Origin of the sequence: Planctobacterium marinum (assembly GCF_020687805.1) — a bacterium.
Lineage (GTDB): Bacteria > Pseudomonadota > Gammaproteobacteria > Enterobacterales > Alteromonadaceae > Planctobacterium > Planctobacterium marinum.
In genome coordinates this window covers 285,366-343,036 of sequence record NZ_JAJEWQ010000005.1, presented here as the reverse complement: position 1 = coordinate 343,036, position 57,671 = coordinate 285,366, and the positions used below count along the sequence as shown (strand labels likewise).

The window sequence follows — 57,671 nt, the reverse complement described above, 5'->3', positions numbered from 1 at the left end:
AGTTGTGGTTACAAGAACAAGAACAGTGATGAAAATCTGAAGGTGAATTTGACGGTTAGCGCCAATTGCGATACACCCGTTGATAACTTTGTATTTACTCCCGAGGAATCAGGAAAGTATATTTTTCAAATCGATTTTAATAGCTGGCTGGATCCAAAAGTCACTGTTTTAAAGTTATAAAAAAAGCTCCGAAAGGAGCTTTTTTTTGGTCTTTAATCACTACACATCAAGATTAGTAACCCTGAGCGCATTCTCCTGAATAAACAGTTTTCTGGGCTCAACATTATCTCCCATCAAAGTGGTAAACAGTTGATCCGCGCCTATCGCATCTTCAATTGATACCTGCAACATTCGTCTCGTTTCAGGGTCCATGGTAGTTTCCCACAGTTGCTCCGGGTTCATTTCACCCAGTCCTTTATAGCGCTGAATATATTGGCCCTTTTTAGATTCTGCCATCAACCATTCAAAGGCTTCTGCAAATCGGGTACAGGGAAATACTTTTTCACCGCGCTTCACATGACCATTCTCTTCAAAGAGGTTATTAATGGCGTTATTCAGGGCATTAATCTGAATCAGTTCACCTGATTTAACGAAATCGGAATTAAAGTTAAAAGTAGTATCAACACCATGCTGTCGCACCACTACGACAATTTTTGAAATGTTGTGCTCTTCATCATGCTCAGCTGTTACAGTATATAGGGCACCATCTTTTTCACTTTCAGTTAACTGAGCCTGAAATTTTTCTGCAAAAGCATTTGCCTTAGTGCTGTCTTCCAAAACTTCCATATTCAAAACATCAGAATAGACAAGATTATTCAGGATATGAATAGGATAAATTCGAGACATACGCTTAATCAGTTTACTGGTACTGGTGAACTGCTTGACTAAGGTTTCCAGTCCGGCACCCTGAATGGGCGGAGCATCGTCATTAACGTGGAGTGAAGCGCCATCTAACGCAATATTAGTCAGAAAACCTTCCAGTGCTTCGTCATCTTTTAGATATTGTTCTTGCTTACCCTTTTTGGTTTTATAAAGCGGCGGCTGAGCGATGTAAATGTGGCCTCTTTCGATAATTTCCGGCATTTGACGATAGAAAAACGTTAACAATAAGGTCCGGATATGCGAGCCGTCCACGTCAGCATCGGTCATGATGATAATATTGTGATAACGGAGCTTTTCCGGGTTGTATTCGTCCCGGCCAATGCCACAACCTAAAGCCGTGATAAGTGTTGCAACTTCTTGTGATGACAACATCTTGTCAAAGCGCGCTTTTTCAACATTAAGAATCTTACCTTTCAAAGGTAAAATAGCCTGGTTTTTACGGTTACGACCTTGCTTAGCTGAACCACCTGCAGAGTCACCCTCCACTATGTAGAGTTCAGAGAGAGCCGGATCCTTTTCCTGACAATCTGCGAGTTTCCCGGGTAAGCCGGCCAGATCAAGCGCTCCTTTCCTTCTGGTCATTTCTCGCGCTTTCCGTGCTGCTTCACGGGCACGTGCTGCATCGATAATTTTAGTGGCGACGGTTTTCGCATCACCTGGATTCTCTAACAAGAACTCACTGAGTTTTTCACCCATGGTAGTTTCAACGGCTGTCTTAACTTCTGAAGAAACCAGTTTGTCTTTTGTTTGAGATGAAAACTTTGGATCCGGTACTTTTACTGAAACAACAGCAGTTAATCCTTCTCGGGCATCATCACCCGTGGTACTCGCTTTGGCTTTTTTGTTCAGACCCTCAGTTTCCATATAGTTATTCAGGGTACGAGTTAATGCACCACGGAAACCAGCGAGGTGAGTACCACCATCCCGCTGAGGGATATTATTGGTAAAACAAAAGATGCTTTCCTGGAATGAATCATTCCATTGCATGGCGACTTCGACAGTTACGCCATCATCTCGTTCGGAAACAAAATGGAATACATTAGGATGAATCTGTGTTTTGTTTTGATTCAGGTATTCAATAAAGGCTTTAATACCACCTTCATACATGAAGTGATCTTCTTTGCCGTCACGCTCATCAATTAGACGAATTGATACACCGGAGTTTAGGAAAGAGAGCTCTCTGAGTCGTTTTGCTAAGATATCGTAATGAAATTCAGTATTAGAAAAGGTGTTTTCACTTGGCCAGAAATGAATCGTGGTTCCAGTATCTTTACAATTACCTACGGGCTTTAACGGGTAGTTTGGATCGCCATGGGTGTATTCTTGTTCGAATATTTCACCCTGACGTCTGATTCTGAGCATCAGTTTTTTAGATAGTGCATTAACAACCGAAACACCTACTCCGTGCAAACCACCTGATACTTTATAAGAATTATCGTCAAACTTTCCGCCGGCATGGAGGACTGTCAGGATAACTTCTGCAGCTGACACACCCTCTTCCGGGTGTATTTCAGTAGGAATACCTCTGCCATCATCCTGAACCGATACAGAGCCATCAAGGTGAATCTTGACAATAATATCGGAACAATGACCAGCAAGCGCCTCATCAATTGAGTTATCAACTACCTCGAACACCATGTGATGTAAGCCGGTACCATCATCTGTATCACCAATATACATACCGGGTCTTTTTCTTACAGCATCAAGACCTTTCAGTACTTTGATACTCGACGAATCATAATTATTGTTTTCTTCAGACATTGTATTCCTCGATGACATCACCTTGTTTCACGTGAAACAATCTAAAATTTGAAAACTGTTTTTCAATTGTTGAAAGCAGTGAGTCTTTAGTTAAAGTCGTTATAAAGAGTTGTAGAGGTAAACTCGATAACTTTTGAATCAGCATTGATGTAAATTTTTGGTCCAGTTCGGCCATCAAGTCATCAATCAATACCAAAATATTCTTGTTTGTTTTGCTGGCAATTATCTTTAACACTGAAATTATTAAAGTCAATGTAATGGACTTTTCCTCGCCCCGGCTAAAACTTTTCTTTCCCTGACTAGTCCCAATTTTGAGATCACACTTGTGATAGCCCAATGTGGTGTAACCCAGTTTAAATTCCATTTCTCTTTTACTGGCTAAATCACTCTCTAAGTCCTCATCCACCTTCCATGGATAATGAATATCTAAACCGTTCAGTTTGTCAAAAAGACTTAACTCAGCTCCCTGCTGTTCTTTATCAGAGAGAAGGCATTCTTTTTTAAACTGGTCATGTAAATCCCTGACCTGGTTTTCAGAAATGCGCTTTAATTCAATCGAATATCTGGAAATTTCTTTTTCCCAAAATACCAACTCGTCTTGCCTGACAACGGCTTTCAGAAGTTTGTTCCTGGAGCTAAGCGCTTTTTGCAGATACTGGTAATTTTCATTAAATTTAGGTTCCACGTGGAACAAGTACCAAAAAAGTAAATTTCTTCTGTTCCCAGGTGAACCAGAAAGAATTGCATCACTCTGTGGAGAAAAATAATAAACGGGTAACATTGCAGCCAGTTGAGAACTGCGCCTGACTTTCTCACCGTTAAACTTTGCAATTCTTTCCTTTTCTCTACCGGCATAACTCAGGCCGAAAGGAAAATCAGATTCAGTGTCTGACACTTTACCATGAATCAAAAAGTCGTTGTGTTGGTGCGCCACTATCTCACTCAACCGGGCAGTTCTGAAAGAACGACTATTCCAGAAAAGATACACAGCTTCCAGTAATGACGTTTTACCAGAACCATTGTCACCATAAAAAACATTGCACCGCTCTGATAGCGAAATATCGCAAGATTTAATATTTCTGAAATCAGAAAGTACCAGCTGAGACAGCACCATACTGTTTAGTTTACAGTCTCATTGGCATAACTACATACAAACACTGATCTGTCGATTCTGCTTCGATCAGCGCACTGCTATTGGAATCGGCCAACGTTAACTTGATGGTGTCGTCGTCGATTGCCCCCAAAACATCAATCAAATAGGCAACATTAAAACCAATTTCCAAACTATCTCCTTGATAGTCAACATCAATGATCTCAACGGCTTCTTCTTGTTCCGGGTTGTTAGCAGTAATTTGTACTTCGTTATTGCTCAGGTCCAGGCGAATACCCCGAAACTTTTCATTCGATAAAATAGAGGCTCTGGTTAATGCCTCTTTTAACAGTACTTTGTCTGCCTTGATGTGTTTATCGCCGTCTCTGGGTAACACTCTGCGATAATCAGGAAAACGTCCGTCTACCAGTTTACTGGTGAAGATAAAATCAGAAGAATATAGGCGTATATGATTAGAGCCAATCTGAATTTTCAGCGAAGCATCTTCATCTCCAATCAGGCGAAGTATTTCCATCACGCCCTTTCTCGGGATAATCACCTGGTTAGTAGGAAATGCAGCGCCTTCCAAAGTGTGCTTGCTCAGAGCCAGACGATGTCCGTCTGTTGCCACAGAACGAATCAAGTCCCCTTCCAGCTCCAGCGACAAACCATTGAGGTAATAACGGACATCCTGCTGAGCCATACTGAAGTGCGTTTTTTCAATTAAAGAACGTAAGTTCTTCTGTGACATTTCAAATTCAATTTCACCTTCCCAGTCTTCCAGGTTGGGATAATCGTCTGCGGGCAGCGTAGACAAGGTGTAGCGGCTTCTGCCACTTTTAACCAATACCTTGTTTCCGTCTACGGTGAATTCTATGGAGGCTTCTGAAGATAAGCTTCGACAGATGTCGAATAACTTTCTGGCTGGTACAGTCACTTCACCGTCAACAAAATCACCGCCAAGTGCCGTACTGGAAATGAGCTCCACTTCAAGGTCGGTACCCGTTAACCACAGTGAGCCATTTTCGACTTTGATCAGGACATTGGACAAAATTGGTAGTGTATGTCTTTTTTCTACCGCACCGGATACCAGTTGCAATGGAGTTAAAAAGTCTTCGCGCGCTATCGAAAATCTCATTTTTATTCTCTTTTTATGACGACAAGGTTCGAATTAAATTCTGAAAGTCTTCTTTCACATTGTGATTTTCGTCTTTCAGTTCTTTCACTTTACGGCAAGCATGCAACACTGTTGTATGATCTCTACCACCAAACGCGTCTCCAATCTCCGGCAGGCTATGATTAGTTAATTCCTTAGCCAGTGCCATGGCGATCTGTCTGGGTCTGGCCACACTGCGACTTCGACGCTTAGACAACAGATCAGAGACTTTAATTTTATAGTATTCAGCTGTGGTTTTCTGAATATTGTCTATTGTTACAAGTTTATCTTGAAGTGCAAGTAAATCTCTTAATGCATCCCGGACAAATTCAATCGTAATAGGCTTTCCGGTAAAATTGGCGTTTGCAATAACACGATTCAATGCACCTTCCAGTTCACGGACATTAGTACGCAAACGCTTGGCAATAAAAAACGCCACTTCATTTGGCAGGTTCACCCGGTTTTCCGCTGCCTTTTTCATTAAAATTGCCACCCGTGTTTCTAATTCGGGTGGCTCAATAATAATGGTCAGTCCCCAACCAAAACGCGATTTCAACCTGTCATCAACTCCGTCGATCTCCTTAGGATAACGATCTGATGTTAATATAACCTGTTGATTTTCCTCAAGTAAGGCATTAAAGGTGTGAAAAAATTCTTCCTGAGATCGCTCTTTATTGGCGAAAAACTGAATGTCATCTATTAATAACGCGTCTACTGACCGGTAATAACGTTTAAATTCTTCGATGGCGTTGTTCTGCAATGCTTTTACCATATCCTGAACAAAACGCTCAGAATGCATATAAACCACATTGGCATTGCTTTTCTTTTTAAGAATACCGTTACCTACAGCATGTAACAGGTGAGTCTTACCCAGACCTGTGCCCCCATAAATAAACAATGGGTTGTAGGAACCGCCCGGATTATCCGCCACCTGCTGTGCAGCAGCTCTGGCCAACTGGTTGCTCTTACCTTCTACAAAGTTGTCGAACTGATAGTTTAAATTGATATTACTCTTGTGGGTGGCTGGTTTTACTTCAGGCTCAGGCGCTTTGGTTAAATGCTGGTTATTACTATTAGGACGTGAATCTACGAATTGCGGCGCTTTGCTTGGGGTGGCGAATTGCACCGGCGCTGCCGCCAATTGAGGCGCTGGAGTTTGCTGCCTGCGATTAGTGATTACGTCAAAACGCAGCGTCAGCTGACTGTTATCCGAAAACTCTGCAATCAGATCGCTAATCTGACCCAAATACTTATCCCTGACCCAATCCAAAACAAACCGATTCGGCGCAAATAATGTTAAACAATTACCTTCGACTTCAGGTTCCAACGGCCTGAGCCACATACTATATTGTTGAGCAGGTAAATCTTCCTGAAGTCTTTTTAGACAACTTTGCCAAATTTGCATGTATCTTTTATTTTATTTTCGGGGATTTTAAGCAGACTGTGAATTATCGTATAACCAGAGTTAAAAGTACATTCGATTTCAGAAAATTGTCTGTTTACCCCGCTAATTGATTGAATTTACGCACTTTTGATATTTTAAACTGGCCCCGTGCACAATCCGCAAATTACCCGATTCAGAGCGGTAACCTGGGTATATTTAGTAGTACATTTGGGCTGTCTGTGGATAAACTGTGCATATCAGGTTCAAAACTTGTCCAAAGTTTGTTGAAGAATAGGATTATCACCAGTTATTAAAAGAAAAGCCGTTATTCTGTTGATCTTTACAATTAAAGTCTTTAGAATTGCGCGTCCTTAAATCGGGGGTAACCCTATTTATTTCAACCAACTGCGGCAGATATTAAGATGAAAAGAACTTTTCAACCCAGCAATCTGAAGCGTAAGCGCAGTCATGGATTCCGTGCACGTATGGCTACTAAAAATGGACGTAAAGTTCTTGCCGCACGTCGTGCTAAAGGCCGTGCCCGCTTATCAGCTTAAGTGTTTGATATGATCTCAAAGTGAGTTCTCAGGATTTTTCCAAAGAGTTTAGGTTGTTAAAACCAGCTCACTTTGAGCATGTCTTTCAAGACGCTACCCCAGCAGTCTCTCCTCAAATTACCGCTCTTGCCAGATTAAACAATCTGACTAATCCCAGATTAGGTATCACTATACCTAAGAAAAGAGTTAAAAAAGCCGTCGACAGAAACCGACTCAAACGCCTGATCAGAGAAAGTTTTCGTCAACAAGCCCACCGTTTTCCGAACATAGATATTGTTATTATTGCAAAGTCTGGCGTTGGGGAACTGGAAAATAAAGAAGTAACCCTGTTACTGGAAAAACTATGGAAAAAGTTGATAAAGCGTTGCGCCGGGCATTAATCATGTTCATACAACTTTATCAAAGGCTGATGTCGCCCATACTTGGGCAAAATTGCCGCTTTCATCCAACCTGTTCTCAGTATAGCATTATGGCTATTGAAGAACATGGAGCCCTGAAAGGTTCCTGGTTAACAATTCGTAGAATTATCCGGTGTCATCCATTGAATCCCGGTGGTTTCGACCCCATTCCGCAAAAAACTAAAAAGAACTGATATTATTATGGAATCTCAACGCAGCTTTCTCGTCATCGGACTGGCTCTGGTCTCCTTTTTATTATGGAATCAGTGGCAAGTAGACTATGGCCCAAAACCCGTAGCATCAACTGAAGTTGTCCAGGCAACAGATGCTGTTCCTGCCGCTCAAAGCGGTACTGCCTCGGCGGACGTCCCTGCCGGACAAAGTTCGGTATCTCCTGCCATTACAGCAACCGGCAGTAACAAAATAATCACCGTCACTACCGACAGTTTCGAAGTGCTGATTGACACCAAGGGTGGCGATGTTATTTCCGCCAAATTATTAAAATTCCCACTGGAAATTGAAAAGTCCGATCCTATCCAGATTTTAAGCCCGACAAGTGATTTACTTTATGTGGCACAAAGTGGTCTGGTGGGTAAACAAGGGCCGGATTCCAATCCTCAGGGCAGACCCATTTATAACGCGGTGGCTGATAGTTACAGCATGACGGAAGACACCTTACGCGTGCCACTGACATTTGTCTCTGCTGAGGGTATCAGCTACACCAAAACTTTTATTTTTACCCGTGACAGCCATGCTATCAATGTGGAATACCAAGTAACCAATAGTACTGACAGCAATATCACGTTCCAGCAATATGCCCAGTTAAAACAGGTTACCGGTCGCAAAGGCGGCAGCATGTTTATGCCCACCTACCGTGGCGCGGCCTACTCCACTGAAGAAGAGCGCTACAAAAAATACGACTTTTCCGATATTGAGGATGAAAACCTGAAGGAATCCACCCTGGGTGGTTGGGTTGCCATGTTGGAACACTATTTTGTTTCATCCTGGGTACCACCTCAGGAAAACACCATTAATCTTTACTCCCGTGTAGTAAATCAAAATCAGGCAGTGATTGGTTATACCGGCTCACCGGTAACTGTCGCACCACGTGATTCAACTACCGTTAACAGTACCCTGTATATCGGGCCAAAAGACCAGGAAACCCTGGCAAACCTGGCGCGTGGACTGGATCTAACGGTAGATTATGGCTTTTTGTGGTGGCTGGCACAGCCGCTATTCAGCTTACTGAGCTTTATACAAGGCATCGTTATCAATTGGGGAGCGGCTATCGTCATTATTACGGTTATCGTCAAAGGTTTGATGTACCCGCTGACCAAAGCTCAGTATGAATCCATGGCGAAAATGCGCGCTTTGGCACCCAAAATTCAGGCTTTAAAAGAACGCTACGGTGATGACCGCCAGAAAATGTCACAGGGCATGATGGAGTTGTACAAAAAAGAGAAAACTAACCCCATGGGCGGCTGTTTTCCATTATTACTGCAAATGCCGATATTCCTGGCCTTATATTGGGTACTTTTGGAATCCGTAGAATTACGCCACGCCGGTTTCATTTTCTGGATTGAAGATCTATCGGTAATGGATCCCTATTTCGTACTACCAGTGCTCACCGGTGCCAGCATGTATTTGCTGCAAAAACTTAACCCGGTCACAGTGCAAGATCCGATGCAACAGAAAATCATGCAGTGGATGCCCGTCGCCATGAGTATTTTCTTTTTATGGTTCCCGGCGGGACTGGTATTGTATTGGTTGATCAGTAACGTTATTACCCTGGTTCAGGCGAAATTAATATACGCCGCCATGGAGAAAAAAGGTATCAAAGTAAGTTAACAAAAGCCCTGCAGATGCGGGGCTTTTCAGATACCTCAAACACATTAAGGAGTACGCAACATGCCATCATTTGACATTGTTTCGGAAATCGAATTATCCGAATTGCAAAATGCGGTTGATAACGCAAATCGTGAAATTTCTACCCGCTTTGATTTTCGCGGCGTCGATGCCAGTTTCAACCGTAACGAAAATATCGTTAACATGACAGCCGAAGGTGATTTTCAGCTGCAGCAAATGCAAAGTATTCTCAGAGACAAATGTGTCAAACGCAACATTGATACACGCTCTCTGGACATGAAAGATGTCAGCAAAACCGGTAAAACCTGTAAGCAGGACATCGAGTTTAAGCAAGGCATTGATAAAGAAACTGCCAAGAAGCTGGTAAAACTGATCAAAGATTCCAAAATCAAAGTTCAGACTGCTATCCAGGGCGAAGAATTGCGGGTCACGGGTAAAAAACGTGATGATCTGCAACAGGTAATCGCACTGATCAAAGGGGCCGAATTAGAACAAGCCTTTCAGTACAAAAACTTCCGCGACTAATCACGACTATGTTGGCCAGTGACCAGGATACCATTATTGCGCAAGCTACCGCGCCGGGAAAAGGCGGTGTGGGTATCATCCGTGTATCCGGCAAACTGGCCAGTGAAGTAGCCAACCGGTTACTGGGCAAAGTACCGAAAGTCAGAATGGCAGAATACCTGCCATTTTACGACAGTAATCAGCAGGTACTGGATCAGGGCATTGCGCTATTTTTCAAAGCCCCCCACTCTTTTACCGGTGAAGATGTATTAGAACTGCAGGGTCACGGTGGTCAGGTACTGTTGTCCATGTTGCTGGATGAAATCGTTAAAATGGACGGTGTGCGATTTGCCAATCCAGGCGAATTCAGCCAACGAGCCTTTTTAAATGACAAACTGGATCTCACCCAGGCAGAAGCCATCGCAGATATAATTGATGCTTCTTCTGCTCAGGCCGTAGAAAGTGCAATGCGCTCCCTGCAGGGCGAGTTCTCCAAACACATTCACGAACTGGTGGAACAGGTTATTCATTTGCGCATGTACGTTGAAGCTGCCATTGATTTCCCGGAAGAAGAAATCGATTTTCTGGCAGACAGCACAGTGACTGAAGGCGTGAATGCCCTGAAAACCAAAATGCAACAAACCCTGGAGCAGGCCAAACAGGGCAGCATTTTAAGAGACGGCATGAAGGTGGTGATCGCCGGTCGTCCCAATGCCGGTAAATCCAGTCTGCTTAACCAGCTGGCCGGCAAAGAATCTGCTATCGTCACGGATATTGCCGGTACCACCCGTGATGTACTACGAGAACATATCCACATTGATGGCATGCCGCTGCACATCATCGATACCGCCGGACTCAGAGAAAGTCCCGACAAAGTGGAACAAATTGGAATAGAACGAGCCTGGCAGGAAATAAAAGAAGCCGACCGCATTTTGCTTCTGGTGGACAGCACCGAATCGGATGCCAGTGATCCGGCCTTGCTCTGGCCAGAGTTTCACGCTCAGCTGCCGGATAGTAACAAGATCACTTTGGTCAGAAACAAGGTGGACTTAAGTGGCGAAACACCGGGGTTTCACCAGGGCGAATATCCGATAGTCTCTCTGTCTGCCAACAACGGCGACGGCATTGAACAATTAAAGCAACACCTGAAGCAATGCATGGGCTACAACCAGACCACCGAAGGCCAGTTCAGTGCCCGCTCCCGACACGTAAAAGCGCTGCAGGCAGCTCAGGAGCATATTAACAATGGCTACGAGCAGCTGACCGAGTTTCGGGCCGGTGAACTGTTAGCCGAAGAGTTGCGTGTCGCACAGCAGTTTCTCAATGAAATCACCGGCGAATTCAGCTCCGATGATTTGCTGGGCCGTATTTTCTCTTCTTTTTGTATTGGTAAATAATGCAATCTCAAATTCAGATCATTACCGGCTCCATGTTAGGCGCAACCGAATATGTGGCAGAGCAGATTCAGTCATTACTGGAGCAGCAGTCTCTGCCCAGTGAATTACATCTGCAACCTGATATAAACAATATCCCTTTGCAGGGGACCTGGATCATCTGCAGTTCTACCCATGGCGCCGGTGATTTACCGGATAATATCCAGGCCTTTGCCAAAGCCCTGCCCGATTTGGATCTGCACCAGGTCCGGTTTATCGTGATAGCTCTGGGAGATTCCAGCTACGACACTTTTTGTGTTGCCGGCAAAACCTTGTATGATTTAATGCAGCGCAGCAATGCAAACCCCTTAGCCGAGATATTTTGTATCGATGTCCTGGAGCACCCCATTCCCGAAGAAGTGGCCGGTGACTGGTTTGCGACTTTATTAAAGGACGGTTTACTTGAATCAAACTGAACTGCAGTACCTCACCAAACCACTGCACAATTATTCAAGAATTCTGTATTTGCTCTACTTCCGTCCATCGGTCAATATACACACGGGTATTTGTGCCGCACTCAGCTATAAAGCCATCCAGGAATTATTGAATAACGGCGGCGCTGACATCTCACTTGGCCGGGAAATCAACGAATTTATCGTTGAGCTGATTGCCGAGGGCCTGCTACAGCCCTTAACTGACATCGACGACAGTGGCTCCTTAAGCGGTGTGCAGTTCAGACTGCCTTTAATTCTGCAAGACAGCCCGCAGGAAACTCAGACGCGTTTCAGACTCGGCAAAGACTGGCAACCTAAACAAAAAACCTTTAATGAAATCGCACAATTGGTGGGTATAATTCAGAAAGAATACTCAGACACCGAATTGGGCGAGTTTGTGGCCTACTGGCTTGGCAGACCCGAACAGCAGTATTCAGAGTGGCAATGGACCCAAAAGTTCGTGCTGCATATCCGGAAAACACGCCAACTCAAAGGCTACAATCCGGATGCAATCGTCGGCTATCAGCAAGTTAAAAAACAACCTGAAGTCGTCATAGATGAAAATACCAAGAAGCTTATAGACAAATATCATGGAAAATCTTAACGACAAATTAAGAAAATTTTCGCAAACCCTGGGCAAAAATCTGGAGTCGACACCGGCCATGGATTATCAATCCATGCGCAAGGTCTATGAGTTGCAAGCAAATCAGGAAGTACAACAGGCCCAGCAACAGGCGCGTTTGCAAAGAGTCACCACCTTGCAGGGTAAATCTGATCTCAATCCCAAATGGATTTTCGACAATCTGGCATTAGACAGCCAGGACGTCGTGGAAGCCGTCAGTATTGCCAAAAGCTTTATTGCCGCTCACCAGGATGTCAGCTGGCGTGAAAGCGGCTCCCATTTGATGCTGTTTTACGGCGATTACGGTCGCGGCAAATCCCATATTGCCGGCGCTATCGCCCATGAACTGATCACTGAACATGAGATCACCGTGTTGTATCGCCAGTTATCCAGTTTACTGGAACTGCGCTTTTTCTCCTGGGATTACAAAGCGCAGGACAATGTGGCGGAAAAATTCCGGGAAATTAACCGGGATTTGATTGAAGTGGATTTGCTGATCCTGGATGAAGTCTGCGTTAACGAAACCCAGCTCAACAAAAATGCTCAAAGCTGGTTAGGCAATCTGTTAAGGCAGCGTCTGGCCAACAAAAAGAACTGCATTTTGATCACTAACCACGATCTGCCCCAACTGCAAAACGCTCTGGGTCAGTACTGCTTTGAATCCATCAAAGAATACGATACCTACAAGGTTAAATTCAGCGGCCCCAGCCGCCGTGATGAACTGCTGGACGACCCTTCTGGCGGATACACGCCAAATTCAGGCTACAGCCCTAATCAGGTGAAATAAAGCACTAACGTGACTGGCTGTTCAACTGCCGAAACCAATATTCGGCAGTTGCTTATCGAATGTAGGTCGGAATTGAGCACCATGGATGGCGTGAATGTCTTTTTCGCAGGGCTCAAAAAAAGAAAAGTTCCATGAGGTTGCATAACTAACATTCCCAGTTTGGAGTTGAACTATTTCTTTAGGTTATGCCGCGTCCTCACCTTCTACTTCCCAGCCTGGAAAAACAAGCACAGCTGGATGGCATTTTAAAGCTCTCGCCAGAGACTTTGCGCGCTCTACTCCTAAATTGACACGATCGTTTTCTATAGCCGATATCGTTGATTGTGGAATATCCGCCAATTTCGCTAAATCATTTTGACTTAGTTCCTGAAGCTCGCGCATGATGCGGACTGATTCGCCGCTCGATATTGAAACTCGCTTCTTAGCTTTTTGAAAATCTACCATTATGACCTCCTGCGATAATCATGAGGTGTAACCTCTACCACCTGGACATACATTTCTCCGTTTTCAACGGGATAAATCATCGTTCAATGCTTTTAATACTATCTTAGCAAACCGTAATCCTTCAATATCTGTGATCTGATGTGATTCTTCTAAGGGGCGATCCCCTTAAACCCCCATTCGCCCATGGCGCGAGAAAACATAAGCTGCAAGGACAGAACCTGAAGACCATCAATGAAAGTATGTCCCTATACTTGCATTGATTTGAGCAACATCCCTGTTGCCCATCTTCAGGTTTTACCTGTCCTTTTCGCTTATCTCGCGAATGGGCCTGATACCAACGCACTTCGAACTTTACAATAGAGGATTATGTCATGAATCAGAAAAAAGATGATGCACTTAACTTGTTAAGATGACCGATTGTTTAAGATATCTGTCACTCACCTTGTACTTCTCGACTGACTGCTAACACACCATAGCTGCCAGTCACTAACACCCGTATAAAAGGCAACAAAACGAAGCTGAATTTGGCTTAAATTGGGCAACGCACAAAACTAAATGCCGCGCAATTTTGGTGCTCCAGCCCCCGCTTTTCACCGGCCGACTTGATGCGATTGTTAGGGCACTTTTGTCTACTTCCATAGTGCTTTTTTATATTTAAAGTGTTCCGCAGCACTATCAAGCGAAGGCATAATAGTTAGCTCTGATATGTCGATTTTATAGAGTAACTTTAACAGCGAGCCAGCTTCAGAAACAGGTAGGGATAAACGAATAGCACTAGGCTTTACATACTCTAAGTTAGGCTTTTCTTCAGCAATAATGTCTTCTAAAGAAGGCCATTTTCCATGCTCTTTGAAAAAAATGTTTGCGGAGTTTATTAATGTAAACAATCCTCGCTGAGCTCTCAAAAATCTATTACCCGCTTTGGGCGCCGATACCAACTCAACACTGTCAATTGCATTCAGCATATGGACATTCAAGCAGACTACAGAAAAGTACGAGTCAACTGGTTGTAATAAAGCTGATTTTGCCGCGAAGTAAGCTGCAACAAATAGCGATTCGGTCCAATCTAGCAACCTTGTGGGCACCCCATGATGCTGTGCGAGGGCAATGCAGGGTAATAGTGAGGGATTAAAAATATCATCTGAGCCATCAACTATTTCTTTGAACAGGCTATAATCGAGAGGAGTTGTGATTCCAATATGATCTGCGGCCTCTAAAAATAGATAAACAGACCGAAGCTCTGCATGGGTTTGTGATTTAATAAAATCACTATGAATACTAGATCTATCTTTAGAAGGAGGTTGAGGTGTATACCCTTCTAACCCGTTATTTTCTCGATGTGCCGTTGGCAAAAGGCTCCACTCTTTTTGAGCATGACCGCGAAAAATATAGCTACTAGTGACTTTATCACTGACATCAAAAACAGTTTTTGGCTCAAAGGTATTTTCTCCAAGCATTCCATTAAAAAAATCGCGAGCGGTTTCATATGATTCATCAACATCATACATAGGTAGAATTTACTCCTTGTGCCCTAGACACAATGACTCCTTTTGAAAGTGCTAGCCTCCGCATTTTCGTGGGTTAGCTTTCACCAGAGCCATAATTAGTTTGTTCAAGACTAAATCATTTGGAGGCTAGCATAAACAAACATAGCATAATTTTTTTGGCACTGGTTACCCATAAAGAATTCCATGAGGTCGCATATTGCGAAGAATAGCGTGGGGCAAGTCCCGTGCATTATGGGCGAATCCCTTCCTCAAAATTGAGTGTTAAACGAATACCTACGGGGTCAGGTTTGTTGAAAACAGTTGTTAAATCATCGTGATCTCAATAACCAACTGCCCATGGCCAGAAAATTAATAACCTACCGAAACTGGCTCAGTTTAGTCAGAAGGAGTATTGAATATCAGTTTCAGTGAACCCGACCCTTTTGGTCCCCTAACCAGAATAATTAATGGCTGTCTTCTTTGGAAGATCAGTAGGCAGTCAGCCTAAAAAGTCTCGACAGACTGGTATACGGAATGAACTGACATTCGAGTTACAACGACACCCATTTCAATTTTATTAAAACCCCAACAATGTATAGTTCGAAGTCTGTTGGTATCTGGCCCTTTCGCGAGATAAGCCAAAATAGCAGAAATAGTTAGCATGAGTGACAACAGGGATGTTGTCGCAGCCAATGCCAGCGCAGGGACGCGCTGTCATTGGCGGTCATGCTGACTCTGCTATTTTGGATTATGCTTCTCGCGCCAAGGGCAAATGGGGGTTTTAGGGGAGCTCCCCTAAGAAAAGCAATATCAAAACTCGGAGCTTACAAGTTCGCAATCAATTTAATCTGGCGGCATCAATTTCAATTTTGTTAAAGCCCCGCTGATGTATATTCGAAGCCCGCTGGTATCAGGCCCTTTCGCGAGATAATACTAAATAGCAGAAATAGTCAGCATGAGTGACAACAGGGATGTTGTCGCAGCCAATGCCAGCGCAGGGATGCGCTGTCATTGGCGGTCATGCTGACTCTGCTATTTTGGATTATGTTTCTCGCGCCAAGGGCAAATGGGGGTGCTCCCCTAAGAAAAACGCAATCAAGTCACTTCAGTTTAAAATTTCGAAGATGGTTAAAAGACATCTGATCTAATCAGATTTGGCCTCAAGGAAAACTATAGAAAATGGTTAAAACAGCACTGAAAAACTGAATCTCGACCTACCGATTTCGATACAAAAGCACTAAAAAGCTTCTTTTCCACATAATTAACACTGTGAATAACCCACTATTACCTGCCAGCAAACTAAGAAAATCATCAGCTCCCTAATAAAAAAGCACAAAATAACCGCTACTTTTGCCTGGTTTATAAACGCCTGAATCTTAAAACGATTTATTTTGCACTTAACTGCAATTTATTGATCAAAAGTTATGCACACAGAAGATTTCGCGATAAATAACGCAGATCACAAGTTATACACATGAAAAACAAAAATTATGAACACCTGTGGATAAATACGGGAATAAAGGGTGAGATCATGGTTCGAAGATCGTTGAACAACGTTTGATCACTTTTGCCTATGTGGATAACTATACCACTTATCACCGTAATACACCCGTAATATACAGCTTTAAATGACAACTTATTAAACTCGTAAGACATTGTTTTTATTAAATTATATTGACTTTTCCACAGACTTTCTGGTGCTTAATAATAAAAATAATAAAAGATCTATACAGATCTTTATTTTTTATAAGGTTTGGAGAAAACCGCTAACATTTGCAAACTGACTAAAATATAATCAGTTTACAAATACAAATTTGTGTATAGAATAAGCGCCCCATTTTTAACAGAGGCTATTGATGATTTACGCACAAGATTACGATGTGATCATTGTCGGTGGTGGACATGCCGGCACTGAGGCTGCATTAGCAGCAGCCAGAATAGGTGTACGCACGCTTCTGTTAACCCAAAATATGGAAACTCTGGGTCAGATGTCTTGTAATCCCGCAATAGGCGGTATAGGTAAAGGACACTTAGTTAAAGAAATTGATGCCTTAGGGGGTGAAATGGCGGTGGCCATCGATCACGCCGGTATTCAGTTTCGCACCTTAAATGCCAGTAAAGGACCCGCGGTTCGGGCTACCCGTGCCCAGGCAGACAGAGCGCTGTATCGCAGTCACATTCGTCATAAACTGGAACATCAGGAAAATCTCACTATTTTCCAGCAATCCTGCGATGACTTTATTATCGAAAACGATCAGATCGTGGGTGTTGTTACTCAGATGGGCGTGCGCTTTAAAGCCAAAGCAGTCGTGCTTACAGCTGGTACGTTCCTCGGTGGCGTGATCCATATTGGGCTGGAAAATCATCAAGGGGGGCGTGCAGGTGATGCCCCTTCCAATGCCCTGGCAAAACGTTTGCGGGCATTGCCGTTCAGAGTCGACAGATTAAAAACCGGTACCCCTGCCCGACTGGATGCCCGCAGTCTGGATTATTCTGTGATGCAGGAACAACCGGGCGATACACCGTTACCGGTGTTTTCCTATCTGGGAAACAGAGAGCAACATCCGCGGCAGATTTCCTGTTACATCACCCACACCAATAGCCGGACCCACGATATTATCCGCTCCGGACTGGACCGTTCTCCTATGTACACCGGTGTGATTGAAGGCATAGGTCCACGTTATTGTCCTTCCATCGAAGACAAAATCATGCGTTTTGCCGATAAGGAAACGCATCAGATTTTTGTCGAGCCCGAAGGTCTGAATTCCATTGAAGTCTACCCCAATGGGATCTCCACCAGTTTACCGTTCGATGTCCAGATGGCATTGATCCACAGTATTCGCGGTTTCGAAAACGCCCATGTCATTCGCCCCGGATATGCCATCGAATATGACTTTTTTGATCCCAGAGATCTGAAACAAACCCTGGAAACCAAATTTGTGAATGGCCTGTTTTTCGCCGGTCAAATCAACGGTACTACAGGCTATGAAGAAGCCGGTGCTCAGGGGTTGATGGCGGGCGCTAATGCCGCGCTGCAGGTACTGGGCAAAGATCCTCTGATCTTAGGTCGCGAACAGGCTTATCTTGGGGTATTGATTGACGATTTGGCTACCCTGGGTACCAAAGAGCCGTACCGCATGTTTACCAGTCGCGCCGAATATCGCCTGTTGCTGCGGGAAGACAACGCTGATATTCGCTTAACCGAATTAGGCTACAAAGCCGGTTTGGTGGATGAACATCGCTGGCAGGCGTTTAATGCCAAAGTGGAAGCGGTAGAGCAGGAAAAACAGCGTTTGCGCTCTACCTGGGTGCATCCAAAACACCCGGTAGTACCAGAGCTGAACAGTATTTTGAAAAACCCGGTTACCCGCGAACACTCACTGGAAGAGCTGATCCGCAGACCGGAAATGACTTACGCCACACTGATGTCATTGCCAGCACTGGATTCCGGTTTACTGGATGCCAATGAGCAAGCAGCGGAACAGGTGGAAATTCAAATCAAGTACGCGGGATACATTGCTCGTCAGATGGATGAGATTGAACGCACCAAGCGCAATGAGCATACCAAGATCCCTGCGGATATGGATTTTTCTGTTATTTCCGGGTTGTCTAACGAAGTGGTGGCAAAATTATCGGATGCCAGACCCGAAACTATCGGTCAGGCTTCCCGAATTTCTGGTATCACGCCAGCGGCGATTTCGTTATTATTGGTTTATCTGAAAAAACACGGTTTATTGCGTAAATCCGCCTGATGAATTTTCCCTTTGAAAAAATTGCACTGGATTTTGATAATGCAGTGCAACAACTTGGCTTGTCTGTTTCCGCGGAGCAAAAACAAAAACTGCTGAGTTTTTTGCAATTGCTGCACAAATGGAACAAGGCCTATAATCTCACCTCGGTCAGAGATCCGGAGCAAATGCTTTATGTCCATATTCTGGACTCCATTGCTATTGCTCCTTTCCTGTCAGCACAACGCTATGTCGACGTAGGAACCGGACCGGGATTACCCGGCATTCCACTGGCCATTATGAATCCTGATAAACATTTTACGTTGTTAGACAGCTTAGGAAAGCGCATCAGGTTCATTAAACAGGTTGCATATGAATTATCTCTTACTAATATAGAGCCTGTGCAATCCAGGGTTGAGGATTTTCAACCCGACTCTGCCTTTGATGGTGTTATCAGTCGAGCCTTTGCGTCAATTGCCGATATGTTACAGTGGTGTCATCACCTGACTAACCAAAACGGTGCATTTTTGGCGCTCAAAGGACAATATCCTGAGCAGGAATTGCAGGCTTTGCCGGCGCAGTTTTCTGTGCTTAAGGCAGAGCAAATTGTAGTACCGGGACTGGACGCAGATCGTTATCTGATAACCATGAAAAAAACAGAATTGGAAGAATAGTTTTGGGCAAGGTAATCGCAATAGCAAATCAAAAAGGTGGTGTGGGTAAAACCACTACCGCGGTCAATGTGGCTGCCTCTATGGCGGCAACGAAGCGCAAAGTGTTGTTGATAGATCTCGATCCCCAGGGCAATGCAACTATGGGTAGTGGCATTGATAAATACGAGGTGGAATCAACAGCTTACGAGTTATTGATTGAAGAAAAACCGATTCAGGATGTGATTGTTGAAGCCACCACAGGTAAATATCATCTGGTGGCAGCCAACGGCGACGTTACTGCCGCTGAAATCAAACTGATGGAAGTCTTTGCCCGCGAATTGCGACTGCGCAATGCCATTCAGCCGGTACGCGAGCACTACGATTTTATTTTTATTGACTGCCCCCCTTCCCTCAGTCAGTTAACGGTAAATGCCATGGCAGCAGCCGATTCCGTATTAGTGCCTATGCAGTGTGAGTATTACGCGCTGGAAGGTTTAACGGCACTGCTGGATACCATTCAGAAGTTGGCGTCAGTGGTTAACCCACAGCTGAAAATCGAAGGCGTGTTACGCACCATGTACGACCCGCGCAACCGACTGGCCAACGATGTATCTGAACAACTAAAGCGGCATTTTGGGGAGCAGGTATATCGCACCGTTATCCCCCGTAATGTGCGTCTGGCAGAAGCGCCCAGTTTTGGTGCGCCTGCCATGTATTACGAAAAATCATCCACAGGTGCCAAGGCCTACCTGGCGCTGGCCGGTGAAATTTTGCGTCGGGGTAAAAAGTAAATCAAACCTGTAGTTCGGGCTTTGGTCCGACAATACCAGGTCGTTTTGACAAAGCGGTCGGACTGACGTCCGGCCTGTAAAATCCGATTACCTTCAGGTAATTGCCAGTATTGTCCAAGAGATTATTATGTCAGCGAAGAAAAGAGGATTAGGACGGGGCTTAGATGCCTTGCTAGCAACCAGCCAGACACAGCGCGAAGTGAAAATCGATGATGTGCCTGAGATAGCGGAAAACAAAGGCGAATTACAAAAACTGCCGGTGGAATTTTTACAGCCTGGTCGCTATCAACCTCGTAAAGACATGTCTCCGGAAGCACTGGAAGAACTGGCCTCCTCCATTCGTTCGCAAGGAATTATCCAGCCTATCGTGGTTCGCCAGATGGCTGAAAACAAATATGAAATTATTGCCGGTGAACGTCGTTGGCGTGCAGCGCAGCTTGCTGAACTGGACGTAGTGCCTTGCCTGATTAAAGACGTGCCGGATGAAGTGGCTGTTGCCATTGCCCTGATTGAGAACATTCAGCGCGAAGATCTCAATGCCATGGAAGAAGCCCAGGCACTGGAAAGATTAATTTTGGAATTTGAGTTGACCCACCAGGAAGTGGCCGAAGCGGTAGGCAAATCCCGCACCACCGTAACGAATCTTTTACGTCTGAATAATCTCAATGAGGATGTTAAAACCTTACTGGAACACGGTGATATTGAGATGGGGCACGCCAGAGCCTTGTTAACCCTGGAAGGTGAAAAACAAAGTGAAGCAGCACAAACGGTGGCCAACAAAGGGTTAACCGTCAGAGATACCGAGTCACTGGTGCGCAAAATTATGCAACCTAAGCCGGAAAAAGCAGAACCGGTAGAAGACCCGGATGTAAAAAGTCTGGAAAATCGTCTGGGTGAAAATCTCGGCACCACTGTTGCCATCTCTCATAATGCCAAAGGCAAAGGCAAGCTGGTGATCAACTTTGGCACCCTGGAACAATTAGACGGGATTTTGTCCCATATTGAAAAGAATTCATAAAAACGTCGCGGTAAAGTAATTCTGTGATGATAATGTAACCGGATCTTTCAGACTTAGAGCGGTTTGGCTTGAAAACTGGTTTTAAAGCAGTATACTTTTCGCGCTTTAAGTTTCTGTGTGACCCTATGAGGAACTCTTAGCTTATGGATTTGGCAAAAGCCGGTAAAAGGTTGGCCAAACAGATGCTAGTCTTGCAATTTGCGATAGTCATCCTGTCAGGTATGGTATTTTTTCTGATGGATGGCCTCTCCTCCGCAATCTCCGTAGTCACTGGTGGAACATTGAGCGTATTGACCAATGCTGTTTTCGCGTTTTATGTGTTCCGCTTTTCCGGCGCCAGTAAAACCAGAGAAGTCGTAAACAGCATGAAAAAAGGGAACAAATTAAAATTGTTGCTGGTGTTGTTGGCTTTCATGGCCATTTACCAAATTCCCTTTTTGGATAAAGCGAAAGTGATTTTAGGGTTTTGCAGCATGTTGTTACTGCAGTACCCAATACTGATTATTTTGCACCGTGTGAATAACAAACACGTTGCCTGAAAAGATTTTTAAACTTAAACATTTAGGATAGAAAATGGCTGCATCTGGTGGTGAACTGACAGGTTCACAATATATTTTGCACCACTTAACCAATGCAAAGATGTGCTCGACCGATACGGGTCTGGCCTTCAATAAAGCATGTGCGGATAGTGGATTTTGGGTTTGGCATATTGATACCCTGGGTTGGTCAATTGCGTTAGGTATTTTGTTTTTAGCCATTTTTAGAAGTGCGGCTAAAAAAGCGGATACCGGTGTACCAGGTAAGTTTCAGTGCTTCATCGAGATGATCGTGGAATTTGTTAACGATACCGTTAACAGTACTTTCCATGGCAGAAACCCGGTTATTGCACCTCTGGCATTAACGATATTCATGTGGGTATTGTTGATGAACATCATGGATATCATTCCGATTGACTGGTTACCGGCTACGGCAGGTTTAATCGGCGCGTCTTTCTTCGGCATGGATTCGCATGATGTGTACATGAAGGTGGTACCTACTACAGATCTTAACCTGACCTTTGCCCTGTCTATCGGCGTGTTTGTGTTAATGATTTACTACTCATTTAAAGTGAAAGGATTTGGCTTTGTTAAGGAGCTGTCTATGAATCCTTTTAATCACTGGGCATTTATCCCGGTAAACCTGGTTCTGGAACTGGTTACTCTGTTCGCTAAGCCGCTATCGCTGGCACTGCGTTTGTTCGGTAACCTGTACGCAGCAGAACTGATCTTCATTTTGATCGCGATGGTGGGCTTGTTCCAGCTACCACTGCATTTCATTTGGGCTACGTTCCATATTCTGGTAATTCCGTTACAGGCATTTATTTTTATGATGCTGAGTATCGTTTATCTGAGCATGGCGCACGAAAAACACTAGATTCAACGGCATCGTATTTCCAGTTTGGAAATGCGCTGCTGAAGATTTTTTAAACTTCAACTTTAAACTTTAACTAAAAGGTAAATTAAACATGGAAATCTTAGGTAATTTGTATATTGCTGTTGGCATCCTGATCGGTCTTTGCGCTTTAGGTCCGGCGATCGGTTTCGGTATTTTGGGTGGTAAATTCCTTGAGTCTTCTGCTCGTCAGCCTGAATTGGCGCCTGCTCTGCAAACTCGTATGTTCATCGTAGCTGGTCTTATCGATGCGATCGCGATGATCGGTGTTGCTATTGCACTTTACATTCTGTTCGTTGAAGGTCCGAAATTCGTATAAACACACGGCTTAGATTTTAACGAACAGAGGAGATGGGGTTGTGAATATCAACGCTACTCTAATTGGACAATCAATTGCTTTCATCGTATTCGTACTTTTCTGTATGAAATACGTATGGCCCCACCTGTTGGGTGCAATTGAAGAGCGCCAAAAGAAAATTGCTGATGGTCTTGCTGCGTCTGATCGCGCAGAGAAAGATCTCGAATTAGCTCAGAAAAAAGCAACTGAGCAAATGAAAGAAGCAAAAGCACAGGCGGCTGACATCATTGAACAAGCGAAAAAGCGCGCGACACAAATCGTTGATGAGGAAACTCAACGCGGTCACGAAGAGCGTGCCAAAATCATTGATCAAGGTAAAGCCGAAGTCGAAGCTGAACGTAATCGTGTTAAAGAAGAACTTCGCAAACAGGTTGCAACTCTGGCAGTTGTGGGCGCGGAGCGTATCTTAGCTCGTGAAATTGATTCAGCAGCACACAGTGACATTGTTGAAAAACTTGTCACCGAGCTATAAGGGAGACTGAGCTATGTCTGAATTGACAACCGTTGCTCGTCCCTATGCGAATGCTGCATTTGATTACGCAGTAGAAAATCAGGCCGTCACTGACTGGCTGGATATGCTGCATTTTGCTGCAGAAGTTGCCAAAAACGAAACTGTTAAAGAAATGCTCAGCGGCGCTGTCGCAGCAGAAACCTTAGCGGATTTGTTTATCAATCTTTGCGGTGAACAATTGAATGAGAATGGCCAAAACTTTATTAAAGTTTTGGCTGAAAACAAGCGCTTACAGGCCTTACCAGAGATTTTGGTACTGTTTACTGAGTTGAAAGCGGAATACGAGAAAGAGATTGACGTTGATGTTACATCAGCGACGGACCTTTCCGATGCGCAACAACAGGAAATCAGTCAGTCTTTGGAAAAACGCCTTGCACGAAAAGTTAAGCTGAATTGTAACGTGGATCCTAAATTGATTGCCGGCTTTGTAATCCAGGCTGGTGACATGGTTATCGACGGCTCCATTAAGAGTAAACTCAACCGTCTTACGGACGCGTTACAAGCATAACGAGGAAAAAGGGCATGCAACTTAATTCCACTGAAATTGCAGAACTGATCAAAAAACGTATTGAACAGTTTGAAGTAGTAAGTGAAGCTCGCAACGAAGGTACTATTGTTAGTGTTACTGACGGTATCATTCGTGTACACGGTCTTGCAGATGTAATGCAAGGTGAAATGATTGAGCTTCCTGGCAATCGCTACGCGATTGCATTGAACCTGGAACGTGACTCTGTTGGTGCAGTTGTCATGGGTCCATACGCAGACTTAAAAGAAGGCACAAAAGTTAACTCTACCGGCCGTATCCTTGAGGTACCAGTAGGTCGTGCACTTTTAGGCCGTGTTGTTAACACTTTGGGTGAGCCAATTGATGGTAAAGGTTCAATCGACGCTGAAGGTTTTGAACCTGTTGAAAAAATCGCACCTGGTGTTATCGACCGTCAATCAGTAGATCAACCAGTACAAACTGGTTACAAATCTGTTGACTCTATGATTCCAATCGGTCGTGGCCAGCGTGAGCTGGTTATCGGTGACCGTCAGACGGGTAAAACAGCTCTGGCTGTTGATGCCATCATTAACCAGAAAGGTACCGGCATTAAGTGTATCTACGTAGCGGTAGGCCAGAAGGCTTCTACTATTGCTAACGTAGTGCGCAAGCTGGAAGAGCACGGTGCAATGGATCACACCATTGTCGTTGCAGCTTCTGCTTCTGAATCAGCAGCACTGCAATACCTGGCACCTTACTCTGGTTGTACTATGGGTGAATTCTTCCGTGACCGCGGTGAAGATGCGTTGATCATCTATGATGATTTGTCTAAGCAGGCTGTTGCTTATCGTCAAATCTCATTGTTGTTACGTCGTCCGCCAGGTCGTGAAGCTTACCCAGGTGACGTTTTCTATTTGCACTCCCGTTTGTTAGAACGTGCTGCACGTGTAAACCCGGTTTACGTAGAGCGTTACACTAACGGTGAAGTTAAAGGCAAAACGGGTTCACTGACTGCGTTACCTATCATTGAAACGCAAGCCGGTGACGTATCTGCTTTCGTACCTACCAACGTAATCTCCATCACAGATGGTCAGATCTTCCTGGAAACTAACCTGTTTAACGCTGGTATTCGTCCTGCTGTTAACGCCGGTATCTCAGTTTCTCGTGTTGGTGGTGCAGCTCAGACTAAAATCATCAAAAAGCTGGGTGGTGGTATCCGTTTGGCATTGGCTCAGTACCGTGAATTGGCGGCTTTCTCGCAGTTCGCATCTGACCTTGATGAAGCCACTCGTGCTCAGTTAGAGCATGGTGAGCGCGTAACCGAGCTGATGAAGCAGAAGCAGTATGCGCCTCTGTCCATTGCTGATATGGCGGTTTCTCTGTTCGCAGTAGAAAAAGGCTTTTTGAAAGACATCGAACTGAACAAGGTTCTGGATTTTGAATCGGCTTTACACTCTTACATGAACAGTGAAGAAGCTGAGCTGATGGGCAACATCAACGCTTCTGGTGATTACAACAAAGACATTGAAGGTGCTTTGGCTGCGGCCTTAGAGAAATTCAAGTCAACACAAACGTGGTGATGAACCCGAAGGAATGAAGCGTCAGCTTCATTCCTTGTAATCACAGGAGAGTATGATGGCAATCGGTAAAGAGATAAAAGGCAAAATCGGCAGCATCAAGAATACGCAAAAAATCACCAGCGCGATGGAGATGGTTGCGGCTTCGAAGATGAAAAAAGCGCAAGATCGCATGCTTGCCAGTCGTCCTTATGCAGTCAGTATGCGTAAGGTTATCGGCCACATTGCTCATGGTAACCTGGAATACAAACATCCCTATCTGGAAGAGCGTGAAGTTAAACGCGTTGGTTTTATTGTTATTTCTACTGACCGCGGTTTGTGCGGTGGTTTGAATACCAACGAGTTTAAGCTTGTCACTAAAGCGGTAAAGGAATGGCAAAGCAAAGGCGTGGAAGTTGATTTCGCGGCCCTTGGTGCCAAGGCTTGCGGCTTTTTTAATCGTTTCGGCGGCAAAGTATTAGCTGCTGAATCCGGTTTAGGTGAAGCACCTTCAGCCAGTGATGTTATAGGTTTGGTTCAGGTGATGTTGGAACAATTCAACGAAGGTAAACTGGATAAGATTTTCCTGGTGAACAATCGTTTTGAAAATACCATGTCACAAGTACCTGAAATTGAGCAATTGCTGCCTTTGCCAAAATCTGATGATGATGATTTAAAACATCGCTGGGATTACATCTACGAACCGGATCCAAAACCGATTTTGGATACATTGTTGGTTCGCTACATTGAATCTCAGGTATATCAGGGCGTCGTTGAAAACGCAGCATCAGAACAAGCTGCACGCATGGTAGCCATGAAAGCGGCTACGGATAACGCCGGTAACCTTATTGATGAGTTACAACTGGTATACAACAAAGCACGTCAGGCCGCAATCACACAAGAAATCAGTGAGATTGTTGGTGGTGCTGCTGCGGTGTAGGCAAAGGTTTATAAATTAACGGAGACTAAATATGAGTCTGGGTAAAGTCGTCCAAATTATCGGTGCTGTTGTGGATATTGAATTTCCACAAGACGCAGTACCAGCAGTGTACGACGCACTTAAAGTCACTGGTGGTGATCTCGAGGGTTTGACTCTTGAAGTTCAGCAGCAGCTGGGTGGCGGTGTTGTACGTGCCATTGCATTGGGTACTACTGACGGTCTACGTCGTGGTATCAAAGTTGAAAATACAAACAGTCCAATTCAGGTGCCGGTTGGTACAGCCACACTTGGTCGTATCATGGACGTTTTGGGTAATCCAATTGATGAAGCAGGTCCTATCGGTGAAGAAGAGCGTATGTCTATTCACCGTGAAGCGCCCTCTTATGAAGATCAGTCCAGCTCCATTGAGCTACTGGAAACAGGCATCAAGGTAATCGACCTGGTATGTCCGTTCGCTAAGGGGGGTAAGGTTGGTCTGTTCGGTGGTGCCGGTGTAGGTAAAACCGTAAACATGATGGAACTGATTCGTAACATCGCCATCGAGCACAGCGGCTACTCAGTATTCGCCGGTGTGGGTGAGCGTACTCGTGAGGGTAATGACTTCTATCACGAAATGAACGAGTCAAACGTACTGGATAAAGTATCTCTGGTATATGGTCAGATGAACGAGCCACCGGGCAACCGTTTGCGCGTAGCACTGACAGGTCTGACGATGGCAGAAAAATTCCGTGACGAAGGTCGTGACGTTCTGTTTTTCGTGGATAACATCTACCGTTATACACTGGCAGGTACTGAGGTATCAGCACTTCTGGGTCGTATGCCTTCTGCGGTAGGTTATCAGCCTACTCTGGCAGAAGAGATGGGTGTACTACAGGAGCGTATCGCTTCTACTAAAACAGGTTCAATCACGTCAATTCAGGCGGTATACGTACCAGCCGATGACTTGACTGACCCTTCACCTGCTACAACGTTCGCTCACCTGGATGCAACAGTCGTACTGTCTCGTGATATCGCTTCTTTGGGTATCTACCCTGCAGTTGACCCGCTTGACTCTACTTCGCGTCAGTTGGATCCACTGGTAATCGGTCAGGAACACTACGAAACTGCTCGTGGCGTTCAGACTGTACTGCAGCGTTATAAAGAGCTGAAAGACATCATTGCAATTTTGGGTATGGACGAACTGTCTGATGAAGACAAGCAGGTCGTAACTCGTGCTCGTAAAATTCAGCGTTTCTTGTCTCAGCCTTTCTTCGTAGCCGAAGTCTTCACTGGTTCACCGGGTAAGTACGTATCTTTGAAAGATACTATCGCAGGATTCAAAGGAATTCTGTCTGGTGAATACGACAGCCTTCCTGAGCAAGCCTTCTACATGGTTGGCTCAATCGAAGAAGCTGTAGAAAAAGCGAAGAATATGTAATTGGTCAGGCGTATTGAGTTAATCAATGCGCCTGAGTCCGGGTCCACCGTAGGAGGGGGATATGGCAGCTATGACAACACATCTGGATGTAGTGAGTGCCGAGCAGAGTTTGTTCTCTGGTCGCGTTGAACATCTTCAGGTGACTGGTAGTGAAGGTGAACTGGGTATTCATCCAGGTCACGCTCCATTGCTGACTACCTTACAGCCCGGCATGGTTCGTTTAGTGAAGCAACATGGCGAAGAAGCCCACATATACATCAACGGCGGTGTTCTGGAAATTCAACCAGGCACAGTAACTGTTCTTGCTGATGTGGCGATTCGCGGTGAAGAGCTTGACGAACAATCAGCCCTGGAAGCCAAGCGTCGTGCTGAAGAGCACATTGCTAACCCAGGCTCTGACTTTGACTATGCCGAAGCGGCACACGAATTAGCGCAAGCTATCGCACAGTTGCGGGTTATCCGCTCTATGCGCAAGTAAGCTGATTTTAGAGATTAAAAAACCCGGCCTGTGCCGGGTTTTTTGTTTCAGGGATAATCTTCTCGTTTCACTGGGGGAAACGCCCAGTTAGAAGGCGTAGGCTTTTCCCTGTTGGCATATAAGTCCTGGTAAAACTCTGAGGGTAGTTCTTTGACATGGGAATCATCTTTCATATCTGAATCGTTCATTCTTATGGCCTTGGCATGCAGCAGTGCCATCCAACGCTTTCTCAAATTTACCCAGTTTTCGCTTTGTGAACCTGTCGCCAGTATTTCTTTGGCAGGTCGAAATTCGACATAAATTGTTCGTCTGGAACCCGGGCTGACTTTAGATGTTGAGCCGTGCAATGTCATAACGTCGTGAAATAACACATCCCCCGCTGTAACTGGCACTTGTTGGTGCTGTGGTATATTCCAACCATGCTGCGATGCCAGCTGATGAACATCTTGTTTTTGTTTATGAGAGCCGGGTAGATAGCGCAAACAGCCATCATTTTCATCAGCGTCATCCAGATACACACCCATGGCAAAATAAGGGGCTGTGCCATCGTGAATTGAATCTTGATGCCATGGCACTACGGCCGCAACATGCGAACTTTTAAAATTGATATCAACACCAAGAGGGATGATGTCGCCACCGCCAAGAGATACTATGGCTTTATAGACTTGGGGTGAGCTTAATAATTGGTTTACCAGGGCAGCTTCAGTGCGATAAACATGATTTATCCTGAATACCGTTGTGGGTACCTCAAGGCTGTCCACTGCCGCTTGCTCTAAATCCAGTTCACTGGATAGCGCCAAGGCCTTATTTTCCAGGGCTTTGGCCATGTTATCCAGCCGGGTTAATAAAGCAGAAGGTACGGCGTTTTTAACCACACAATACCCTTCATTTTGATACTTGTTTTTAAGACACATATATCTACCAGTCCAGCATATCCTCTGGTACCGGGTAATCTTTTGATTCCACCGGAAAGGTTCCCCAGACCGCAGGTTGAGGCGGTTCCCTTCTCTCTAATATTTCGTTAACTAATAGCTGCACTTCTGGCGCATCAGGATAATCCTCCCGCCATTGTTGTGGCCATATAGCGGCAGCATCTTTTTGCAAAACTAAACTCATCCATTGCTTTCTGAGTTCAGCCCAATGGTCAGATTGAGATTTTGATTCAACAATAGATTGCCACGGCCGCAACTCAATGTAGATGGTGCGCCTGACACCTGGAGAGCGTTTCGGTTGTGAGCCGTGTAAGATCATCATATCCTGAACTAAAATATCCCCGGCTTTTGCCGGTTGCTCAACAACGCCCGGGATTTCCCAGCCGTGCTCTTTTGATAAGCCCTCGATATCGTAGAGTTTGTGTTGTGTGCCTGGTACATAACGCAAACAGCCATCACCACGCGGCGCATCATCCAGGTAAATACCGACATTCAGGTAAGGATAATCGCGACTGTGCTGTGCGCCCTGATGCCATTTAATTACCGGGTGAGGGTGTTGTTGTTTATAGAGTATATCCATTTGTACCGGTACACTGCCTTTACCGCACAGGGTTTTAGTCAGGTCCAACATTGCCGGTGTGGCCAGGGTCTCCAATACCAGTTCGGCATCTATGGCAAAAATATCATCGTAGCGCATGAGTCTGGGACCGGCTTTGTCCTGTACGATGGCGGCACCGTGAGGTTGCTGATTGTTTTTATGGCTGTTAACAGCCTGCTCTTCCAGTTGTTGGGCCAGATGTTGCCAACGGGAAAGTAGTGATTGTGGAAGGCCATTTTCGACTAAACAATAACCCTCGTCGTGAAACTGTTGAATTTGATTTTTTTCCATTGCTACACCCTGTACCTGTTATCCAGTTCAGGAGTGTAGCTAAGGATACAAAATTAGCCAGAAAAAATACGCTAATCTTTCACTTTGGATCTGCTGTAGAAGCCCAGAAACGCATCCTGCCAGGTTTTTCCATCATCCTGGCTATATTGCCAATGTTGCTTTACCTGACCGTCTTCCAGCGGTGTATAGCTAATCTTATGTAGTACCGGGATACCATCGCTGCCCGGGCGGGTTCCTATTAAAATCATGGAATTTCCCTGTAATCCGCCGTCCAGATAAAGTGCACCTCCGGTGGCATCTATCCAGGTTTGATGCCACTTTTGGGTTTGACGGTCGTAAAAATTAACGCTTTTACCGCTGCTGCCTTTGGCGCCTTGCCAGTTTTCCTGCAGGGTACAGTCGTTAAGCAGTAACTGGATGTTATTGTAGCCCTGAAGGTTACCGTCTTTGTCTTTTACTACCCAGTTGCCTACCCAGAAATCAAACTGTCGGTGCGCTTTTGAGGTGCAATCAGGTACTGACTGCTGGGCACCGGCAGACATGGAAATGAAAACCAGGAATAGGACGTTAAATAACACTTTCATGTTGTGGCTACCTGTTTTTGTCTAATAGCTGCTATCTTAGTCTGTAACATAAATAAAAACTTCCAAATTATTGCTCAAAAATGACGTCAGAGGCGCAGTGTTCGGGTTACAGTCAGTTGCTATTGGATCATCCGAAAATGAAAATCGGGCGATTCAGTTGTCCTGCTGCAAGTCCGGACTTTACTATTGCCGGTGCAATCTCTTTGCCCACTTTAGTGTTTCCTGTGACACCCACTTACATTGAAAAAGCCTATGCTAAGCCGTTTTTATCGGATGCCACCCGGGTCAATATTTATGATGGTGTGCAACCTTATCAACGCCAGGCACTGGACCCCAGAGGTGATCAATGTCACTGGTTTGAATTTACAACAAAGGATTTTTATCAGGCATTGCAGTTGAGTGATTTTCGGGATTTTCAGGTGTCCGAAAACGCAGTGAACCTGGATCAGATAACCATACAACCCAAGCTTTTTCTGACGCAGCTTAAGCTACTTAGCGCCTTACGAAACGGGGAATTAAGTGCGGAGGCGGGTTATGAACAAGGACTGCTATTGTTGGACTGTGTATTAACCCTGCAAACAGACAGTAATATTGCCTGTCTGTCAGCGAAAAAGCGCAATGCCTGGCAGGCGCTGGCTAATGGCGCGCAACAGATGATAGCAACATGTCCGGAAGATAATATTTCAGTGGATTGGATAGCAAAGCAATTAAACAGTTCAGCGTTTCATCTGTGCCGGGTATTTAAAGCGGTTTTTGGCATGAGTTTGCACCAGTATCGCTTAATGCTGCGGTTGAGTTTAGGCCTGGTCCGGTTAATGGATAATCAATCAATAACCGATATTGCCATGAACATGGGTTTTGCATCGCTGGCTCATTTTAGTACAGCGATGCAAAAGGCGGTGGGATGCAACCCGCGAGAAATTCGACGCCAGTTACAAAGTTAACCTAATCGTTCAGCCAACTCCCAGGGTTCAATCACCAAACCTTCGTCGTTTTCATCCGGCATTACCAAAACAGATACTTCGTCGTCTTCCAGACCTGGCGTCCAGTCTTGTAGCCACTTTTCTACAGAAATCGGCATAGGGTTACAATGGGCCCAGTCATCGGTACACCATAATTTTGCCATCGCTTCTTCTGGCCAGACACCGATACAGTCTTCCTGTTCACTGTTAAACATCACCGCACCCACATCATCTGCCAAAATCCACAACTGTTGATGCTTCTTGACCTGATTGATCAGATAGTTATAGCGCTGCTCAGCGGGTTGATTGAGCAGATCTTGTAGGTTTTTATCCATGGTTATCGTTTTTAATCTTTGAGAGTTATCGTCAGTATAACAGTAAAGGACATTTTAAGAGATACCTGGCGCTTATTGCTTCCCTAACTATTTCAATGACATTAACCCAGATTTAAGAAGCCGCAATAATCTTCTTGCGTCTTGAAGGCTTAATCTGCGCCCATTTCGTCATATCAAATCGCGAGCCCTGCACTAAAAACGACGTGGCGATGTTATCCACATCCACCAGTTCGTTTTCTTTAATATCGTGAAAGTTGGAGTAGCGCATTTGGTCGGCGTTAAACATGACCACAATGCCGGCACCAAACACTTCCAGCTTGTCATCCGGGGTAATAAAGGCTGCGGTATTCTCGCCAACACCGATGCCGCGTTTGCTGTGTCCGGAGGCCAGAAAGGCGCAAATTCGCGGGATTCGGCCACGCTCCATAAAGTGGGTGTCCACGGTAATACTGGCGGTGACACCAAATCCCGGTTCAAAAAACACTGCGCCTTTTTGAAAGTCTTTGTCGTCGCCGTCGTAGATCAATGGATCACTCATGATCATAGCGCCGGCACTGGTACCCGCCAGGTGCAGACCGGACTGAAAATACCGATCTTTGATCACTTGTAAAAACCCTGTGTGTAAAAATACATGAGCCAGTTTCACCTGATCACCACCGGTAAAGAAGATCAGGTCAGCTGTCCGGGCAATGTCCAAATAACGTGCTTCTTCGGTATCCCGACGCTCTTTGATATCTAATATCTCTATGTTGTCCACACCCAGACGACGGAAACAGGCTCTGTATTCATCGCCTAACTCATAGCCATACATGGACGCCGTTGGAATAACAGCGATCGTTTTAGGTTGGGTTTTTTCCAGCAGTTTTTGTAAAACTCCGGTGTTACTTTGTCTGTCTTCAGCGCCTCCGATTAAAGTGAGTGTGCCTTTATTGTTGTGCATTAATTTAAACATCCAATTTGCTAATTAAACTGCTTTTAGCCTAGCTTCCCAACAAGGGAGCCGGTTGTAGAATCATTTTTTTGCCAAAATGCGCTTTGATTTCATGCAGGATTAGGGAATGAAACTCGTCTTCAAATTCCACCTGCATCTTTTCTGGTTCTTTGTCACCGCGTCTTACTTCAACGTCATTGCCAATCCGGATCATCACGATAGCGCCGGGCTCCATGTCTTCAGCAAGAATCATTTCGGTTTCGTTGGGATCTTCCAGTACCAATAGATCTGAGCTGTTGTAATACATCCCCTCGGTTTCGTATACCGCCAGCGGCATTTCGGCCAGCAACATTTCCACCCGCGGATTTCTGAGTACATTACGCATATTAGCGTTGTAATCCGGGTTCACCGGAAACTCGTGTTTTTTCAGGAACATGCCTTCCGTACACACGCCGGCAGGGTAGCGGCAGATGTCATGATGCATAACATAATCGATAATGCGTTTCATGCCAGGTTTGCTGAGTTTATTAAAGGTCAGAATGGGGATGCGGGCGTCGAGACTCTCATCAAAGAAGGTTTCGATAATACGAGTGGGTACATCGATTGAGCGACCGTAAGCAGGCTTGAGGTGCATGTAAATGCCGGGAGCGGCATTGATTTCAATGATGCCAAAATTGGCGCGCTTTTGGCCTTGTCTGGGTTTCCAGTCATTGGCTATGTCGTCGGTGATCACATCCAGCGCAAATACCGTGAGTTTGAAATGCTGGGAAATAGCGCGACTCATGGCGATGATTTCAGGGTGCACGATATCGGTTACATCCTCACTGACACCGCCTAACGATAAGTTGGCTACTTTGCGCAAAAAGACTTTTTCACCGCGCTCGACCACTGAGTCCCGATGCAGGCCCGCGTCCTCCAGAGTGTTGTCCATTACATCATCTGTGAGGATTTTACCCAGTGGCGAGGTGGCGGTATCGGCGCGTATTTCTTTGCCGTTTTCGATGTTGATCAGCTCCATCACTGTGGATTCACCGTCACCAACAATATAGGCCGGTTCGCGTTTAACCGCCGCAACAAATTCACCGTCTACGCACAATATGCGGTGATCGCTGCCCTGAATAAAGGTTTCAATAATAATTGATTGTGGCTCGCCTTCCGGTACAGCGGCAATCGCATTGAGGAAGGCTTTGCGCAATTGATCTTCGTTTTCAATGTTGGCGGTTACACCAATGCCTTTGTGACCCACAACCGGCTTGCAAACGACCGGATAGCCGATATCTTCTGCCACTTCGATGGCTTCTTCCAGTTCAAACACCACTTCGCCCTCGGGCACCGGGAAACCGTATTCCGCCAAAAAGGCTTTGCAATCGTCTTTGCGGCAGGTGAAGTCGGAGTCCACGTGGCTGTCCACATCAAAGGTGGTGGCGATACCTCTGACCATGTTTTTGCCATAACCATATTGGAATAAGCCTTCATCCCAGAGATAGGTAACAGGGATGTGTTTTTTGGCCGCCGCTTTGAGCAAACTGTATGAGGTAGGGCCGCCAAATACCGAGCGGTTAAAGGAATCCTGTAATTCTGAAAATTGCGCATCATAGTCAAAGTCATTGTTATCCGGATCGCAGATATACTCAAACCAGTCCCAGACAAAATAGACCACTTTCCAGGAGGTGGTTTTGTGAACCACCTGAAAGGCGATTCTTGCGCCCTGTTCCTTTTCCTGAATTTCCAGTTTGTTCATATGAAGATTCAGATCCAGGCGATTAATGGCAGAAACGGTTTGCCCAAACAATTGTTGATAGCTTTGAAATTCCTGGGTTGCCAGCTCCGGAAGTCGTTCCGCGATGACGGAGTGTAAATCGTTTAACGGAATGGGTTTGGGGTGACCGGTGAAGGCAAAGTCAAAGGCCAGGGCTTCACAGGACAGATCGGGATTTGGGCCTACATAATGACGAAGATTGAAGATATCAAAGGCATCTGAATCTTTTGCATTGGTACGTGAAGTTTGTTCCGGCACTGACTTAGTCATAAATGTGTCCTGTTGAATTGATTGGCGTTAGGCCTGAGGTAGCGACCGAATGCCATGATTTCACCACGCTACCAAATGTCTAAAAGCATAGCAATAATGCACGATATGCCCACTTTTTCAGAAAAAAATAGACATGCAGGCACAATGAAATTTTATACCGGTTTGTCCACCAGAGAGCTGAAAACCCTCGTCTGACGAAGATAAAATGAATATCTATGCAAACTAAAAAAAACATAAATTTTGCTACCGTCTTTCAGGCTGACTGCATGTAAATTTAGTTGAGTCTGTCGGGGCTACGCGGTTAGTATCAGAAACAGACTGATTCTACCCAACAGCAGGACAATAAAAATGATAAAAAAAATCGCACTGGGCATTGCTGCTGCAATGTCTCTTCAGGTGAGCGCGGATGTTGCTCAGGTGGCCGATGAGATTGAACCCAAGGTTATCGAATGGCGACATCACTTTCATCAGCATCCGGAACTGTCTAACGGGGAGTTCGAAACCGCCAAATATATTGCCGACTATATGCGAGAGTTGGGCTTTGAGGTGCAAACCGGGGTGGCGAAAACCGGCGTTGTGGCCATTTTAGACAGCGGGAAACCCGGACCTGTGATTGGCTTGCGGGCTGATATGGACGGTCTGCCGGTACTGGAAAGCAACGATTTAGCGTGGAAATCCACCGCCAAAGGAGAGTACAACGGCAACGAAGTGCCGGTCAGTCATGCCTGTGGCCATGATACGCATATGGCGATGTTAATGGGCGCTGCCACGATACTGGCCAGTAAAAAATCGGAACTCAAAGGCCAGGTGAAGTTTATTTTTCAACCTGCCGAAGAAGGCGCACCTGCCGGAGAGCGCGGTGGGGCTGAGGTGATGGTAGAAGAAGGAGTGCTGAAAAACCCGGATGTAGATGTGATCTTTGGACTGCACATCTGGGCCGGTTTAGATGTCAACACGGTGGCATACCGCGCTGGGGGGATTATGGCTGCGGTGGACCCTTTTAAAGTGGTAGTTAAAGGCAAGCAGGCTCATGGTGCCTATCCCTGGTTGAGTGTCGATCCGGTGGTGACTTCGGCTCAGATTATTATGGGGCTGCAGACTATCGTAAGTCGGGAGCTGGAACTGGTGGAAGATGGCGCTGTAGTCACCATTGGGAAAATTCAGGGGGGCGTGCGCTCGAATATTATTCCCAATGAAGTGGAAATGGTAGGGACTATTCGTACCCTCAATGATGCGGCGCGCGAACACATTTATGAGTCTTTACCGCGCAAAGTGAAAGCGATAGCTGAAAGTATGGGGGCGACGGCGGAAGTGACACTACCACTGGATTACAATTATCCGGTGACGTACAACGATCCCGAGCTGATGGCAGATATGGTAGATACCCTGGTGCGGACTGCCGGTAAAGACCATGTCACCAGTCGCAAACCGACGACCGGCGCTGAAGACTTTTCTTTCTTCCAGAAGGAGATCCCAGGGCTTTACCTGTTTGTAGGTGGTAAACCGCTGGATGTCCCGGTGAAAGAGGCTCCGGCACACCATACCCCGGAATTTTATGTGGATGACTCAGGTATGAAACTGGGCGTAAAACTACTGACAAACCTGACCATGGATTATATGGCTAAGCACTAGAGTGTGTTGAACTTTTCGGTACAATTTTGCAGCAGTCTGTGTGTAATTTATTTGCTAATTCCTTGTAGCTCACCTGCTTCGCAGGCCAGCTAAAGCTGTTCTATGCTGTTCCAACAGCATTTGGTAGACAAGGTGAATGCTTGAAGGTCTGGTGGCTCTTGATAACTGCTCCTGCGTTATTCTAATCACCGACATCCATGTAGGGATAAATCAAAAGCATTTAACGCAGATAATTACACACAGGCGCTGCCCGCAAGGTTCGTCATATAAGCGCTTTACTCTTTGTCACAGCCCTTTGACTTAGAACCACCAGGCCTGTAGGCCTGTTCCGCGATTAAAGCGCTTATATCTGGAACAAATTTCGTGCAGCAAAGGTCAACGCGCTCTGGTCAGTATTATCCGGGCCAGGGAGGGGATTATTACATTGACGGCATCTCATCGCTGTCAACATTTACCATCCAGCTGACGCCATATTTATCTTCTACCATACCGAAAATTTTCGCCCAAAATGTCGGCGCCAACGCCATAGTGACCTTGCCTTCTTCTGCCAGAGCAAAAAAGTATTTTTCTGCCAACTCAACACTGTCTGCGGCTATTGATAGTGAAAATCCTTTAAACTCTGCGGCGCCGGATTCCGGGCTATCAGACATCATGACCCGGGTTTCACCAAACTGCAGTTCAGCATGCATGATCTTCTCGTCCAATCCCGGCGGCATCTGACACGCTTCGCTTTCTTCGGGTGGCATATCCTGAAAGCGCATCAGCATAATCACTTCTGCACCTAAGCTTTTTTGGTAAAAGTTAATTGCGTCTTCGCATTGTCCTTTAAAATTCAGATAGTTTAATAGCTGCATAATTGCTCCATGTATTCACAAGTGGGAGATCCAGGTATAGCAGTTGATTGCTATCCGGCAACTGTGTCCGGGTAAAATTCTGCTTTTCATGGTTAAATCAGTCAGCTATGGGTTAGACAGATCCGAGCTTTCATGTGTACTTATCCAGGTTATACTTTGCCGCAAAGTCGCACGTAAATATGAAGGTATAAATGCAGGACATTCAGTTACTACTCGATAACAATGCCAAATGGGCGGAAGAAATCGACAGAGAAAACCCCGAGTTTTTTGACAAGTTATCCAAACAACAAAAACCCAAATATCTGTGGATTGGCTGTGCCGACAGTCGCGTACCTGCTAATCAGATCGTGGGCCTGTTACCGGGAGAGTTATTTGTACATCGCAATGTGGCCAATATGGTGGTTCACACTGATCTGAATTGTTTGTCAGTATTGCAGTTTGCCGTTGATGTGCTCAAAGTACAGCATATTATTGTTTGTGGGCACTACGGTTGCGGCGGGATCACCGCGGCGCTGAAAGGCGAACCGCTGGGACTTATCGACAACTGGTTAGGGCACATTCAGGATGTTGCGGGTAAGTACGCCCAAGAACTAGACGGTCTGGAAGGCGAAGCCAGAGATGATCGCATGTGCGAAATCAATGTTATCGAGCAGGCAAATAACGTTTTGAGAACCTCAGTGGTTAAATCGGCCAAAGCTGCCGGACAGGAGCTGAACGTGCACAGTTTTATCTATGGCATTAAAAACGGTCGCCTGAAAAAGCTGGGCGAAAACATGTCATTGTCCGCCTGATTATCTTTTCAGAGCTACCTTGTCGGTAGCTCTTATGCCTCTTTTTCGCCAATTCAGGGTGCAAAATTAGCCCAATATGGCTTGCTGACTAGGCTCAAAAACGCCTCCAGGCAGCAATTTCTAAAGTCCCTCTTAAAGCACTAAAAACAATTGTAAATCAGTTGTTTATTACAGGCGCTTAGCGCGGCTTTTTGCTTAAAAATAATACAATTTTTTGAATTATTTGTTAAAAAACTTTGATCCAAAAATCATTTTCTATCATAATCATTTCAACTGGTCGGATGTCAGATGAGTGAATATTATGAGTATACGTACAACGTTTAAGAAGGTTTTACCCCCAATTTCAGTTACTGAGCAAGAGGCGCTGGACGCCGGTGATGTGTGGCTGGAAGCTTCTGTCTATCGTGGCGTTCCCGATATGGCGGCACTGAGAAACGTGCCTCAGGCAAAATTAACAGCAGATGAGCAGGCATTTATTGATGGTCCTCTGCGTGAACTAATCGAAATGGTTGATGATTATCGTCTGCAGGAAGACGGTGTTCATGTTCCGCAAGATATTCTGGACTTTTTAGGCAAGAATAAATTCTTCGCCCTGATCATTCCAAAAGCCTACGGTGGTCTGGAGTTCAGTCCTTATGCTAACTCGACCATTGTGTCGAAAATTGCTTCTCGCAGCTGTGCTGTTGCGGTAACTGTGATGGTGCCTAACTCCTTAGGTCCGGGCGAGTTACTCATGCACTATGGTACTAAAGCACAGCAAGATTACTGGTTACCCAAACTGGCCATTGGTCAGGATATGCCCTGTTTTGCATTAACAGGTCCTGATGCGGGCTCTGATGCCGGTGCGATCCCCGATATTGGTGTTGTGACTAAAGGTATGTGGGAAGGCAAAGAAGTACTGGGTCTGTCTGTGACCTGGGACAAGCGCTATATCACCCTGGCGCCAATCGCCACTGTGTTAGGTTTGGCGTTCAAATGTCTGGATCCCAATGGACTGTTGGGAGACAAAGTCGAATTGGGTATCACCTGTGCCTTGATCCCTAAATCTCACCCTGGTGTGCAGTTAGGTAATCGCCATGATCCAATGGGGATGCGTTTCTACAACGGTACCACTCGTGGTAAAGATGTGTTTATTCCAATGGACTTCATCATTGGTGGTCAAAACAACATCGGTCGCGGTTGGCAGATGCTGGTTGCCTGTCTGGGTGCAGGTCGTGGTATTTCCTTACCAGCACTGGGTACATCGTCGGCTCAGTCGGCGTTCAAAGCGGCTACCGAATATTCTTTTGTTCGTGAACAGTTTGGCGTACCAATTGGTCGTTTCGAAGGTATTCAGGAAAAGCTGGCCGACATGGCGGGTAAAACTTTCCTGTTAGAAGCGATGCGTCAATTGACAACTGAAGGTCTGGGCTTAGGTCTGAAACCCTCAGTGGTGACCGCGATGGCTAAATACCACATGACGGAGCTGGGTCGTGAAGTACTGCAGCACGGCATGGATATCACCGCCGGTAAGGCCATTCAGCAGGGTCCACAAAACACCATGGCCAATGGCTACAAAGCACAGCCTATTGCTATCACGGTAGAAGGGGCTAACATTCTGACCCGCAGTCTGATGATTTTTGGTCAGGGTACAATGCGTTGTCATCCGTACATGAAAGAGCTGGTGGAGCAGATTCACAGTAATGAGAAAGACGCAGATGCGAAATTTAACAAATTACTGAGAAAAACCATCGGATTCAGTGTGGCGAATGCTTTCCGTAGTATGGGTAAGAGCTATTTGCCATTCCTGCGTGGCAGCACGGCTAAATTGCCTGAAGTGGCTAAATACGAGAAGCGCCTGAACAAGGTAGCCTCTAACCTGGCGACGATGGCTGACCTGGCATTGTTGGTGTTAGGTGGTGATCTGAAGAAAGCGGAAATGTTGTCTGCGCGTTTGGGTGACATGATGAGCTATGGTTACATGTCGATGGCGGCGATTCGTTTTTACGAAGCTAAAGTCAGCGAAGCTAATCGTGCCGATGCTAAGCCTTATTTTGAATACGGCATTCAGTGGGCCTTACAACAGGCAGAGCAAGCGCAAAAAGCGTTTGTGGCTAACTTCCCGAACACTGCAGTACGTGGCCTGATGCGTTTGTTAACGGCAACTTACAGCAACAGTACGCATGCCATTTCTGATGATTTGGTGCGTGAGTTGTCAGAAGTCAGTCTGCAGAACAACGCGTTCCGCAACGAAATTACCCATCTGGTAGAAACCAAAGCGGGTGATGGTTATGACATTAACTATCAGGCATTTATCGCCAAACACGCCGTAATGCCGATTTTGCGCAATATCCAAAAAGCGTTGCGCAAAGAGCCAGTGGCTCCGGGTTCTGATTTCGTCACCATAGTTGCGGAAATGCAAAAACGCGGTGTACTGAACCAGGCTGATGCTGACGCCGTATTAGATTATGATGCTAAACGACGTGTGGCAGTCAGAGTCGACGAATACGACTTTGATTTGAACTTACTGAGCGATGAAGTTCCGGTAGCGGTTGAGCACAAACCCGCTGCGTAAATACCGAATAGCTTTAAAAGTTTGAAAGGGCGACATTGAGTCGCCCTTTTTTGTACAGGCGAAAACATGCTGGATAAAAGCCGATTAACCTTTGTAGAAAAAGACAACACAAACACTGCTGAAATTGCCCGGTTCGATAAACTGGCGGCGTCGTGGTGGGATCCCAACGGGCAGTACCAACAGGTTTTGGCCTTTAATGCCTGTCGCTGGAAGCTGATTGAACAGCAAATAACACACTATTTTTCAGGGTGCGATTTGTCAAAGTTAAATGCGCTGGATGTCGGTTGTGGTGGTGGCTTACTGTGTGAACCGTTAGCCAGGCTTGGCATGACGGTAACCGGTGTTGATGCCAGTGCCATGAGCATTGCAGTAGCCCAACGACATGCACAGCAAGGCGGGTTGGCAATTGAGTATCGTCACTGTCTGGCTGATGCGCTATTAAAGGATAATCGTCAGTTCGATATTGTGATTAATACCGAAGTGATTGAGCATGTGCCTGATCAACAAGCCCTTTTGGATGATTGTTGCAGTTTGCTAAAACCGGGAGGCTTACTGGTACTGGCGACGCTGAACCGCACAATTAAATCCTATATCGTAGCCATTGTCGGTGCTGAGTATGTGATGCGCATGTTGCCCGTAGGCACACATAGCTGGAAAGCCTTTGTTAAGCCCCTGGAGCTGCAGGCGATGTTGCAACCAGGTCAATGTGATGTTTTTTCTGAGGTGGGATTAAAATATAACCCGTTGACCAAAGTATGGCGAAAAAGTAACGATGTTTCGGTAAATTATCTTCAGTTCGCCGCCAAAAAAGCCTGATATCGCGACTTTTACGGTATTTTTTAGTGCATTGAAATGAGGGATTGAGTTAGTCTTGGTGGCTGGAATGATAAGTACAGAGGATGTGTCACCGATTCTAATTTATGAGGTTTTGCTTGGTCATTTTTGCGGGTGCCCGTCACGCTTTACTGGTTTGTTTTTCGTTATTGCCAGCATTGGTTTTTGCTCAGACTACCCCGGCTGAATTCGCTGAAATGAGCCTGCAAGAATTGTTGACCCTGTCCACTGAAGAAACTCCCCAAACTCACAAACGCTGGTCCTGGTCTTTGCGTTATCAACAGGCGCAATTTGAAGGTTATCTGGACGGTTCAGAGACATTAAGCCTGGACGAGGTGTTGTTTGTGCCTGGTGGCGAAGTACGTAGCGCGAAGAACTTTCCCGTAGTGCCCACTGTGATAAAACAACGCGCCACTATATTTGGCATCAATTATCAATGGCGGGAGCGTTGGCGGGTAAGTCTGGCTTTGCCGTATGTGCAGCAGGAAACCGCTCACATCTCAATTGTGCCAGGGTATCAGCAATTTTTGTTGAAAACCCATGGCATCGGGGATATTACCCTGGCCACCAGATTCAGATTGTACGCCGATCCCGATGAGAGCTTACACGCCAATCTGGGGCTTAGTTTGCCGGTGGGTTCCATAGATGAACAGGGGGATACACCCAGAGCCCCGGGTGAGCAGCAATTGCCCTACACCATGCAACTGGGTTCAGGTACCTGGGATTTCCCCATTGCCTTGAGTTACCGGCTCACCGGCGCCCATGATGTCAGGGTCGATGTTGCGGCGAATATTCGCACCGGACAAAACGACCGCCACTATCGGCTGGGAAATCGATACAGTGTTAAAGCTAAATATCAGCGGCCCATTAGTGACAGTGTCAATGTGGCATTGGGGGTTGAGTTAAGCCATACTGATCGTATCCATGGGGCCGATGAATCACTTCTGGTGGCAACGGCCTTTCCCTATCCGGCAGGCATTACGAATCCGGATATGTATGGTGGGCGTAAGGCGTTAGCCAGTGTTGGTTTTGCCTGGCAGTACAGTGCGGATATGAATCTGTCTGTGGAATTTGCCAAGCCCCTATATCAGCACCTCAATGGCCCTCAGCCACAGGAGCGTTGGCGCGGTGCTGTTATGCTCTCCAGAACCCTGTAAGGCTGGCTCATGCTAACGTCGCGCTTTTGCACACACCTACGTCGTTCCATTCTCGTGATGGCTGCGGGTTTGCTGACTTTGCCAGCGGTTGCGCAACAAGATCAATACGATGCATTGTCCCGACTGGACAAGCTTAAAGCGGCTTATGTGTTTAATTTTACCAAGTTCATTGACTGGCCTGAATTCGATCGCCGATCCTCGCGAAAAATCGTTGTCATATGTCTGAACAAACATAATCCATTGCTCCTTTTTTTGCGGGAAATGGTGCAGGGACAGACGATAGGCAAACAGCAATGGGCTGTTGAGGTACTGCCGTATGATGTGGGCACACGCTGTGATTTAGCTTATTTCGGGGAGCAGGCCAGGCCAGATCCTGAATTGCTGAAAGAGATCCTGGTGGTGTCTTCTGACATCCGATTTCATCAGAATATCGCGACTTTTTCTTTTTATGAGGAAGGAAAACGGCTACGCTTTGAAGTAGACCTGCAACAATTACAACAATTAGAGTTAGAAGCCAGTTCGGAGTTGTTAAAACTGGCCCGGATAAAGCGTTGATGAATAAGTTATTTTCCTGGTACAAACAATTGTCTTTTTTCAAAAAGCAATTATTGGTCGCCACTATTGTGACAAGTATCACCCTGATACTGGCCTCCATTCTGTTGTACGGAAAATTCATCGCAGATCACAAAAACACCTTGCTGGAAAATCTGCGAGGCAAGGCACAGCTAATCGCTGAAACTTCCCGCTCTGCGCTGTTATTTGGCGATCATGAAACCGCCAATAACCTGTTAGGCTCGCTACGTGCATTTCCGGCTACTCAATACGCACTGTTACTGGACAGCGAACAGCAGACCTTTGCCTCCTATCAGCGCAGCCCGGACATGAAACTACCCGGATTTGAATCGTTACAGGAACGGGCACAGGTGCTGGATTCGCTGCTGCATGTGTATCAACCGGTCAGAATGGATAATGAGGTAATAGGTTATGTACTGATTGTCTCAGAAAGCAATGCGCTGTCTGATCAGCGGCTCAATTATTTACTGATCTTATTCCTGGTGTTTGTGGTCAGTATTGCGGTGTCTTTCTTTTTGCACTGGCGCTTGCAGTCTTTTATTGCCGCTCCCATGAACAAGCTGGTGGAACTGGTGGGTTATGTGGCCCGTAATCGTCGCTACAACCGCCGGGTAAGAGCGAAAGGCAGTGATGAATTGGGGACCCTGATCACCGGGGTAAACAGTATGCTGGATACCATAGAACAGCACGAAAAGCAGTTACACGCGCACAGTGAACGTCTCGAGTCGCTGGTGGCACTGCGCACCGAACAGTTATTCAATCGCGCTAATTACGATGCATTAACGCAATTGCCGAACCGACACCTGCTGGTGGACCGGCTCAATCACGGCATTGATAACGCCAGCCGTGAAAATTCCCAGATGGCCTTGATGTTTTTAGATCTGGACAGGTTTAAATACATTAACGACAACCTGGGGCATTCCGTCGGTGATGAATTGCTGGTCAAGGTAGCAGAAAAGATTTCTTCGGTGGTGCGCAAAGCAGATTCGGTATGTCGCTGGGGAGGCGATGAGTTTATTGTCCTGTTGGAACACCTGCACAACAAAGAAGATATTATCCCACTGGCAGAGCAAATCATTTTTACCCTGAGCGAACCTATTGAGTTATCCGGCAACCAACTGCACATCACCACCAGTATCGGTATCGCCCGCTTTCCCGAGGATGGTCAGGATTCCTCTACCTTGCTGCGACACGCTGATGTCGCCATGTACCGCGCGAAAGAGAAAGGCCTGAGTCAGTACTGCTTTTTTGAACACGACATGATTGACGGCTCGATGGAACGTCTGACGTTGGAACACAAGCTGCGTCTGGCACTGGAAAACAAGAGCTTTCACCTGGTGTATCAACCTCAAATTTGCACCGAAACAGGCCGCGTTTGTGGCATAGAGGCACTGATCCGCTGGCAGGATGAGGAATTGGGTTTATTGAATCCGGTACAGTTTTTACCGGTGGCTGAAGATGTTGGTCTGATGCATTCATTGAGCTTGTGGGTACTGGAAGAAGCCTGTACGCAAAATGCAGTGTGGCAAGAGCAGGGCTGTGAACGCACGCGGGTAGCGGTTAATCTGCCGGCGTCCTTCATTATGCATCCCAGCGCCGTTGAGCAAATCACCCAGATCCTGGACAGAACGCAACTTTCTCCCCGTTGTCTGGAGATTGAGATCACTGAAAACACTTTTATATCCAATACTGAACACGCCATAAAAGTCCTGGAACAGTTAAGGCAAATGGGCATTAACATTGCTGTGGATGACTTTGGCACGGGTTATTCCAGTATGAGTTACTTGCGGGATTTACCGGTCGGCACCCTGAAGATTGACGGCAGCTTTGTGCGCCAGATGGGGGTTGATACCATCAACGACGGGATTATTCAGTCGATTATTACATTGGGTAAAAGTCTGGGTTTGAGTCTCATAGCTGAGTGTGTCGAAAACAAGGAGCAGGCAACACAACTGAAAAGCATGGGATGCGATATGATTCAGGGATACTACTTTAGCCGACCTTTGTCAGCCGACGACACCACAGCGTTTTTACTGGCCAGAAAATCAGCCTAATCTATTAAAAATTGAAAGCATTTTTATTGGAAATACTACCTTGTAAGATTAAATCGTGTTAGAACAAAAGGAGTTGAAAGTTATCCGCAATTGGCTAGCTATGGAAAGTCATGAATAAAAAGAACGTTAACAAAGCTTATAGTAATCTCTATAAAGCAATAAGCCCTGAAAGCATCCCTGAATTTATTAAATTACTTAAGTTGCTGTCGCAAGCTCCTCAGTTAATGATAGATAACTCTGCGGCAGTATTTGAAGATTCACCTCATGCAGCATCCTTAAAAAGCACTCTGAGGAATAAACTTACTCAGTTGTTTAATGAAGAAAAGAAATTTAGCGCGTCAGTAATCATTATTGAATCGTATAAACTGGCTCAGAATATCGAAGAGATTGAAAAAGTACTAAGATTTGAGGGAGTGAGTATCAAGGGATGTTTGCATGAACTAAAATCCTTTATTTCATCGTTTTCCGAATTGTATGAAATTCATACTAGAAAGTACTCCCTATCCAGTGGCTATGAATTAAGTGTATCCGCACAAAAATTGTTATCAGTTATTGAGGTTCTGAATAGTTTACTGGAGTCGTATTTTGTTCATTCGAGTGTTTCAAGCATTTCTGAAGAAATTAAGATTATTGATTTGTATTTACCCGATGTAAGAGATTTAAAAAGATTCGGGAGCAAACTGCTTGCTTTAAATGAGATATATATCGAAATTTTAAAACTATTGGGTAAAAGTGAGGTAGATCATCCAATAGAAATTATAACGATAGAAAGTGGAAGTTTGTGGACAAAAATTACAGGTCAAGCAGAGGCCATTAAAATCTTAATACATGTTTTAATGGCTGCATCAGCCTTTTTTATATCTGAGTTTTCAAATAATGGAGAAATTGCCAAAATTCCAATCACAGTAAAGGCTGCGGAAGATATTTTAAACTTATCTAAGCAACTTGAAGATGAAGGTGCAGATATGGAAGAAGTTAAAGAATATCTTGTATCTGCTACCAAGAATATTGCAAGAAATTTAGATAAGCTTCTCAGTGATCAATCTAAAATTGAAATTAATGACGAGTCTAAATCATTGTGTGATTCAATGTCTGAAAAAATGTTGGAGCAGAGTAAAGCTCCACTACTAGAAATATATGACCAAAAAACTTAGGTTTAGCTGCCTGTAAAGTGCTATAGCTACCAGGGCAAGTTCGCGGACGATTTTTGATAGACACTCAGACATAGTATAACCCTAGCCAAAGCCTAATTATTTTTGGCTCCGCGGCCTAATTCAATCATTATCATTTGATTGAAATCCTTGTCGGGGCGCCGACTGCGCCTTAAGGGGACCGGGCTGCGCCCCCCTTAAGAATCCCCCGCAGCCCCTGACGCGCAAAAGCATAAACTTCGCCATCAGAACAACGACGACCATCAATGACAGCACGTCCCTGTGCTCGGCATTGATTGAGATATCATCCCTGATATCTCTCATCGTTGTTTTAACTGATGTCGCAGTTTATTGCGCGTAAAGGGTGATTAGGTTCAGTACTCCGAACAAATTTTGCCGGAACCGACGCCGCAAACGAATCAGTTTTGGTTTATCTCCAAATGAACATTATTAGTTTCTGGACACTAAAAGAGCACTCATACTCTCGCCCTGTATATAACTGAGTGAATGTTTTTTACACAATCACCCGGGGAGCATTTTAAAGTGACGCCAATTTGTCTTTGATGAGCTGCTCGTGATTGGCTTGCCACTGCTCCAGGCTCAGAGCGGCATCTTTGTCCCGGCGTTTTTTGCCGATTTCATAAACTTCCGCGGCCAGTGCTTTGGGCAATACTGCAATGCCTTCTTCATCGGCTACCACTATATCACCAGGATGCACGGTGACACCGCCACACTGGATAGTCTGGTTCAGTGGTTCTTTGACTTTTTTAGCACCGGGTTTAGGGCAAACTCCGCGGGCGAAAATGGGGAATTGAATGTCTCTGACCTCTTCAATGTCTCTGACCACGCCGTCAATAACAAACCCGGCAATACCGCGTTTTTGGGCGATGGCACAAACATTTCCGCCAGATACTGCAAATTTCTCATCAGCCTGGCAAACAATAATATCGCCCGGTTTGGCTTCGTATATCGCAGCGTGCAGCATCAGATGATCACCCGGGGCGCATTTTACGGTGAAGGCCGGACCGGCGATGCGGGGTATTTTGTGCCACAGCGGTTTGATGTGGTAATGCATAAACTGCTCGCGGGGCAGTCCGTCAGCATAATCACAGGGGGAGACGGCGGCAAATTCCAGTTCATTCATTTTCGAGATCCTTGCAGGGAAACTGTTCTGAGTCTTCTAATTTACTGAAAATTTCATAGTTGTACCACACTGCCATGGCACCATTAAATAATTCCGGTCCAAATTAAGAAGCGTAGATTCAACAAAAAACGGCCCTGATTTGCAGAGCCGTTGCCTATTTTAACTGGTGGTTTTCAGGTAGGTGTAACCTTCAAGGCAAGCTTCGTAAAAGTCGATTAACTTTACCCCGTCCCGTGGTTTTAATTCACCATCTGAGATCTTCTTATCGATCACCCGTTTGACATCCTGAGCCATGGTCTTGGGATGGTACTGCATGATGTTAAGCACATGCTCCACCGAGGAGCCACGCACGATCTCTTCGATGTAAAAATCTTCCGGATCATCGTCATAACTAAAGATGTGAACCTCGTTAAGGCGACCAAACAAATTGTGCATATCGCCCATAACGTCCTGATAGGCGCCGGTCAGGAATAAACCAATGTAATAGTGTTCATCCGGCTTGAGCTCGTGCATTTTGATGGTAGGTGCGACGCCATCTTCACCGATGAAATTGTCAATTTTACCGTCACTGTCACAGGTAATATCGGCAATGGAACAGGTCACCGTGGGTTCTTCATTCATACGGGTAATTGGCACTACCGGTAAGATCTGATCTATCGCCCAGGTATCAGCAGCAGACTGGAACACGGAAAAGTTACCCAGATACTGAGACGCCATTTGTACTTCCAGCTCTTTTAGCTCTTCCGGAATAAACTCTTCCTGCTTCAGGCGCAGTTGAATAACCTGCATGATCTGCCAGTAGAGGGTTTCGACGGTAGCTAATTGCTCCAGATTTAATACCCCTAACTTAAACGCGTTCAGCGCCTGTTCTTTCCAGTCACCGGCATCGTTGTAAATTTCCTGGGAGTTGGGATAACGATCCAGGTTTTCCGACAGATCGCGAATGTTACTGACGATAAAGTGTTCTTTTGGATCGCAGGCCAATACCGACTGACTACCTGTTGGCTTAATTTCGCTGACAATTTCGGTCACAACACAACTGTGATGGGCGGTTAAGGCTCTGCCACTTTCACTGACCAGATTCGGATGAGGTACGCCTTCTGCGTCGCATATCTCCTGCATCCCGTAAACAATATCACCCACATATTCTTTGATGCTGTAATTGCGGGAGGACTCGTTAGTGGAAGCACTGCCATCGTAGTCAATGCCCAGACCGCCGCCGACATCGACAAATTCCAGATTGGCTCCCAGATGGCGCAATTCTGCATATATACGGGCGCCTTCGGTTACGGCGTCTTTGATGGCACGGATATCGGTTAACTGGCTACCAATATGAAAATGCAATAGTTTCAGGCGATCATCCAGACCCTGATCTTTCAGATAGCGAACCGCCGTCACCAGTTCAGAGGTGGATAGGCCAAATTTGGCTCTGTCACCGGCTGAGCCTGCCCATTTACCGCGACCGCGCACCGACATCTTGGCCCGCAGACCAATCTCCGGAGTGATTTTTAGCTCTTTCGCCAGTTTAGCAATGGTGTACAACTCACTGAATTTTTCGACGACGATGATGATGCGGCGACCCATTAACAGGCCCATAAAGGCCAGACGCATAAACTCTTCATCTTTATAACCATTTAAAATGGTCAGCGCGCCTGGATTGGTGTTGTAAGCCAGTACCGTTAACAGTTCGGCTTTTGAGCCTGCTTCCAGACCAAACTGGAAGGGTTCACCGGCGTCCACTACCTCTTCCACCACTTCCCGCATCTGATTAACTTTTACCGGGTAAACTCCCATGTAATGCCCCTGATATTCAGCATTACTGATGGTGTCGCGAAATACCTGATTCAGTTTCGCTACCTGAGCCCGCAAAATGTCATGGAAGCGCACAACCACCGGAAATTGGACGCCTTCTGCGCGGATCTCGTCGATAACGGATTTGAAGTCGATGCGTAAGCTTTCATTGTTTTGTGACGGTGTTATTTTAAGATTGCCGTTTTCGCCTATCTCAAAATAACCCGCGCCCCATCGCTTTACACGATAAAGCTCCTCCGCATCTTCAATGGTCCAGTTGTTCAAATTCTTGGTCTCTCAATGTGAAAGTGCCCCGTTGTGGAGCACCTCATAAATTTGTTGCCAGTATAGTTTTGTTGTTGCCTAAATCCAACATCAGGGAACGAGTCTTTTTGCAATATCCTGCAATAACCACTGCACCCGCTCATGATCGTCAGATTGCACTACCAGGCTGTTGTAACCATCGGTGCTGTAGCGATACCTGATTTCCTGCTCGTGAAAACTGTGTATATCCACCGGTTGCGACCCCTGAGGGCAGGCGATCAGACCGGCGTAGTCGTACCGCAGCGCTGGCAGGCTGTAGTGTTCATTGTGAAAATCTGCCAGTTCCATTTTGGCTGCCTCCTGCCAAATCCGGATATTGGAAGCGCATTCTATAGTGCGTTCGATATTGCCGCCGGCCACTCTGGCTGAGGTCTCTAAAAAGCGAAACTGGCCGTCTTCACCTTTGATAAATTCACTGTGACTGGGGCCATAATTGCGCCCAAAGGCTGCCAGCAATTGCCTGTTTAACTCTGTCAGTTGCCTGACATCCTCGCTGTCTCTGGGCAAAACCCGGGTGGAGAAAATGCCCTGCCCCTGCAACATGGTTAAAGGTGGTGCACCATACTGGCTTGCCTGGCTAAAGATCACTTCGTCTTTCCAGCACAGTGAATCCACGTGAAACACCTCGCCTGCGACAAACTCTTCCAATAAAAACCAGGATTGTTGATCGCCTAAGTTTTCCAGTTTTTGCCACAGATCGTCTTGCTGAAAAAATTTTTCAATACCTTCGGAGCCCGCCAGTGTTCTGGGCTTTAAAATCCAGGGGGCCGGTACGGTTTCCATAAATTCATACACCTGGTGATGATTCATTATGCCGGTGAAGCGGGGTTGTGGGATTTGCTGTGCGGCCGCGGCACTGCGCATGGCCAGCTTGTCACGAAACAATCGTGCCGTGGAGTGCTGCATGCCGGGAAGCCGGGTGTGTTCCCGCAGGTCAGCGCTGTGTTCTACATCATAATCGTCCAGCGCCACTATGCGGTCGATCGGATGATGGCGCATCATATAGGCCACCGTATAGGTCAGATCAGGCTGAATGCGCAAATCTCGCATGGTGTGAAATCTGTCGATACAGTCCCAGGGCCAGGGGTGATCCTTAAACCTTTCATTGGCGATGACGAATACTTCGCAGCCCTGGTGTTTGCACTCGCGAATAAAATCCGCGCCTTTAAATTCGCTGGCGAGGGCCAGTATCGTTGGCGTTTGCTTCATAGTTCAGGCTCGCTCAGATCCCGTATTCATGGCAATGTCATTTGCTATTGATCGGGTTTTTAAGGTAGAAAGTAAATAGTTAGACGAATCAAAATAATAAGATCCAAACCGACATTCACAAGCAGTGCGTGTTGCACTTTATAGCAAAACTGCGTAGCAAAGCACTACACGCTCTAAGCATATAGTGGCATATAGCAGAAAGCGACAGATATTATTTCGGCCTTTAAATGCACTTCAATTCAGTAATTCTTGTAATTTAATTACAAAATGAGGTAAGTTTAGGGGCTTTCTGTGGTCAAAAACCACAAAAACTGTAATTTTATTAAATTCGGAGAGCCTATGTCAGACGCTATGGAAAACCAGCTAAGAGATACTGTTCGTCAACTCGGCAGTACTTTAGGTACCACCATTAAAGATCAGTTGGGTGAAGAATGGTTGCAACGCATCGAAACGATTCGAAAGTCTGGGCGCAAGTCAAATCAGGGTGATCAGGAAGCCACTCAGCAATTACAGGCCTTGTTTTCCGAACTGGAAAATGAGCAACTGTTGACCATTGCCAGAGCGTTTACCCAGTTTTTGAACCTGGCCAATATTGTCGAGCAGGAACACAACAGCAACGCACACATTGAAGATCCAATGGAAAAGCTATTGGCGCGTTTGCAGGACATGGATTTTTCTCAGGAATCGTTTGCTGAAACCCTGGCAAAACTGGATATCGATCTGGTATTGACTGCTCACCCGACAGAAGTGTATCGCCGTACTTTTATTCATAAATATTCTGAACTCACCCAATGTGTTAAGCAGCTCAGAGATGACAACCTCAGTGCAGTGCAACGCAAGTCGGTAGAATTGCGTATCGCCGATCTCATTACTCAGGCCTGGCACTCAGAAGAAGTTCGGGCAGTAAGGCCCACGCCAGTTGATGAAGCACAATGGGGTTTCGCCGTTATTGAAAACTCACTGTGGGAAGCGGTGCCGGATTTCATTCGGGAACTGGATGGCAAACTGGCTGCTCAGTTTGGTCAGCGATTACCGCTGGATGCTACACCGGTACATTTCAGCTCCTGGATGGGCGGAGATCGCGACGGTAATCCCAATGTTACCGCTAAAGTCACCCAAAAAGTCTTATTGTTAGCCAGAAAGCGCGCAGCGCGATTATTTGCTGATGACATAGAGCGTCTGGTGGTGGAGTTATCCATGACCGACTGTGACGATTACATCCGGGGTATTGTCGGAGAAGAAGCGTTGGAGCCGTATCGCGCGCTGTTGCGCCCGGTTTGGGACCAACTAATCCTCACCCGTGACGGCATTGCCAGTCATCTGGATGGTTTCCCGGTGGATCAGGAAGACTGGATCCAGTCTGATGAAGAGATATTAGCACCACTGATGGCCTGTTATAACTCGTTGCACGCCTGTGGCATGAGTAATGTGGCTGACAGTTTGTTGCTGGATACCATTCGTCGTGCCCATTGTTTCGGTGTGCATCTGTTGCGCCTGGATGTGCGGCAGGACTCAGAGCGCCATGCCAATGTGTTTGGCGAGCTGACCCGTCATCTGGGTATTGGTGATTACAACCAGTGGACAGAAGCTGACAAACAGGCTTTTTTACTGCATGAATTAAACTCCAAGCGTCCGCTTTTTCCCACCAACTGGCAACCCAGTGACGAGGTGAAAGAGGTGATTGATACCTGCAAGGTGATTGCCCAGAACAATCGCGAAGCCTTTGGTATTTATATTATTTCTATGGCCAGCCTGCCTTCAGATGTGATGGCGGTGCAGTTACTGCTGCAGGAAATGAATGTCAGCTGGCCGATGCCGGTGGCGCCGCTGTTTGAAACCCTGGACGACCTGAACAACGCACCAAAAGTCATGACCGACCTGCTGGCTATTGACTGGTATCGCGGTTATATCAAAGGCCAGCAATATGTCATGATTGGTTATTCTGACTCGGCAAAAGACGCCGGGGCGCTGGCCGCAGGGTGGGCGCAGTATGAATCCCAGGAAGCGTTGGTGGCAATTGCGGCGAAAAGCGATATCAAACTAACCTTATTCCATGGCCGGGGCGGTACTATTGGTCGTGGTGGCTTACCGGCTCATTCAGCAATACTATCGCAGCCTCCCGGTTCACTGGATGGCGGCTTCCGGGTGACGGAGCAGGGCGAAACGATTCGCTATAAATTTGGTATGCCGGCACTGGCCAAGCGCAGCCTGAATTTATATGCCAGTGCCATACTGGAAGCCTTTATTCTGCCACCGCCTGCACCTAAGCCAGAGTGGCGTCAGGCCATTATCGATATGGCTGCCGATGCCCGTGACAACTACCGTAAAGTGGTGCGTCATGATCCGGATTTTGTGCCTTACTTTCGCGTTGCGACACCGGAGCAGGAGTTGGGCAAATTACCACTGGGTAGCCGTCCTGCCAAGCGTAAACCCACCGGCGGAATTGAAAGCTTGCGGGCCATTCCCTGGATCTTCGCCTGGGCGCAAACCCGTATGGTGTTGCCGTCCTGGCTAGGAGTTATGCCTGCAGTGCAAAGCGCGCTGGATAAAGGGCAGGGAGAATTACTTCAGGATATGTTAGCCAGCTGGCCGTTTTTCCGTTCGCGATTATCCATGCTGGATATGGTGTTCTACAAGGCGGATACCAGAGTCGGGCAGGCGTACGATGAAAAACTGGTACCTCAGGAGCTGCGCCACTTTGGTGAAAAACTCAGAACCGAACTGACCCAGAGCATCGAGTTACTATTAACCCTGTTGCAACAGCAAGAAGTGATGGAGTCCGATCCCAAAGGCAAACAGTCTATGTCTATTCGGGCGGATTACCTGCAGCCTCTGCACTATTTGCAGATGGAGTTGTTACAGCGCATCCGGGCGTTAGGTGATACCACCGAAGACCGCACGCTGGAAAAGGCCATGATGGTGACCATTACCGGGATTGCAGTAGGGATGCGCAACACAGGTTAGTGTTAACGTGATATCAGAAACAAAAAAAGAGTCGCAATCGCGACTCTTCTTGTTTTATTAATTAGTTCTTTGCTCTCAGCTTTTCCCAGACTTTGCGGGGAAACTGAAACTGTGCTTCCAGTTGCGGTTGCGCTTCTTTTAGCTTAGACAGCTTAGGCTGACACTGATAATGCTCCAGAAGCTCTTTCGTCAATGCCTCCCTGGTGGCTGGACGATTGGTATCAGGGCTTGTCATTTTTCGAACTCTTATAATTATTTAATCGTACGAATCATGTCATTTTACTGATGTTACATATCATTTTGTGGTCTGATAAACACCGGGCAGACCAACAACAACCACTTAATACTCAGCATTACCACCCGGCTTCAGTGAACTGAAGCCTAACCTTAGGTCAGCAAAATTACCGTTCGTTTTTTACGCGGGTAACTCTGACAGATAATTGACGGGAAGACAACTCATTTTTGACGCTCCGGAATCTATCGCTGCCTGAGCAACAGCGGTTGCTACACGGCGACACAGGCGGGTATCCATTGGCTTCGGAATAATATACTCCTTGCCAAATTCCAGATGATTGACATGAGCAGCCGCCAACACTTCGTGGGGGACATCTTCTTTAGCCAGTGCTCTTATCGCTTCCACCGCGGCTACTTTCATTTCATCATTGATAACCGTCGCTCTGACATCCAGTGCACCGCGGAAGATAAAGGGAAAGCACAATACGTTGTTGACCTGATTGGGGTAATCAGAACGGCCGGTGGCGATAATTAAATCGTCTCGTTCCGCCATGGCCAGTTCGGGTTTAATTTCCGGGTCGGGGTTAGCGCAGGCAAAAATGACCGGATTGGGGGCCATTTTGCGCAGGGCTTCAACACTTAACAGGTTGGCACCCGATACACCTAAAAAGGCATCTGCCCCTTCAATCGCATCTTCCAGCGTGCGTTTGTCGGTTTCATTGGCAAACTTTTGCTTGTGAGGTTGCAGGTTGTCACGCTCACTGTGGATAACGCCCTTGCTGTCCAACATAAAAATGTTGTGTCGTTGCGCCCCACATTTAACCAGCATATCCATACAGGCAACGGCGGCAGCACCTGCCCCTAAACAGACAATTTTGGCATCAGACAGATTTTTACCCTGGATTTCTAACGCATTCATCATACCGGCGGCAGTAACGATGGCTGTACCGTGCTGATCATCGTGGAAAACCGGTATATCACAGCGTTCAATCAGGGCCTGTTCAATCTCAAAACACTCGGGGGCTTTGATATCTTCCAGGTTAATACCGCCAAACGAGATGGAAATATTGGCGACGGTATCGATAAATTCCTGCACCGTATCGTGCTGCACTTCAATATCGATGGAGTCAATACCGGCAAAGCGTTTAAACAACAGCGCTTTACCTTCCATTACCGGTTTGGACGCCAGTGGCCCGAGATTCCCTAAACCTAAAATGGCACTGCCATTGGAAATTACTGCGACCAGGTTGCCTTTAATGGTGTATTTATAGGCGTTCTCAGGATCGGCTGCGATTTCTTTCACAGGTTCTGCTACACCCGGGCTGTACGCCAGTGCCAGATGTTCAACAGTTTCAGCTTGCGTTGTTAATTCAACGCTGATTTTTCCGGGTTTAGGAAAGGCGTGATAATCCAGCGCCTTTTGACGTAATTCAGACATAAAGATGTAGGGCCTCAGTAAGTAGTGGGTTATGTCGTCGTCGGTACTTGAAAAATTCTGTTTTAGAGTGTGCTCTAATTACTTATAGTTATAAATATGCGCTGGGCGCTTTGTTTTTATTATTACGCACCAGACTCAAGATTGCTATAACAATTCTTTTTGTAACGGCAACTGTAACATAACAGGCGCACTTACAGCTATGCATAAATTGGCTAGTCGGAGCAGGGGTGGAAGTTTGAGCACTGACTCTGTGAGCGTTTTTAGAGATACAAAAAACCCGGCGTCAGCCGGGTTTTGAGCGATAAATCGGTAAGGGGCAATCTTATTTTTTGCCCAGTACTGAAAAGCGCTTTTTAAAGCGGTCAACACGACCACCAGTATCAACGATTTTTTGCTTACCTGTGTAGAACGGGTGACAAGCTGAACATACGTCCAGAGCCAGATCGTTTTTCAGAGTAGTACGGATCTTGAAGCTGTTACCACAAGAGCAGTTTGCGTTGACTTCGTTGTATTCCGGGTGAATACCTTGTTGCATGGGGCACCTCAATATTAAGGCCGTATCGCTAACCAACCCGAAGCTGGCCACCATACGATGTTAATTACAAAAATTCTTTCTCATTTTGCCCTTGAGGCAAAGAGGCGCGCATATTAATGTATCGTCTTTCGGGGATCAAGCGAAAATGCCTAAAAATTGAGCGTCAGCCCCACAAAAGCCAGATTCTTTACAGATTTATCCAAAACACATGAGCCAATTGTTTGCAGAAGTAGCTCTGTCGATCCCTAAACGACAGGCCTTCGACTATCTGATACCCGAAAGCCTGCAGGGCACAACGTTGATCGGTAAGCGGGTCAGAGTGCCTTATGGTCATGGCGAAAAGATTGGCATTGTAATTAACAGCAAGTCAGAGTCACAGTGGCAGGCCAATAAGCTGAAAGAGCTTGCCCAGGTGCTTGATGATCAGCCCGTGTTAAAGCCAGACATGATGGCCTTGTTAAATTGGGCGGCCGGTTATTATTGTTATCCCATCGGTGATGTGTTGCTCACGGCTATCCCTGCCAAACTGCGCAAGGGAGAGCCGAATAGCCGGGCTACAGAAAAGTTCTGGCGCATTAAACCCGACCTAACACAGAAACAGTGGCAAAGTCTGAGCAAGGCACCAAAGCAACTGGCGTTACTGCAGTTACTGAAAGAGCAGCCAGTCCGGGAAGTGGAGTTATTACAACAGTTTAACAAGCCGATTTTGTCAGCCCTGTATAAGCAAATGCTGATTGAATATGAAGAGCGGGAAGTTAAACAGGACCTGAGTTGGACCAAATCCTTACAGGTGAACGCCCGACCTTTTGCGTCCACCGAGCAGGCACTGGCCATCAGCGCCATAAACAGCCACAAGGACTTTCAGCCCTTTTTAATTGAAGGGGTTACCGGCAGTGGAAAAACCGAAGTTTATCTGCAAATCATTGAGAACCAACTGCAACAACAGCGTCAGGTGATTGTGCTGGTACCGGAAATCAGCCTGACGCCACAAACCCTGGCGCGCTTTCAACAGCGTTTTGGTGTCCAGATAGGTGTCTGGCATTCGGGATTGACCGATAACGAACGACTGGCGGTCTGGCAAAAAGCCGGGGATGGCGAGCTGGGTATCATTATCGGCACCCGCTCTGCGGTATTTCTACCGCTAAAGTGGCCGGGCATGATAGTGATAGATGAAGAGCACGACAGTTCCTTTAAACAACAGGATGGCTTTCGCTATCACGCCAGGGATCTGGCACTGATGCGCGCCCGACGGCTTAATATTCCGGTAGTGATGGGCTCAGCCACACCGTCACTGGAAACCTTAAACAATGCACTGACTTCCAGATATCGACATCTGCATCTGAGGGATAAGGTGGTCAAAGGCAGTCGGGTGATACAACAACTGCTGGATATCAGAGAGCAGCATCTGGATGCCGGACTCAGTCCCTATCTGGTGGAGCGTATCTATGCCCATTTAAGGCAACAACAACAGGTGATGATTTTTATTAATCGTCGTGGCTATTCACCGGCCATCATGTGTAACGAATGTGGTTATGTGGAAACCTGTCAGCATTGTGACAAGCCATACACCTTTCACAAATCCACTCAGCAATTGCACTGT

Annotated in this window: 53 protein-coding genes (1 of these 53 only partly in view); 34 read left to right on the top strand and 19 right to left on the bottom strand. The window is 46.1% G+C overall.

Annotated elements, in window-relative coordinates:
• A protein-coding gene (locus LJ740_RS17750; protein ID WP_229530460.1) for a hypothetical protein crosses the window boundary here: on the top strand, positions 1 to 180 show its 3' end. It extends 273 nt beyond the left edge of the window; the window shows 180 of its 453 coding nt (coding positions 274–453); its start codon lies beyond the left edge, outside the window; its stop codon occupies positions 178 to 180.
• A 39-nt stretch (positions 181 to 219) separates the two neighbouring features.
• Here the strand turns inward: LJ740_RS17750 and gyrB are convergent, their stop codons facing one another.
• The 4 genes from gyrB to dnaA are packed head-to-tail and all read right to left on the bottom strand — an operon-like array spanning position 220 to position 6,294.
• Positions 220 to 2,643 carry a DNA topoisomerase (ATP-hydrolyzing) subunit B gene (gene gyrB, locus LJ740_RS17745; protein WP_229530459.1) on the bottom strand — a complete coding sequence of 808 codons (2,424 nt, stop codon included), beginning with the start codon at positions 2,641 to 2,643 and terminating at the stop codon, positions 220 to 222.
• On the bottom strand, positions 2,636 to 3,757 hold the full coding sequence (gene recF, locus LJ740_RS17740) for a DNA replication/repair protein RecF (protein WP_229530458.1): 1,122 nt from the start codon (positions 3,755 to 3,757) through the stop codon (positions 2,636 to 2,638). The genes gyrB and recF overlap by 8 nt, the downstream gene beginning before the upstream one ends.
• Positions 3,758 to 3,767: 10 nt before the next feature.
• Positions 3,768 to 4,871 (bottom strand): DNA polymerase III subunit beta, encoded by a 1,104-nt coding sequence (dnaN, locus tag LJ740_RS17735; protein ID WP_229530457.1) that lies wholly within the window; start codon positions 4,869 to 4,871, stop codon positions 3,768 to 3,770.
• A 13-nt stretch (positions 4,872 to 4,884) separates the two neighbouring features.
• Complete coding sequence (dnaA, locus tag LJ740_RS17730; protein WP_229530456.1) at positions 4,885 to 6,294, bottom strand: chromosomal replication initiator protein DnaA; 1,410 nt, start codon at positions 6,292 to 6,294, stop codon at positions 4,885 to 4,887.
• A gap of 401 nt (positions 6,295 to 6,695) precedes the next feature.
• On the opposite strand from dnaA, the gene rpmH reads away from it, so the two are divergent.
• From rpmH to LJ740_RS17685, 9 genes are read left to right on the top strand one after another with little or no spacing between them, the layout of a single operon-like run.
• On the top strand, positions 6,696 to 6,830 hold the full coding sequence (gene rpmH, locus LJ740_RS17725; RefSeq protein WP_014290886.1) for a 50S ribosomal protein L34: 135 nt from the start codon (positions 6,696 to 6,698) through the stop codon (positions 6,828 to 6,830).
• Positions 6,831 to 6,850: 20 nt separating this feature from the next.
• Positions 6,851 to 7,210 carry a ribonuclease P protein component gene (gene rnpA / locus LJ740_RS17720; protein ID WP_229530455.1) on the top strand — a complete coding sequence of 120 codons (360 nt, stop codon included), beginning with the start codon at positions 6,851 to 6,853 and terminating at the stop codon, positions 7,208 to 7,210.
• On the top strand, positions 7,174 to 7,422 hold the full coding sequence (gene yidD, locus LJ740_RS17715) for a membrane protein insertion efficiency factor YidD (protein WP_229530454.1): 249 nt from the start codon (positions 7,174 to 7,176) through the stop codon (positions 7,420 to 7,422). Before rnpA ends, yidD begins: the two co-directional genes overlap by 37 nt.
• Positions 7,423 to 7,429: 7 nt before the next feature.
• Entirely contained in the window at positions 7,430 to 9,076 is a 1,647-nt protein-coding gene (gene yidC / locus LJ740_RS17710; protein WP_229530453.1) for a membrane protein insertase YidC, read from the top strand.
• 60 nt (positions 9,077 to 9,136) lie between these two features.
• The gene (locus LJ740_RS17705; RefSeq protein ID WP_229530452.1) at positions 9,137 to 9,619 is read left to right on the top strand and encodes a YajQ family cyclic di-GMP-binding protein; all 483 of its coding nucleotides are present in this window, start codon (positions 9,137 to 9,139) and stop codon (positions 9,617 to 9,619) included.
• Between the two features lie 8 nt (positions 9,620 to 9,627).
• Positions 9,628 to 10,995: a tRNA uridine-5-carboxymethylaminomethyl(34) synthesis GTPase MnmE gene (gene mnmE, locus LJ740_RS17700; RefSeq protein ID WP_229530451.1), complete on the top strand. Its 1,368-nt coding sequence runs from the start codon at positions 9,628 to 9,630 to the stop codon at positions 10,993 to 10,995.
• Complete coding sequence (mioC, locus tag LJ740_RS17695; protein WP_229530450.1) at positions 10,995 to 11,447, top strand: FMN-binding protein MioC; 453 nt, start codon at positions 10,995 to 10,997, stop codon at positions 11,445 to 11,447. The genes mnmE and mioC overlap by 1 nt, the downstream gene beginning before the upstream one ends.
• Positions 11,434 to 12,069, top strand: a complete 636-nt coding sequence (locus tag LJ740_RS17690; RefSeq protein ID WP_229530449.1) for a DnaT-like ssDNA-binding domain-containing protein — start codon at positions 11,434 to 11,436, stop codon at positions 12,067 to 12,069. Before mioC ends, LJ740_RS17690 begins: the two co-directional genes overlap by 14 nt.
• A complete protein-coding gene (locus LJ740_RS17685) occupies positions 12,056 to 12,874 on the top strand; it encodes an ATP-binding protein (RefSeq protein ID WP_229530448.1) in 819 nt (272 codons plus the stop codon). The genes LJ740_RS17690 and LJ740_RS17685 overlap by 14 nt, the downstream gene beginning before the upstream one ends.
• 183 nt (positions 12,875 to 13,057) lie before the next feature.
• Here LJ740_RS17685 and LJ740_RS17680 read toward each other — a convergent pair whose 3' ends face one another.
• Together LJ740_RS17680 and LJ740_RS17675 are read right to left on the bottom strand one after the other, a co-directional pair.
• Positions 13,058 to 13,318 (bottom strand): helix-turn-helix transcriptional regulator, encoded by a 261-nt coding sequence (locus tag LJ740_RS17680; RefSeq protein WP_229530447.1) that lies wholly within the window; start codon positions 13,316 to 13,318, stop codon positions 13,058 to 13,060.
• 629 nt (positions 13,319 to 13,947) lie between these two features.
• Positions 13,948 to 14,826: an FRG domain-containing protein gene (locus LJ740_RS17675; RefSeq protein WP_229530446.1), complete on the bottom strand. Its 879-nt coding sequence runs from the start codon at positions 14,824 to 14,826 to the stop codon at positions 13,948 to 13,950.
• Positions 14,827 to 16,661: 1,835 nt separating this feature from the next.
• Here LJ740_RS17675 and mnmG point away from each other — a divergent pair.
• The 13 genes from mnmG to LJ740_RS17610 all read left to right on the top strand — a co-directional run bounded on the left by mnmG (position 16,662) and on the right by LJ740_RS17610 (position 28,170).
• A complete protein-coding gene (gene mnmG, locus LJ740_RS17670) occupies positions 16,662 to 18,557 on the top strand; it encodes a tRNA uridine-5-carboxymethylaminomethyl(34) synthesis enzyme MnmG (RefSeq protein WP_229530445.1) in 1,896 nt (631 codons plus the stop codon).
• On the top strand, positions 18,557 to 19,207 hold the full coding sequence (rsmG, locus tag LJ740_RS17665; RefSeq protein ID WP_229530444.1) for a 16S rRNA (guanine(527)-N(7))-methyltransferase RsmG: 651 nt from the start codon (positions 18,557 to 18,559) through the stop codon (positions 19,205 to 19,207). Before mnmG ends, rsmG begins: the two co-directional genes overlap by 1 nt.
• 2 nt (positions 19,208 to 19,209) lie before the next feature.
• Positions 19,210 to 19,977 (top strand): ParA family protein, encoded by a 768-nt coding sequence (locus LJ740_RS17660; RefSeq protein WP_229530443.1) that lies wholly within the window; start codon positions 19,210 to 19,212, stop codon positions 19,975 to 19,977.
• A 127-nt stretch (positions 19,978 to 20,104) separates the two neighbouring features.
• Positions 20,105 to 20,995, top strand: a complete 891-nt coding sequence (locus LJ740_RS17655) for a ParB/RepB/Spo0J family partition protein (RefSeq protein WP_229530442.1) — start codon at positions 20,105 to 20,107, stop codon at positions 20,993 to 20,995.
• A 143-nt stretch (positions 20,996 to 21,138) separates the two neighbouring features.
• A complete protein-coding gene (locus LJ740_RS17650) occupies positions 21,139 to 21,534 on the top strand; it encodes an ATP synthase subunit I (RefSeq protein ID WP_229530441.1) in 396 nt (131 codons plus the stop codon).
• 34 nt (positions 21,535 to 21,568) lie between these two features.
• The gene (atpB, locus tag LJ740_RS17645; protein WP_229530440.1) at positions 21,569 to 22,408 is read left to right on the top strand and encodes a F0F1 ATP synthase subunit A; all 840 of its coding nucleotides are present in this window, start codon (positions 21,569 to 21,571) and stop codon (positions 22,406 to 22,408) included.
• 91 nt (positions 22,409 to 22,499) lie between these two features.
• The gene (gene atpE, locus LJ740_RS17640) at positions 22,500 to 22,745 is read left to right on the top strand and encodes a F0F1 ATP synthase subunit C (protein ID WP_229530439.1); all 246 of its coding nucleotides are present in this window, start codon (positions 22,500 to 22,502) and stop codon (positions 22,743 to 22,745) included.
• 40 nt (positions 22,746 to 22,785) lie between these two features.
• On the top strand, positions 22,786 to 23,256 hold the full coding sequence (atpF, locus tag LJ740_RS17635) for a F0F1 ATP synthase subunit B (RefSeq protein ID WP_229530438.1): 471 nt from the start codon (positions 22,786 to 22,788) through the stop codon (positions 23,254 to 23,256).
• A 13-nt stretch (positions 23,257 to 23,269) separates the two neighbouring features.
• Positions 23,270 to 23,803 (top strand): F0F1 ATP synthase subunit delta, encoded by a 534-nt coding sequence (gene atpH / locus LJ740_RS17630; protein ID WP_229530437.1) that lies wholly within the window; start codon positions 23,270 to 23,272, stop codon positions 23,801 to 23,803.
• Positions 23,804 to 23,817: 14 nt separating this feature from the next.
• Positions 23,818 to 25,359 carry a F0F1 ATP synthase subunit alpha gene (gene atpA, locus LJ740_RS17625; protein WP_229530436.1) on the top strand — a complete coding sequence of 514 codons (1,542 nt, stop codon included), beginning with the start codon at positions 23,818 to 23,820 and terminating at the stop codon, positions 25,357 to 25,359.
• A gap of 55 nt (positions 25,360 to 25,414) precedes the next feature.
• Positions 25,415 to 26,275 (top strand): F0F1 ATP synthase subunit gamma, encoded by an 861-nt coding sequence (gene atpG, locus LJ740_RS17620; RefSeq protein ID WP_229530435.1) that lies wholly within the window; start codon positions 25,415 to 25,417, stop codon positions 26,273 to 26,275.
• Between the two features lie 31 nt (positions 26,276 to 26,306).
• Positions 26,307 to 27,692, top strand: coding sequence for a F0F1 ATP synthase subunit beta (gene atpD / locus LJ740_RS17615; protein ID WP_229530434.1), 1,386 nt, complete (start codon positions 26,307 to 26,309; stop codon positions 27,690 to 27,692).
• Positions 27,693 to 27,753: 61 nt separating this feature from the next.
• Positions 27,754 to 28,170, top strand: coding sequence for a F0F1 ATP synthase subunit epsilon (locus tag LJ740_RS17610; RefSeq protein ID WP_229530433.1), 417 nt, complete (start codon positions 27,754 to 27,756; stop codon positions 28,168 to 28,170).
• A gap of 47 nt (positions 28,171 to 28,217) precedes the next feature.
• Here the strand turns inward: LJ740_RS17610 and LJ740_RS17605 are convergent, their stop codons facing one another.
• The 3 genes from LJ740_RS17605 to LJ740_RS17595 form a co-directional block, all read right to left on the bottom strand.
• Positions 28,218 to 29,084, bottom strand: coding sequence for a phytanoyl-CoA dioxygenase family protein (locus LJ740_RS17605; RefSeq protein WP_229530432.1), 867 nt, complete (start codon positions 29,082 to 29,084; stop codon positions 28,218 to 28,220).
• Between the two features lie 4 nt (positions 29,085 to 29,088).
• Entirely contained in the window at positions 29,089 to 29,991 is a 903-nt protein-coding gene (locus LJ740_RS17600) for a phytanoyl-CoA dioxygenase family protein (RefSeq protein ID WP_229530431.1), read from the bottom strand.
• A gap of 71 nt (positions 29,992 to 30,062) precedes the next feature.
• The gene (locus LJ740_RS17595; protein ID WP_229530430.1) at positions 30,063 to 30,575 is read right to left on the bottom strand and encodes a hypothetical protein; all 513 of its coding nucleotides are present in this window, start codon (positions 30,573 to 30,575) and stop codon (positions 30,063 to 30,065) included.
• Between the two features lie 137 nt (positions 30,576 to 30,712).
• On the opposite strand from LJ740_RS17595, the gene LJ740_RS17590 reads away from it, so the two are divergent.
• Positions 30,713 to 31,519, top strand: coding sequence for a helix-turn-helix transcriptional regulator (locus LJ740_RS17590; RefSeq protein WP_229530429.1), 807 nt, complete (start codon positions 30,713 to 30,715; stop codon positions 31,517 to 31,519).
• Here the strand turns inward: LJ740_RS17590 and LJ740_RS17585 are convergent.
• From LJ740_RS17585 to LJ740_RS17575, 3 genes are all read right to left on the bottom strand, one after another.
• Positions 31,516 to 31,872 carry a DUF2750 domain-containing protein gene (locus LJ740_RS17585; protein WP_229530428.1) on the bottom strand — a complete coding sequence of 119 codons (357 nt, stop codon included), beginning with the start codon at positions 31,870 to 31,872 and terminating at the stop codon, positions 31,516 to 31,518. The genes LJ740_RS17590 and LJ740_RS17585 overlap by 4 nt on opposite strands.
• A gap of 112 nt (positions 31,873 to 31,984) precedes the next feature.
• Entirely contained in the window at positions 31,985 to 32,824 is an 840-nt protein-coding gene (locus tag LJ740_RS17580) for a cyanophycinase (RefSeq protein ID WP_229530427.1), read from the bottom strand.
• A gap of 28 nt (positions 32,825 to 32,852) precedes the next feature.
• Positions 32,853 to 34,832, bottom strand: a complete 1,980-nt coding sequence (locus LJ740_RS17575) for an acetate--CoA ligase family protein (RefSeq protein WP_229530426.1) — start codon at positions 34,830 to 34,832, stop codon at positions 32,853 to 32,855.
• A 384-nt stretch (positions 34,833 to 35,216) separates the two neighbouring features.
• On the opposite strand from LJ740_RS17575, the gene LJ740_RS17570 reads away from it, so the two are divergent.
• A complete protein-coding gene (locus LJ740_RS17570; protein ID WP_377307114.1) occupies positions 35,217 to 36,464 on the top strand; it encodes an amidohydrolase in 1,248 nt (415 codons plus the stop codon).
• A 419-nt stretch (positions 36,465 to 36,883) separates the two neighbouring features.
• On the opposite strand, the gene yjdN is transcribed toward LJ740_RS17570, so the two are convergent.
• A complete protein-coding gene (gene yjdN, locus LJ740_RS17565) occupies positions 36,884 to 37,318 on the bottom strand; it encodes a VOC family metalloprotein YjdN (protein WP_229530424.1) in 435 nt (144 codons plus the stop codon).
• Positions 37,319 to 37,509: 191 nt separating this feature from the next.
• On the opposite strand from yjdN, the gene can reads away from it, so the two are divergent.
• The 7 genes from can to LJ740_RS17530 all read left to right on the top strand — a co-directional run bounded on the left by can (position 37,510) and on the right by LJ740_RS17530 (position 46,435).
• Positions 37,510 to 38,109 carry a carbonate dehydratase gene (can, locus tag LJ740_RS17560; RefSeq protein WP_229530423.1) on the top strand — a complete coding sequence of 200 codons (600 nt, stop codon included), beginning with the start codon at positions 37,510 to 37,512 and terminating at the stop codon, positions 38,107 to 38,109.
• Positions 38,110 to 38,410: 301 nt separating this feature from the next.
• Positions 38,411 to 40,663, top strand: a complete 2,253-nt coding sequence (locus LJ740_RS17555; protein ID WP_229530422.1) for an acyl-CoA dehydrogenase — start codon at positions 38,411 to 38,413, stop codon at positions 40,661 to 40,663.
• A gap of 66 nt (positions 40,664 to 40,729) precedes the next feature.
• Positions 40,730 to 41,479, top strand: a complete 750-nt coding sequence (ubiG, locus tag LJ740_RS17550) for a bifunctional 2-polyprenyl-6-hydroxyphenol methylase/3-demethylubiquinol 3-O-methyltransferase UbiG (protein WP_229530421.1) — start codon at positions 40,730 to 40,732, stop codon at positions 41,477 to 41,479.
• Between the two features lie 116 nt (positions 41,480 to 41,595).
• Positions 41,596 to 42,654: a transporter gene (locus LJ740_RS17545; RefSeq protein WP_229530420.1), complete on the top strand. Its 1,059-nt coding sequence runs from the start codon at positions 41,596 to 41,598 to the stop codon at positions 42,652 to 42,654.
• A 9-nt stretch (positions 42,655 to 42,663) separates the two neighbouring features.
• Positions 42,664 to 43,209: a YfiR family protein gene (locus tag LJ740_RS17540; protein ID WP_229530419.1), complete on the top strand. Its 546-nt coding sequence runs from the start codon at positions 42,664 to 42,666 to the stop codon at positions 43,207 to 43,209.
• Complete coding sequence (locus tag LJ740_RS17535; protein ID WP_229530418.1) at positions 43,209 to 45,281, top strand: putative bifunctional diguanylate cyclase/phosphodiesterase; 2,073 nt, start codon at positions 43,209 to 43,211, stop codon at positions 45,279 to 45,281. Before LJ740_RS17540 ends, LJ740_RS17535 begins: the two co-directional genes overlap by 1 nt.
• Positions 45,282 to 45,391: 110 nt before the next feature.
• Positions 45,392 to 46,435: a hypothetical protein gene (locus LJ740_RS17530; RefSeq protein WP_229530417.1), complete on the top strand. Its 1,044-nt coding sequence runs from the start codon at positions 45,392 to 45,394 to the stop codon at positions 46,433 to 46,435.
• Positions 46,436 to 46,970: 535 nt separating this feature from the next.
• On the opposite strand, the gene LJ740_RS17525 is transcribed toward LJ740_RS17530, so the two are convergent.
• The 3 genes from LJ740_RS17525 to LJ740_RS17515 form a co-directional block, all read right to left on the bottom strand.
• Positions 46,971 to 47,576 carry an RraA family protein gene (locus tag LJ740_RS17525; protein ID WP_229530416.1) on the bottom strand — a complete coding sequence of 202 codons (606 nt, stop codon included), beginning with the start codon at positions 47,574 to 47,576 and terminating at the stop codon, positions 46,971 to 46,973.
• 159 nt (positions 47,577 to 47,735) lie between these two features.
• Positions 47,736 to 49,652: a biosynthetic arginine decarboxylase gene (gene speA, locus LJ740_RS17520; protein ID WP_229530415.1), complete on the bottom strand. Its 1,917-nt coding sequence runs from the start codon at positions 49,650 to 49,652 to the stop codon at positions 47,736 to 47,738.
• A gap of 90 nt (positions 49,653 to 49,742) precedes the next feature.
• Positions 49,743 to 50,900, bottom strand: coding sequence for an ATP-grasp domain-containing protein (locus LJ740_RS17515; RefSeq protein ID WP_229530414.1), 1,158 nt, complete (start codon positions 50,898 to 50,900; stop codon positions 49,743 to 49,745).
• A gap of 339 nt (positions 50,901 to 51,239) precedes the next feature.
• On the opposite strand from LJ740_RS17515, the gene ppc reads away from it, so the two are divergent.
• Positions 51,240 to 53,864, top strand: a complete 2,625-nt coding sequence (gene ppc / locus LJ740_RS17510) for a phosphoenolpyruvate carboxylase (protein WP_229530413.1) — start codon at positions 51,240 to 51,242, stop codon at positions 53,862 to 53,864.
• 61 nt (positions 53,865 to 53,925) lie between these two features.
• On the opposite strand, the gene LJ740_RS17505 is transcribed toward ppc, so the two are convergent.
• The 3 genes from LJ740_RS17505 to rpmE all read right to left on the bottom strand — a co-directional run bounded on the left by LJ740_RS17505 (position 53,926) and on the right by rpmE (position 56,071).
• Positions 53,926 to 54,099 (bottom strand): hypothetical protein, encoded by a 174-nt coding sequence (locus tag LJ740_RS17505; RefSeq protein ID WP_229530412.1) that lies wholly within the window; start codon positions 54,097 to 54,099, stop codon positions 53,926 to 53,928.
• 180 nt (positions 54,100 to 54,279) lie between these two features.
• Positions 54,280 to 55,536 carry a malic enzyme-like NAD(P)-binding protein gene (locus tag LJ740_RS17500; RefSeq protein ID WP_229530411.1) on the bottom strand — a complete coding sequence of 419 codons (1,257 nt, stop codon included), beginning with the start codon at positions 55,534 to 55,536 and terminating at the stop codon, positions 54,280 to 54,282.
• A gap of 322 nt (positions 55,537 to 55,858) precedes the next feature.
• Positions 55,859 to 56,071: a 50S ribosomal protein L31 gene (gene rpmE / locus LJ740_RS17495; RefSeq protein ID WP_229530410.1), complete on the bottom strand. Its 213-nt coding sequence runs from the start codon at positions 56,069 to 56,071 to the stop codon at positions 55,859 to 55,861.
• A 208-nt stretch (positions 56,072 to 56,279) separates the two neighbouring features.
• On the opposite strand from rpmE, the gene priA reads away from it, so the two are divergent.
• The coding region (gene priA, locus LJ740_RS17490) for a replication restart helicase PriA (RefSeq protein WP_229530409.1) at positions 56,280 to 57,671 on the top strand (1,392 nt) is incomplete at its 3' end.

Coding starts and splice junctions, on each gene's coding strand:
- gyrB (WP_229530459.1), bottom strand. CDS start 2,643: ATGTCTGAAGAAAACAATAATTATGATTCGTCGAGTATCAAAGTACTG.
- recF (WP_229530458.1), bottom strand. CDS start 3,757: ATGGTGCTGTCTCAGCTGGTACTTTCTGATTTCAGAAATATTAAATCT.
- dnaN (WP_229530457.1), bottom strand. CDS start 4,871: ATGAGATTTTCGATAGCGCGCGAAGACTTTTTAACTCCATTGCAACTG.
- dnaA (WP_229530456.1), bottom strand. CDS start 6,294: ATGCAAATTTGGCAAAGTTGTCTAAAAAGACTTCAGGAAGATTTACCT.
- rpmH (WP_014290886.1), top strand. CDS start 6,696: ATGAAAAGAACTTTTCAACCCAGCAATCTGAAGCGTAAGCGCAGTCAT.
- yidD (WP_229530454.1), top strand. CDS start 7,174: ATGGAAAAAGTTGATAAAGCGTTGCGCCGGGCATTAATCATGTTCATA.
- yidC (WP_229530453.1), top strand. CDS start 7,430: ATGGAATCTCAACGCAGCTTTCTCGTCATCGGACTGGCTCTGGTCTCC.
- LJ740_RS17705 (WP_229530452.1), top strand. CDS start 9,137: ATGCCATCATTTGACATTGTTTCGGAAATCGAATTATCCGAATTGCAA.
- mnmE (WP_229530451.1), top strand. CDS start 9,628: ATGTTGGCCAGTGACCAGGATACCATTATTGCGCAAGCTACCGCGCCG.
- mioC (WP_229530450.1), top strand. CDS start 10,995: ATGCAATCTCAAATTCAGATCATTACCGGCTCCATGTTAGGCGCAACC.
- LJ740_RS17685 (WP_229530448.1), top strand. CDS start 12,056: ATGGAAAATCTTAACGACAAATTAAGAAAATTTTCGCAAACCCTGGGC.
- LJ740_RS17680 (WP_229530447.1), bottom strand. CDS start 13,318: ATGGTAGATTTTCAAAAAGCTAAGAAGCGAGTTTCAATATCGAGCGGC.
- LJ740_RS17675 (WP_229530446.1), bottom strand. CDS start 14,826: ATGTATGATGTTGATGAATCATATGAAACCGCTCGCGATTTTTTTAAT.
- mnmG (WP_229530445.1), top strand. CDS start 16,662: ATGATTTACGCACAAGATTACGATGTGATCATTGTCGGTGGTGGACAT.
- rsmG (WP_229530444.1), top strand. CDS start 18,557: ATGAATTTTCCCTTTGAAAAAATTGCACTGGATTTTGATAATGCAGTG.
- LJ740_RS17655 (WP_229530442.1), top strand. CDS start 20,105: ATGTCAGCGAAGAAAAGAGGATTAGGACGGGGCTTAGATGCCTTGCTA.
- LJ740_RS17650 (WP_229530441.1), top strand. CDS start 21,139: ATGGATTTGGCAAAAGCCGGTAAAAGGTTGGCCAAACAGATGCTAGTC.
- atpB (WP_229530440.1), top strand. CDS start 21,569: ATGGCTGCATCTGGTGGTGAACTGACAGGTTCACAATATATTTTGCAC.
- atpE (WP_229530439.1), top strand. CDS start 22,500: ATGGAAATCTTAGGTAATTTGTATATTGCTGTTGGCATCCTGATCGGT.
- atpH (WP_229530437.1), top strand. CDS start 23,270: ATGTCTGAATTGACAACCGTTGCTCGTCCCTATGCGAATGCTGCATTT.
- atpA (WP_229530436.1), top strand. CDS start 23,818: ATGCAACTTAATTCCACTGAAATTGCAGAACTGATCAAAAAACGTATT.
- atpG (WP_229530435.1), top strand. CDS start 25,415: ATGGCAATCGGTAAAGAGATAAAAGGCAAAATCGGCAGCATCAAGAAT.
- atpD (WP_229530434.1), top strand. CDS start 26,307: ATGAGTCTGGGTAAAGTCGTCCAAATTATCGGTGCTGTTGTGGATATT.
- LJ740_RS17610 (WP_229530433.1), top strand. CDS start 27,754: ATGGCAGCTATGACAACACATCTGGATGTAGTGAGTGCCGAGCAGAGT.
- LJ740_RS17605 (WP_229530432.1), bottom strand. CDS start 29,084: ATGTGTCTTAAAAACAAGTATCAAAATGAAGGGTATTGTGTGGTTAAA.
- LJ740_RS17600 (WP_229530431.1), bottom strand. CDS start 29,991: ATGGAAAAAAATCAAATTCAACAGTTTCACGACGAGGGTTATTGTTTA.
- LJ740_RS17595 (WP_229530430.1), bottom strand. CDS start 30,575: ATGAAAGTGTTATTTAACGTCCTATTCCTGGTTTTCATTTCCATGTCT.
- LJ740_RS17590 (WP_229530429.1), top strand. CDS start 30,713: ATGAAAATCGGGCGATTCAGTTGTCCTGCTGCAAGTCCGGACTTTACT.
- LJ740_RS17585 (WP_229530428.1), bottom strand. CDS start 31,872: ATGGATAAAAACCTACAAGATCTGCTCAATCAACCCGCTGAGCAGCGC.
- LJ740_RS17580 (WP_229530427.1), bottom strand. CDS start 32,824: ATGTTTAAATTAATGCACAACAATAAAGGCACACTCACTTTAATCGGA.
- LJ740_RS17575 (WP_229530426.1), bottom strand. CDS start 34,832: ATGACTAAGTCAGTGCCGGAACAAACTTCACGTACCAATGCAAAAGAT.
- LJ740_RS17570 (WP_377307114.1), top strand. CDS start 35,217: ATGTCTCTTCAGGTGAGCGCGGATGTTGCTCAGGTGGCCGATGAGATT.
- yjdN (WP_229530424.1), bottom strand. CDS start 37,318: ATGCAGCTATTAAACTATCTGAATTTTAAAGGACAATGCGAAGACGCA.
- can (WP_229530423.1), top strand. CDS start 37,510: ATGCAGGACATTCAGTTACTACTCGATAACAATGCCAAATGGGCGGAA.
- LJ740_RS17555 (WP_229530422.1), top strand. CDS start 38,411: ATGAGTATACGTACAACGTTTAAGAAGGTTTTACCCCCAATTTCAGTT.
- ubiG (WP_229530421.1), top strand. CDS start 40,730: ATGCTGGATAAAAGCCGATTAACCTTTGTAGAAAAAGACAACACAAAC.
- LJ740_RS17540 (WP_229530419.1), top strand. CDS start 42,664: ATGCTAACGTCGCGCTTTTGCACACACCTACGTCGTTCCATTCTCGTG.
- LJ740_RS17535 (WP_229530418.1), top strand. CDS start 43,209: ATGAATAAGTTATTTTCCTGGTACAAACAATTGTCTTTTTTCAAAAAG.
- LJ740_RS17530 (WP_229530417.1), top strand. CDS start 45,392: ATGAATAAAAAGAACGTTAACAAAGCTTATAGTAATCTCTATAAAGCA.
- LJ740_RS17525 (WP_229530416.1), bottom strand. CDS start 47,576: ATGAATGAACTGGAATTTGCCGCCGTCTCCCCCTGTGATTATGCTGAC.
- LJ740_RS17515 (WP_229530414.1), bottom strand. CDS start 50,900: ATGAAGCAAACGCCAACGATACTGGCCCTCGCCAGCGAATTTAAAGGC.
- ppc (WP_229530413.1), top strand. CDS start 51,240: ATGTCAGACGCTATGGAAAACCAGCTAAGAGATACTGTTCGTCAACTC.
- LJ740_RS17505 (WP_229530412.1), bottom strand. CDS start 54,099: ATGACAAGCCCTGATACCAATCGTCCAGCCACCAGGGAGGCATTGACG.
- LJ740_RS17500 (WP_229530411.1), bottom strand. CDS start 55,536: ATGTCTGAATTACGTCAAAAGGCGCTGGATTATCACGCCTTTCCTAAA.
- rpmE (WP_229530410.1), bottom strand. CDS start 56,071: ATGCAACAAGGTATTCACCCGGAATACAACGAAGTCAACGCAAACTGC.